We start from the raw sequence: 56,556 nt of genomic DNA on the forward strand, positions 1-56,556 counted from the left end.
CGGCCGCGCGGATGTCTTCGCTGCGTGCGCCGTCGTTGGCTTTGTCGGCCACCGCCTGCGCCGCGGCCAGCGCGCCGTGCGCCTGCTGTTCCTTGGCCGCGACTTCGGGGCTGTCGAGCAGGAACAGCACCTGTCCAGCCTGCACGCGATCGCCCTCGCGCACCTTCAGTTCGGCCACGCGCGCCGTGATCTTGGCCGACACGTTGAGGGTGTCGGCGTCGGCCATGCCCTGGATCTGGTCGGCGGGGCTGCGCCAGGCCAGCCACAGGCCCAGCACCACCGCCACCAGCAGCACCACCAGCAGAATCGGCCCCAGCCGGCGCTTGCCCGGGGGCGTCGTTGCTTCGTCGTGCAACACATCACTCATGATCGATCACCTCGTCTGCACGCCGCCGATAGTCTTCGAAGCGGTCCATCTGTCCACTCACCTCGAGCAACTGCGCCAAGGCGATATCGTATTGGTAGGCCGCCTGCGCACGTTCGACGCGGGCGCCGCCGAGGCCGAGCCGCGCATCGATCACGTCCAGCGAGGTGGCCTGGCCTTCGCGGAACGCCAGCTCCTGCAGGCGCAGGTTCTCGTCGGCCTGGGCGATGCTGCTGTCCAGCAGCACGAACTGCTGTCGCGCGGTTTCCAGCTCGTTCCAGGCCTTGCGCACACCCAGTGCCACCTGGTTCTCGGCCTCGCGCAGGCCTGCCTCGGCCTGCTCCTGCTGCGCGCGTGCGGCGCTGATCTGTGCCGGTCGCGAGTTCGGCGACAGGAAGGTGTACTTCAGGCCGATGCCGAACGCCCAGTCCGGATCGGTCAGCATTTCGTCGCGGCGCCGGAAGTCGTACTGGCCGAACAGGAATATCGTTGGCTTGAGCTTGGCCTGCTGCACGCGCACGCCCTGTTCGGCCTGCGCGACGATCGCCCGCAGGCGCGCGATCTGCGGCTGCCGTGCCTGCGCGGTGCGCTCGAAGCTGGTGACCGGTTCCAGCGCGGTGCGCTGCACGAACAGCGGAGACAATGGCTGCACATCGCCGCCGCTGCGCAGCAGGGTCGCCAGCGCAGCCTTCAGCGTGGCCAGATCATTGAGGGTCTTCTGGTATTCGCGCTCGGCCTTGTCGCGGGCGACGGTGGCCTGCAGGCGCTGCGCTCGGGTGGCGAAGCCTTCGCGTTCCAGCTTTTCGGCATCCGACAGGTGGCGATTGAGGCCATCGCGCACATCGCGCCGCACGACTACAGCCTGCTCGGCCAGGCGCTGGCCAAAGTAGGCCTGGGCCAGCTGCACGGTCAGTGACTGTCGCTGCGCTTCGCGCTCGGCGCTGGCCTGTTCGCTGGCCGCGCCGGCAGCACGCTGCGCGGCGGGAATCAGGCCGCCGGTGTACAGCGGCAGCACGGCGGTGACCACCGGCCGCGTGCGCCAGTCGCGTTCGGTGAACGACAGCGGCGAGTCGATGCCATAGGCCTCGGCCACCGGTGCCAGTGAGCCCAGCGGCAGGGTCAGGGTCTTCTGGAACTGCAGCCGGCGCACTTCGCCGGTGATCTCCGGCAGGCGCAGCAGGCGGGTGGCTTCCTGCAGTTCTTCCTTGTTGCGCACGCCGGCATCAGCAGCGGCCAGTGCGTCGGAGACCTGTTCCAGCCGCTGCCGCGCCTGTTCCCATTCCAGCGCTGGAGGCGCGCTGGTCTGTGCCGCTGCGGCCAGCGGCAGGCTTGCCAGCAAGGCCAGGCCGGCAGCGCCGAGCGCGCGGTGCATCCTTGTCCGTGGGCAGCTCAGGCGCATGCCGTTCCTGTAGTGAAGAAGTGGGCAAACGGTAGTGGTCCGCGCGTGAAGCCGGGGTCTGCGGTGGTCTGGATCATGCTCTTTTCAACGTAAGGTGTTGCCAGCGGCGGTGCGCAGCGCCTGGGTGATGTGCTGCAGCGTGCTCGAACGCACGGCGGCATGCTGCCAGAACAAGGGTACGTCGAGCCAGCGACGAGCTTCCAGCACCACCACCTGCCCGGCCTGTACCGCTGGCGTAACCAGGGCCTCCGGAGCAAGGCACCAGCCGAGTCCACGCGCGGCAGCATCGACGAAGCCGGTGGAGGAGGGCAGGTAGTGGACGGGCGGTTGCAGGCGTGCACGGGTCAGCCTGCGCAGGAAGCGCCATTGCAGTTCATCCTTGCGGTTGAACACGATCATCGGCGCCGACGCCAACGCGTCGGCCTGCATGCCCTTGCTGAAGTGGCGCCGCGCAAAGACCGGTGAGGCGATGGCGTGGTAACGCATCGCGCCCAGCGGATGCACGTTGCAGCCCTTCAGGGGGTTGCGTTCGGCGGTGACCGCGCCCAGCACGCTGCCGTTGCGCAGCAGTTCCAGGGTGTGGTCCTGGTCGTCCATGTGCAGGTCGAACAGGTAGCCGTGGCGCTGGTGCAGCTCTGCGATGGCGGCGACGAACCAGGTATCCAGCGAATCGTCGTTGACCGCCAGCGGGATCGGCGTGCGGGTGGCATCGCTGCCGCGTTCCGGCAGCAGTTCGGCCAGCGCTTCGGCCTGCAGGGCCTGCATCGGCCGCACCCGCCGCAGCAGCACTTCACCGGCAGCGGTAGGCCGGCACGGCGCCTGCCGCACCACCAGCACCTGGCCCAGCCGGTCCTCAAGCGCCTTGATCCGTTGCGACAACGCCGACGGGCTGATCGACAGGCGGCGTGCGGCGGCCTCGAAGCTGCCTTCTTCGAGCACCGCGGTGAAGGCGCTCAACTGCGGATGTACCAGGTCCACGCGATGCCTCTTCAGTTTTTCTGCACAGGATAAAGAAAAACCAGCTGGCCTTAACGGGTCCGTTGGTCGCACCCTGCGCCTCCTTTCACGGTGGAGAGCGTCGGATGTGGATTGCTGCGGCCTTGGCTGGCCTGTTTGCGGGTGCTGGCCTGATCATCGCCATCGGTGCGCAGAACGCCTTCGTGCTGCGGCAGGGGCTGCAGCGTCGCTACGTGGGCATGGTGGTGCTGGCCTGCATGGGCGCGGACATCGCGCTGATCCTGGCTGGCGTGGGCGGCATGGGAGCACTGGTGCTGCAATGGCCGCTGCTGTTGCAGGTGCTGCGCTTCGGCGGGGCCGCCTTCCTGCTGTGCTATGGCCTGCAGGCCGGGCTGCGCGCATGGCGAGGTGGCAGCGCGCTGGCCGCGGCCGATGCCAGTGGTGGCAGCCGGCGGCAGGTGCTGCTGGCCTGCCTGGCCTTCACCCTGCTCAACCCGCACGTCTACCTGGATACGATGGTGTTGCTGGGCAGCCTGTCCACGCGCTATCCGGGTGAGCTGCGCTGGGCGTTCGCGGCGGGCGCCTGCGTGGCCAGCGTGCTCTGGTTCTGCGGGCTGGGATTCGGCGCCCGGTTGCTGCAGCCGGTGTTCCGCAACGCGGCAGCGTGGCGGGTGCTGGATGCAGGCGTGTCGGCCTTCATGCTGTGCCTTGCGCTGCTGTTGCTGCTGCGTCCGCTCTAGGCCGCGTCCACTGCGCACAACGGGGTTTCATCGGGGCGCAGGGTCAGCACGCGCACACCGGTACGGGTCACGGCTACGGTGTGCTCGAACTGCGCTGACAGCTTGCCGTCGCGGGTGTACACCGGCCATTCGTCGGGCTGCTGGCGGATCGCAGGCTTGCCCTGGTTGAGCATCGGCTCGATGGTGAACACCATGCCTTCCTGCAGTTCCATGCCGGTGCCGGCATGGCCGTAGTGCAGGATCTGTGGCTCCTCGTGCATTTCCTGGCCGATACCGTGGCCGCAGTATTCCTTGACCACGCTGTAGCCGTGGCTGCGGGCATGGCGGGCGATGGCGTGGCCGATGTCGCCCAGGCGCGCGCCTGGCCGCACAGCGGCGATGCCCTTCCACATGGCCTGGTAGGTCACCTGCACCAGCTTGCGCGCGGCGTAGTCGACTTCACCCACCAGATACGTGGTGCTGGAATCGGCGATGTAGCCGTGCTTCTCCAGCGTGATGTCGAGGTTGACGATCTGGCCATTGCGCAGCACATCGTCGGCCGACGGCATGCCGTGGCAGATGACGTTGTCGATCGAGGCATTGAGCACGTACGGGAACCCGTACTGCCCTTTGCTGGCGGGCCGTGCCTGCAGGTCGTCGACGATCATGCGTTCGACGATGTCGTTGATCTCCAGCGTGCTGCGGCCCTGCAGCGGCAGCGCGTCAAGCATCGCGAAGACCTGCGCCAGCAGTCGTCCGGACTCGGCCAGGCGGTCGATCTCGTCGGGGCGCTTGATCATGGCCATCGGCTCAGGCCCGCCCGGGCGCAAGCAGCTGCGGCTGCACGCCGGCGGCGCGCAGTTCGCTGGCGACGACGTCCTGGAAGCTCAGGGTCGGGTTCATCTCGCACAGCATGCCGACCCGGATCCAGAACGTGGCCTGGGCATTGATCGAGCGGTTGGAGACGGTGCAGGCACGGCGCAGCTGGTCGTGCAGGGTGTCATCGATGTTGACGATGCCCATGGGAGTTCTCGACAGGGAATATACGAAGCGTATACGAAACGTATATCACCTCTCAAGCCCGTGGCATTCAGCCAGCATCCGTGGCGAAGCGCAGGCGGTTGCCGTCCGGATCGACGATCAGCATTTCGCGGCTTCCCCAGTCCGTATCGTGTGGCGGCTGCTCGATGGGTACCCCCGCAGCGCTGAAAGCACGATGCAGGGCATCGACGTCGTTGACGATGAAATACACCGCGCCGCCCACTTCGCAGTCGCCGGTGTGTTCGGTCAGGAAGATCGTCTGGCCCTCGCGGGTGAGCTGGGCGAACAGCGGGAAGCCGGGTTCGAAGCGGTGCTCCCAGTCGATGAGGAAGCCCAGGCCCTGTACGTAGAACGGCAGGCTGGTATCGGCATGGCGCATGCGCAGCTGCGGGATGACGGTCTGGGGCATGACGGCGGCTCCGGGGCGGGAGTCCAGTGTAGTGCCGAGCCATGCTCGGCTATCGCCATTTGTACAGTCGAGCCATGCTCGACTCAGGGGACCGCGAACAGCAGCCGAGCATGGCTCGGCTCTACAAAAAAGCGCTCAGCAGGCAGTCGGTACTGCGGCCATCGCCGCCAGCAGTTCGCGGTTCACCTGCTGGTGCTGCTGCTGCCATGCCGGCAGATCATCGGCGCTGATGTCTGGCTGGGCATCCAGCGACGACAACCAGCGCTTGAAACGGCTCTGGTAGCTGGGCAGCGACACCTCGCCGGTGATGTCGCTGCCCACCAGTCCACCGGTGCGCAGCGCCTCGATCACCATCAGCGCATGTTCAAGCTGGAAGCGGCCCTGGTCCCAGTTGCTGCGCGCTACCTCTTCAGCGAACACGTCCTTGTCGATCGACAGATAGGTGGGCCGCGGCGCCTGCGCCTGTTCGGCGGCGAACGCGGCAACCAGCGCCTCGGGATGTTCGAAGCGACGGAAGGCGCCTGCCATGCCCATGCGGCTGGCCCAGCCCACATCCACGTCCATGCACCAATAGGTCAGCCGTCGCCCCAGCAAGGGCCGCCAGTGGTTCTCCCACGCGTGGCCCACGCCGATATCGGTCGAGGTGATGCCCAGTACATGCACATGCGATACCTGCGGCAGCGCAGCGGCGGCATTCACCCAGGAACCGCAGTGCATGCCGAAGGGAAAGCGCATGTTGTCCGGATGGTTGTCCAGCACCACCAGCTGGAACGGGGCGCGCGTGTGCAGGCGCTGCAGCAGTGGCAGGCTGAGATGGTGGAAGTCGCCGCTGCCGAGCATCACCGTGCCGAGTTGTGCCGGCAACGGCAACAGAACGTCATTGGCGAAGCGCGACAGCGTGGTGTTGCGGCAGGCAAAACGCAGCGGGTCATGCCAGTGCTGCAGCGCGAGCGTGCGTGCCTGCGGCAACGGCAGTACGCCACCATCGAGGTCGAGGATCAGCGGGGGACGCAGCTGCATCGGTCAACCCCCTCCATCCGGCTCAGCCTGCAGGTGCGGGGCCAGCCTGCGCAGGGCGGCGCGCAGCAGCGGCGAACGCGCATGCACCGCATGCACAGTGGAAGTGAAGCGGGCACCCAGTTCGGCCTTGATGCGTGAATCGGTCCAGCCGGCGACGTAGTGGCTGAGGCCGTGTTGCATCGCGTACTCCAGGTTGTGCATCCAGCTGACCGAGTACAGGTTGTGGTCGCGCGACTGCGGATAGGACAGGCCGATGTACTTGTCCACCAGCTTGCCGGCGTGCACGTAGCACAGGTTCCAGCCGATCAGCTCGCCATTGTGGCGGTAGAGGAACAAGCGCCCCTGGCCCTGCGTGTCTGCCAGCAGGTGCTGGAAGAAGGGCAGGTCGAGCTGGTCGAAGTGCACGGCGCTTTGTGCATACACCTGCAGGTACAGCGCGTGCAGTTCGGCCTGCAGCCGTGGCTCGGCAAGGGCGGGGTCGCCGGTAGCGATGCAGTCGATCTGCAGGTGGGCACGCGAGCGCAGCTTGCGCCGGATGTTCTTGCGCCGCGCCGTGGACAGACGTGCCAGGTAGGTATCGATGCAGTCGAAATCGATCGCCACCCATGCCAGTGGCATGCCTTCCAGCTGGATGAAGCCGCGTTCCAGCAGCGCCTGCAGGAAAGCGTGGCTGTGCGCGTTGGCGGCATCGTCCAGCAAGGGGGAATCGATCGCCAGATCCTTGACCACCAGCAGCCGACTGTCACCGACGCCGTGACGCAGCACGTCGTCGGCCAGTGCCGCCGCCGACACATGTGCCGGCAACGGTGTGTACTCGGTGCTGGTGGCGCCGATGAACCGCGTCTGCCAGGTCAGCCACGGCTGCCACAGGCGCGACAGCGGCAGCCCCAGCAGGCGCGAGCGCAGTGCATCGTCCAGGGTCGTGGTCAGATCCAGCGGCGCACGGAAGCTGGGCAGGCCGCTGGGCAGGCGGCTGGCATCGAACCCCAGGGGCGGGTGGGCCAGGAAGCCCTCCAGCAGCGCGGCCGGCTCCAGCGCGGTGCTGGATACACGCGGAATCATGTCCATGCGGGGCACGGGAACCGGCAGCGCATTGCAGCTCAGCCCTTGGCCTTGGTCAGCAGCTGGTCCAGCAGGGTGATCGCCAGATCGATCTCTTCGTAGGTGATGTTCAACGAAGGCGCGAAGGTGATCACGTTCTTGTACCAGCCACCGACATCGAGCACGAGGCCCATGCGCTTGCCGTCGTGCAGCAGGTCACCGGCCAGGCCGATGTCGACCATGCGGTCCAGCAGCTCACGGTTCGGAGTGAAGCCATCGGCGGCGCAGATTTCCGCACGCAGGGCCAGGCCGAGGCCGTCGACATCACCGATTTCCGGATGGCGCTTCTGCAGGCCGCGCAGGCCGTCGAGGAAGTAGGCGCCCTTTTCCGGCACGGTACGCTCGTAGTCCATCTCCTTGCCCAGCTTCAGCACTTCCAGGCCCAGGCGCGTACCCAGCGGATTGGAGTTGAAGGTGGAGTGGGTGGAGCCCGGCGGGAACACGGTCGGGTTGATCAGCTCTTCGCGCGCCCACAGGCCCGACAACGGGTTGAGGCCGTTGGTCAGCGCCTTGCCGAACACCAGCACGTCCGGAGTGACATCGAAGTGCTCGATGGCCCACAGCTTGCCAGTGCGCCAGAAGCCCATCTGGATTTCATCGACGACCATCAGGATGCCGTACTTGTCCAGCACGCGCTTGAGGCCCTTGAAGAAGTTGCGCGGCGGAATGACATAGCCGCCGGTGCCCTGGATCGGCTCGACATAGAACGCGGCGTACTCGGCCTGGCCGACCTTGGGATCCCACACGCCGTTGTACTCGCTTTCGAACAGGCGCTCGAACTGGTGCACGCAGTGGTCGGAGTATTCGTCCGGGGTCATGCCCTTCGGGCGACGGAACGGATACGGGAACGGGATGAACATCGCGCGTTCGCCGAAGTGGCCGTAACGACGGCGGTAGCGGTAGCTGGATGTGATCGACGAGGCGCCGAGGGTTCGGCCGTGGTAACCGCCTTCAAACGCAAACATCAGGCTCTTGCCGTTGCGCGCGTTGCGGACGATCTTCAGCGAATCCTCCACCGCCTGCGCACCACCGACGTTGAAGTGCACGCGGCCATCGAGGCCGAACTTTTCGTGCATGTCTACCGCGATGGTCTTGGCCAGTTGCACACGCGTCGGGTGCAGATACTGGCTGGCGACCTGCGGCAGGGTGTCGATCTGGTCCTTCAGCGCATTGTTCAGCCGCTGGTTGGCGTAACCGAAGTTGCAGGCCGAGTACCACATCTGCAGATCGAGGTACGGGGTGCCGGCGGCGTCGAACATGTAGCTGCCTTCGCAGCGCTGGAAGATCTTCGGCGGATCGACGTAGTGCACGGTGTCGCCGAAGGAACTGTAGCGGGCTTCGTCTGCCAGCAACTGCGCATCGGTGATGGCGGCATCGGCGTTCTTGTCAAAAATATTCATCGGTTCGGTTCCGGAGAGGGCATTCGAAGGAAGCAACGGGCGGAGCGATCAGGCGGTGGCGAGCAGCCGCGGAAGCGAGGGCTGCAGCAGGCTGCCGTCGAGCAGGCGCGGCAGCAGCGCAGTAGCGTCGTGGAAGGTGTCGATGGCGGCGTGGGGAATGCCGGCGTCGGTGCAATGGGCAATGAGGCGACGCTTGGCGAATACGAAGTCGGCGTGTTCGGATACGCAGAAATCCGAGGCACCATCACCGATCATCAGCACGCGGGGTGCTTCGTCGGCACGTGCCTGCGCCGCGCAGGTGCACTTGCAGGTGCCGCTGCGGCAGCCTTCGGCCTGGTAGGGGGATTCCAGTTGCCAATGACCGTCACACCAGCGCAGGTGGTTGGCCACTACAGGCAGCGGTGGCAGGCCATGGTTGGCGAGGATGCGATGGATCGCGTAGTCCAGACCGTCGCTGACGATGCGCAGAGGCAGGCCCAACGCGTGTGCGCGATTGACGAAGGCGGCGAAGCCCGGATCGATGCGTACCTGGTCCAGGTGTGCATCGAGGGTGGCCGGATCCAGCTTCAGCAGGCGGACCTGGCCCTGCATGCATTCACGCGAGCCGATCTCACCCGAACGCCACTGATCTTCCAGCTGCTGCCAACCGGGCTGGCCGAATTTTTCCAACAGTGAATCGATGACGTCCTCGAGGCTGATGGTGCCATCGAAGTCACACAGGATGCTCCATTGCATGGGCAGCTCCGTCGATGAAGAGAGGCCTTGGCACGATGCCGGCGACGGGGCCAATGTAGGCAGGCCGTCTTTCTCGTTCCTTTCCGCCTGAAAGCTCGAATGGAGGCGCTCGGGAAGCGTTCAGCCAGTGACGCGGAGCAGGCCTCGCCTGGCTTCAGCGACTACTGGCGCGCCAGTACCTTCACGATCTCGCGGGTGTCTTCATGGCTCAGCCAGGGGCTGTTGCCCACGGTCAGGCAGCGGGCGGCGAAGTCGCGGGCATTGGGTACGGGCGCGTCTGCAACGATGCCTCGCAGATAGGCGTAGTCCGGCAGGGCATGGATGAACATGCGGCTGACACCCAGGCCGCGCTGCCACAGCGCGGACAGTGCTTTGTCACGTGCACGTTCGCTGGGCAGCATCAGCATCAGCATCGGCCAGGTGCCCTGGGTGCCTGGCATTCCGTCCACCACCTCAACGGCAGGCAGCGACTCCAGCTGCACGCGCAGCTGCAGCGCACGCAGGCGGGCTGCCTGCAGGAAGGCGGGCAGACGCTGCGCTGCGCGTGCACCGACGTTCTGCCGCCAGCGGCTGACGCGATGCTGCGGAATATCCAACGGAAACACATCACCCACCGCAGCTTCCAGGTCGCCGCTGCGCAGGGCACGCCGCAGCGGGTTTCCATACACCAGCGACAGCAGGGAAGGGCGGTAGCAGGCTGCCAGGCCCAACAGCTGCAGGCTGCGGGTCAGCTCCCAGCGCAGGCTGAAGGGCGTGTGTCCTGCGGCCTGCTCGATCATTGCCGTACGCAGTGCTTCGTCATGCGTCAGCAGCAGTCCGCCCTCATGCAGGCTCAGGCCTTTGCCGGCGGCCAGGCTGAAGAAACCGATGTCGCCGCGCAGGCCGACGCTGTTGCCGGCCACGCGTGCCCCCAGCGCCTGCGCAGCGTCCTCGATCACCCATGCACCGACGCGGTGCGCGATCGCACATGCGCGATCGACATCGGCGATGCGCCCGCCCAGATGTGTGGGAATGATCGCCAACGTGCGTGCATCGGCTGCGGCGTGCAGTGCTACCGGGTCGAAATCGAAGTGGTCGCGGCGGGTATCGCACAGCTGTATGCGCAGGCCGAGGCTGTGCACGGCAATCGGCACCAGTGGGCAGGTATAGGCCGGCAGGATCACCGTATCGCGGTACGGCGCGCGCCTGCGCAGGGTGCGCAGGGCGATCAGCAGGGCGTGGGTGCCCGAGCAGGTCAGCTGCAGTGGCGGCGTGCCCAACTGCTCGGCGAGAATCGCGCACAGGTCGCCGCCGCCGGGAAGGAAATCGCCGGCCTGCAGTGGCAGACCGGCGGTGGGCGGCAACTCGCGCGACAGCAGGCTCACGGGGATGGTTCAGTTGCAGCGTGCGGATCATCCGCTTCGGCACGACCCAGGCAGATGATGCCGGCCACGATCAGCACCGCACCGATCAGGTGATGCAGCGTCAACGGTTCGTGCAGCAGCCACGCTGACAGCAGCAGCACGCTGATCACTTCCAGGTGCGAGGCCGCGAACGCAGGGCCGATCGGCGCGTGCCGCAGCAGGCTCATCCAGGTGAAGAACGCGCCGACGTAACCGAGCATCGCGCCGTACACCCAGGGCTGCGACAGCACGCGCAGCAGCCACGCGGTGTTGGCCTCGACCGGCAGCGCGGCGTCGCCGGCATACTTGAAGCACAGCTGGGCCAAGGTGTCGAAGGCCATCAGCAGCGGAAAGCCGATCAGGTACAGCCGCCTCATGTTCCGGCTCCAACCACGGCAACGCCGGCGCTGACCAGCAGCATGCCGGTCACCCGCAACGGCGTCAGCCGCTCGCGGAACAGGAGGCGGCCGGCAACCATCAGCGCGACGATGTTGATCGAGCCGAGCAGCACGCCCTGCGACAACGGTACCAGCGACAGGAAGGCGATCCAGGCGACGAATTCAAGCACGTAGCAGGCGATGCCCAGCCACAGCCAGGGACGGCCGAACATGTGTTTCCAGCGCTGCAGGCCTTCGCCGTCCTGCGGGTCGCTGGCGGCGGCCTTGAAGGCCAGCTGGCCGCCGGTGTCGAGCACCACGTTGACCAGCCACAGCAGGGTGGCAAGCGATCCCATCTCAGGCGACCGCCTGCAGCACGCCCGCACGTTCGCCGATGTCGCTGAAGAAGCGCGCGCTGCGGCGGATCACCTCGCGCCGTTCGCGATCGATGGTGATCATGTGGTAGCTGTCTTCCAGCACCACCAGTTCGGTCGGTCCGCTGACGCGCGAGATCACCAGCTCGGCATTGCCCATGCTGGCCACGTCGTCCTCGCGGGCGTGCATCACCAGGCACGGTGCCGTGACCTGGTGCAGGTGACGGCGGGTCCAGGTGCTCAGTGCACGCATTTCGGCCAACGCATGCCACGGATTGCCCGGCAGGCCGGCAGCGGCACTGTCACCGGACAGCATGGCGGCGCTGACCTGCGCGCGCAGGCGCTCGTCGCGCAGGCCATACGGCGGCTCTTCCATGAACATGCGGTCGCGGCCGATGCCCAGGCGTTTGAACCACGGCAGCAGGAACGAGAAGCGCGCAACCGCCGGAATATTCCAGCCGTCGTAGCGGAAGGTGGCGCCGTACACGCCCACGCCGGAGACCCAGTCCGGCCGGCGCGCGGCCAGTGCCAGCGCCAGCACCGCACCCATCGACAGCCCGCCGACGAACAACTGGTCAACCTTGCCGCGCAGGTTCGCGGCCGCATCTTCCACGCCTTGGTACCACTCTTCCCAGCGGGTCTGCAGCAGGTCCTCGACGCTGCCGCAGTGGCCTGGCAGCTGCACACCGTGCACGCTGAAGCCGGCGTTGTTCAGCCCTTTGCCCAGCATGCGCATCTCGGCCGGCGTGCCGGTCAGGCCATGGATCAGCAGGACACCCTGCGGGCCACCGGGAAGAAAGAACTCATGGGATGCGGACACCAGTCGGCTCCAGCGCGGCAGTCGGGATGGCCAGCATCGCAAGCGCGATTTTCGGCAACCTTTCAGCGGACCGGCTGGATCAAGGGCCCTTCAGCAACGGTATGGTGATGGATACCTTCAGGCCGCCACCGGGACGGTTGAGGTAACCCAGGCGCCCGCCCAGATGCTCGACGGCCTCATGGGCGATGGCCAGGCCGAGGCCGGTGCCGCTGGCGGCAGTGCCGGGCGCGCGGAAGAAACGTTCCCCCAACCGCGACATCACGTCCTCGGGTACGCCCGGGCCGTTGTCTTCGACGTACAGCTCGACATCATTGTCGTCGAGGGTCTGCACGCCCACCGTGACGGTCGCATCCACGCCGGCGTAGCGCAGGGCGTTGTCGATCAGATTGTCCAGCGCCTCGTGCAGCAGGGCGCCGTTGCCCAGTATCCGCACCGGCTGCTGCGGACCCAGATAGCCCAGGTCGATGCCATCGCGGATCGCTTCGGGCACGCGCATGCCCACCCATTGCGGCACCAGCTCGGACAGGTCCAGCGCCTCCACCGTCTCCGGCACGGTCTGGGCACGGCTCAACGCCAGCAGCTGGGTGCTGACGCGGGCGGTTCGCTGGTTGAGCCGGCGGATGTTCTGCAGCGCTTCGCGCACGGTCTCAGGATCGCCGTGGGCCAGTGCCTGGTCCACGTGCAGTGCCATGCCCGCCAGTGGCGAGCGCAACTGGTGCGCGGCATCGGCAATGAAGCGGTTCTGCAGCGTGATCATTTCCGCCTGCCGCGCGAACAGGCCATCGATGGTGCTGATCAGGGGCTGGATTTCCTCGGGCACGTCGGCGTCGGAAATCGGTGCCAGCTCGCCGCGGCGCTGGGCCAGGCGGGAGGTCAGCGGCGTCAGAATACGCAGGCCGTGGGTGACGCCGAACCAGACCAGTGCCGCCATTCCCAGGGCCAGCATGGCCATCAGTGGAATGACGATCATCAGGATCTCGCGTGCACGCTGGCGGCGGTCGGCCATGCTTTCGGCCACGGTCACCGCCAGCTGGTCCTGTGGATCGTTCATCGCCTGGGTGCAGACCGTCGACATGCGCACCTGCTGGCCATTCAATTCACCTTCGTACAGTGCCGGGTGCATGCCGCTGCAGTCCTGCGACGGTGCATAGGCGCTGAAATCGGCGTTGCCGGCGATGGTGCCCAGGCGGCTGCTGTCGACGTTGAAGTAGCGATGACCATCGGGGTCGTACTCGATGAGAAAGCGTGCCTGCGGGGACAGGTCGCTGCTGACCGGCATGGTGCTGAGCATCTGTGCGAACGATACGGTGTCGTCGGTCAGGTTGCGGTCGTGGATGCGGTTGGAGTAGTCCAGCGCCACGTAGTACGCCAGCAGCGTGTTGAAGGTCAGCAGGCCCAGCATCGGCAGCGCCAGGAAGGCGAGCAGACGCCGTCGCAGGCTGGGCGGTCCGCTGATCACGCGCCGGCGTCTTCCAGCATGTAGCCCAGCCCGCGCACCGTGCGGATGCCCATGCCGCCCGGCTGCAGCTTGCGGCGCAGGCGATGCAGGGCGATGTCCAGGCCATTGTCGGTCAGGTCCTGGCCCCAGTCGCACAGGGCCTCCACCAGCTGCGCACGGGAGACGATGCGCTCGGCACGCACCGCCAGGGCGGACAGCAGGCCGAATTCGCGCGCGGTCAGCTCCAGCGTCTGCTCGTCTATCCACACCCGGTGCCCGGTCAGGTCCAGGCGCAGCCGGCCGATGCGCAGGTCGGGGTTGCCGTTGCTGGTGACCCGGCGCAGCTGCGCGCGCACGCGCGCTTCGAATTCGTCCAGCGCAAAGGGTTTGACCAGGTAGTCGTCGGCCCCCAGGTCGAGCACGCGCACGCGCTCGGCCAGGCCATCGCGTGCGGTGACCACCAGCACGGCCAGGCCATCGCCGCGCTGGCGCAGCCGTTGCAGCACGTCACGGCCATCCAGCTGGGGCAGGCCAAGATCCAGCACCAGCAGTGCGTACTGGGTGGAATTCAGTGCGGCATCGGCATGCGCGCCGTTGTCCACGTGGTCGACCACGTGGCCCTGCCGGCGCATCGAGGCGCACAGGCCGGAGGCGATGTCGGGGTCGTCTTCTGCGATGAGAACGCGCATGCGCGGGGCTCCTGGGGGCGGATGGGCCGCCCGCTGGACAGGGCGGGCCTCTCGGCTGCCGAGGGTAGCGGCAAACCGGGTGCAGGTGGCGGGCGTGGGGGACCTGGGCCGGCCCGGCGCTGGCCCTTCGTTCAGTCCTGCAGGCCGGGCTCGCCCTTGGCCAGTGGCACCCGCGAACCGTCCAACAGGCCGCGGCTGAGCTTGCCGCCCTCGATGAACAGCAGCTCGCCGTTCTCGCCATTCTTGATGCTGCTGTCGATGGCGATCACGCGGCCGTCGTGGAAGCTGCTGACATGTGGCATGGAGGTGTGGCCGACCACGATGCGCTTGAGCTGGAGGCGGTCGAGCACCGCCTGCACGCCCGGGGTGTCCAGGCGTCCGTCGAAGTAGCCGCGGTACCAGATCGGGCTGGTCTTGCCGTCGTACAGCGGTGCAGTGGCGGGGTCTGCCTTCACCTCGGCCTTGGGGATGCCCAGCGAGGCCTGGTAGGCGGCGTTGGTGCGGGCCGGGTCCAATGCCATCTGCACGGCATCGGGCGAGATGCCGCCGTGCAGGAACAGGGTATCGCCGATCTGCAGCAGCACCGGGCGCGTGCGCAGCCACTGGCCGATCACCGAGTCGGCACCATACAGCTGCGGATAGCTGCGGCCGAGCAGCTGCGCGCTGCGCAGGTACTTCGGGTTGACGTAGCGCAGGTCGTCGTAGAGCACCATGGTCTCGTGGTTGCCGAGCACGAAATGCACCGCGCCACCGGCCGCCGCCGCCTGCTGCTGCAGGCCGTACAGCAGCCAGAACGCTTCGGTCACCTGTGGGCCGCGATCGAACACGTCGCCCGCGATCACCAGCGTGTCCGTGCCCAGTGCCCAGCGGTCCTGCGCGTCGATCACCCGGTTGGCGCGCAGCAGGCGGACCAGCAGCTTGTACTGGCCGTGGATGTCGGACACGGCGACGATGCGCGGCACGGCGGGCAGCACGGATACCGACGGCGCATTCGGCGGCAGCACATGCACCGCATGCGGGTAGCCGCAGTGCGCGGCAACATCCGCGCCTGCGGTGCCGGCGCGCACGGTATGGGTTTCCACCTGGTCCTGGCAGATCCACTGCGCTTTCAGTTGCGCGCCTTCACGGAACACATAAGGACCATCGGTGTCCACGTGTTCTGCAGGTGCTGCCACGTCGCGGGCCGAGGCCAGTGGTGCGGCCAGCAGCAGGGCCAGCGGCAGCAGGATCGAAACGGTTCTGGCGTAGTTCGGCATCGGCGGCATTCAGCGGCAGGAGACCAGCGATGCTAACTGCCCGGGGACGTCGCCGGTGTGCGTGAACGGGCGGATCAGGCCCGGCTGTCTCCTTCCTTGAGCTTGCGTACGCGGGTATCGGCGGCGTGCAGGGGCTGGCCATCGCGTCCGTGCGGTTGCATGTAGGGCAGCGGCCGGCGGCTGCTGGATTCGATCAGCTGCGAGTGTGCCTCGCCAGCAGCGAAGCGATGCCGTTCTCCCCATTGCCGCAGGGCGACCAGCAGCGGGAACAGGTCCTGGCCGGCCGCGGTCAGTACATAGTCCTGGTACGCGCTGCCATCGGCGGCAGGCTGCTGCACCAGCAGCCCCGCCTCGACCAGTCGCCGCAGGCGGTCGCTGAGGATGTTGCGCGCCGCGCCCAGGCTGCGCTGGAAATCGCCGAAGCGGCTGATGCCATCGAAGGCATCGCGGATGATCAGCAACGCCCAGCGGTCGCCAAGCAGATCGGCGCTGCGGGCCACGGGGCAGGGGCTGTTGGCGTGCATGGGGAATGTCCTCGATTGTGGTTGCAGTTTAAAACCAGTGGCGCTATCGTGCACGTAGTTTCAAATTGCAACCACAATGATGATGCCTTCGCTGTCCCGCCCGTTGTTGGGCCTGCTCGCCATTGCTGCCGGTGCCAGCGTGGCCAACGTCTACTTCGCGCAGCCGCTGCTGGAGCGCCTGGCCCACGATTTCGCCCTGGATGCCGCGGTGGCCGGTGCACTGCTGGCTGCCACCCAGGCTGGCAGCGTGCTGGCCCTGCTCGGATTGCTGCCGCTGGCCGACCGTGGCGACCGTCGCCGACTGCTGCGGGTGCAATTGCTGGCGCTGGTGGTGGCGCTGCTGTGGCTGGCCGCCGCCCGCAGCACCGTGTGGTTGTTGTCGGGCATGCTGCTGGCGGGGTTGTTGGGTACGGCGCTGACCCAAGGGTTGATCGCCTACGCCGCCAACCTCGCTGCACCGGAGCAACGCGGGCGGGTGGTGGGCATGGTCCAGGGCGGCGTGTTCATCGGCCTGCTGTCGGCACGCGTGGTGTCCGGCGCGGTCGCCGCCGTGGCGGGATGGCGCGCGGTATACCTGCTGTCGGCACTGTTGATGGCAGCGCTGGCGCTGCTGCTGTGGCGGCGGCTGCCGCACGTGCCGGTGCCTGCAAGGCCGCCGGCGTGGCGCGAGCTGCTGCGTTCCATGGTCCAGATGCTGCTGCAGGATCGGGCACTGCGCGAACGTGGGCCTTTGGCACTGCTGTTGTTTGCCGGTCTCAATGTGTTCTGGGCGGCGGTGCCACTGCCGTTGTCGGCGCCGCCCCTGAGCTGGTCGACCGCTGGCATCGGCGCGCTGGGCCTGGCTGGCATCATCGGCGCGCTGCTGGCGGCGCGGGTCGGGCACTGGATGGATCGTGGCTTTGCCCATCGGGTGAGCCTGGGCGCGCTGCTGTTGATGCTGGTCGCCTGGGCGCCGCTGCTGGGCCTGCCGCAGTCGCTGGCGCTGTTGCTGCTGGGCGTGGTGGTGCTGGACCTGGGCGGGCAGGCATTGCATGTGTCCAACCAGGCACTGCTGCTGCGCGCACCGGCCGAACAGCATGGGCGCCTGGTGGCGCTGTACATGCTGTTCTATGCGGTGGGCAGCGGTGTGGGCGCTGCCGCAGGCACCTGGATGCAGGCGCGCTACGGGTGGCCGGCGGTGTGCGCGCTGGGAACGGGAATCGCCCTGCTGGGCTTGGCGTGGTGGGCGGCGTGGCGTATTCCGCGCAAGGCCGCCCGGTAGCGCCGACGCTGTTCGACGCCCTACCGCGCGCGCTGCAGGCTCAACGTTGCAGCGCGCGTCGCCCGGGTGCCTCGGGCAGTGCTTCGTCGGCCACCACCACACGGTTGCGGCCTTGTCGCTTGGCGGCATACATCGCCGCATCGGCGCGCGCCATCAGCCGCTCGTAATCGGGATGCCCATCGTGTCCGGCCACGCCGATGCTGGCGGTCAGGCCCAACGTCTGTCCATTCGGGAGAGAGATCGGCAATTGTGCGATCTGCCGACGCAGGCTTTCCGCGATCACCTCCGCCTGCGACTCGCTCGCCGCCACCAGCACCACCACGAACTCCTCGCCGCCATAGCGGAACAGGTAGTCGCTGCCTCGGGTCTGCTGGCCGAGCAGGGCGGCAACGTGCTGCAGGGCGCGGTCGCCAGCGTCGTGGCCGTGGCCATCGTTGATCGCCTTGAAATGATCCAGGTCCAGCAACAGCAGCGAGAATGGCGTGTGGTTGCGCGTGGACAATTCGATCTCACGGCGCAGCACGGTCGGCAGGAAGCGCCGGTTGAGCAGGTTGGTCAACGCATCGCTGCCCGCATCCAGTTCGCCGATGCGTTCGAACAGCAGGGTCATCAGGTTGCGGATGGTGGCGAGGTCTTCGCGGATCGCCGGCAGGGCCGCCAGTCGCCGTGCCGGATCTTCATCCGTGGCGCGCTGCAGGTTGCTGTCGATGCGTGCCATCAGCTGGGCGACCTGCTGTGTCTCGCTGCTTTCGCCGAAGCTGGGAATACCCTTGTGGGTGAACCACAGGCCGAATTCCGAGGTCGCCAGACTGGCGTTGTCGGCGCCTGTCGCATGGCCAGCGAGCGTGTACAGCAGGCTGTTTTCCCAATCCAGCAGCAGGGCGCGCTGGCGCTCGCGCTCGGTGCTGACGTTCTGCACCAGCGAGAACAGCCGGTACGCTGCATCGGTGCGCGACGAGCGCTCACGTGCATGCGTATAGGCCAGGGTCATGCCCTCCATGGCGATGTCCATGATCGCGCTGAGGCAATCGATGGCGGCGAAAGCGGTGTCGCTGTCATCGGCGTCGGCGCGCAGGCGCACGAACAGTTCGTGCTTGAGTACGCGTGCACCGCGTGCCACCAGGTCAACCGGAATACCGACCCGTGCATGCACATCGCCGATCACCCGCTGTGCGGCGACCGTAGCGGCAATTCCATCCGCATCGGTGGTCAGCAGCTGGGCCAGCCAACGCTGCATCGCCGGTTGCAGGCGTTGCTTGACCTGTTCATGGGACAGGAAGCGGCGCGCACGCGTGTCCTGCAGCAGCACCTCGTAGAAGCGCTGCGCCAGCATTGGCGGTGCGTCGGCGGCCACGGCATGCAGCAGTGCGGCGGCGGCGGGGCCGGCCTGCAGCAGGCACTGCTGCCAGGCCTGAGCCAGCGGTTGGCTGGCTTCGTCCAGTTGGGGTGTATCCACGTCGATCTCTAGCGGCGCACAACAGACCACGGTATCGGCCGCAGCTGTCGACGGTTGATGGCAGGTAAGCCGTCCAGTTTAAGCGCCATGCAGGCCGAAAAACCCGGGCAGAGCACATGCCGGCCGATGCCGCAATGCGTTGACGCATTTGAGAATCACTCGCATTTATGAAAAAATGACGTCAGGAACCGACCTGCGGGCATCCCGCAGCGATCGTTCCGCCTCCCCCGTCGCCGCCTCGTGCCCTATGCCAGAGGCTTCCGCTGCCCTGCCAGAAGGTCCAGAACATGCCTGCAAACACTCTTTCACCGCGCCCGCTGGCGCTCGCCGTCGCCGCGCTGCTGGCCGGCGCTGCGGTTACCGCGCATGCGGAAACCGATGCCACCGATATCGATACCGTGCATGTCACCGCCTCGCAGATCGCGCGGCAGGCGCTGGGCACCTCCACCATCACCGCTGAAGACATCGCCAAGCGACCGCCGGTCAACGACATCGCCGAACTGCTGCGTACGATGCCCGGCGTCAATCTGACCGGTAACAGCGCATCGGGACAGTACGGCAACAACCGGCAGATCGATCTGCGCGGCATGGGGCCGGAAAATACCCTGATCCTGATCGACGGCAAGCGCGTGGGTGCACGCGACGCGGTGCGCATGGGCCGCAGTGGCGAGCGCAACACGCGTGGCGATACCAACTGGGTGCCGGCGGAAATGATCGAGCGCATCGAAGTGCTGCGCGGCCCGGCGGCGGCGCGCTATGGCTCGGGTGCATCCGGTGGCGTGGTCAACATCATCACCAAGCGCCCCACTGGCGACCTGACCGGTGCGGTTGATCTGTACGGCCTGGTGCCCGAACACAGTGCCGAAGGTGGCAGCGAGCGCGTCGGCCTGCAGCTGAGCGGGCCGATGACCGACACGCTGTCGTTCCGGCTGTACGGCAACCTCAACAAGACCGATGCCGATTCGCTGGATCTCAACCGCAACTTCGCCACCGGCGCCAATGCGGTACCGCCGGCGGGCCGCGAAGGCGTCAAGAACCGCGATGTCAACGCACTGCTGCGTTGGGACGTGACCGCCAACCAGGTGGTCGAATTCGAGGCCGGCACCAGCCGCCAAGGCAACATCTATGCCGGCGACCGTGCGGTCAGCAACACAGGCACCTCCACCGGCGTTGATCTCGGTGCGCTGGCCGAGCAGCAGGCCGAGACCAACCGCATGTACCGCAGCACCGGCGCGATCACCCATCGCGGACGCTGGGGCGATGTCAGCTCGCGGCTGACCGCAGCGGTGGAAGGGGTCAACAGTTCGCGCATCAACGAGGGCCTGGCCGGTGGCCCGGAAGGCAGCTTCAATGGTGCTGACTGGTCGACCTCGCGCCTGCGCAACTACCAGTTGGACGGCGAGGTCAGCTTCCCGACCACCCTCGGCGGCGCCGAGAACGTGTGGACGCTGGGCTTCGAATACCTCGACAGCCGGCTGACCGATCCGTATTCCATGAGCCAGTCGAGCAGCAGCGGTGGCGGCATTCCGGGCCTTTCGGCCGACCGCGCACGCGGCAAGTCCGATGCACAGACCACCGCCGTCTACGTGGAAGACAACATCTACCTGGGTGAGCGCTGGATCGTGACCCCGGGCCTGCGCTTCGACCATCACAGCCAGTTCGGCAACAACACCAGCCCGAGCCTCAACGCGCAGTTCCGGCTCAACAGTGATTGGGTGGTGAAGGGCGGCATCGCACGCGCGTTCAAGGCGCCGAACCTGTACCAGTCCAACCCGGACTATCTGTATTACACCCGTGGCAATGGCTGCCCGAACGCATTGCCGAGCCTGGGTGCCGGTTGCTACATGCAGGGCAATGCGGATCTGAAGGCAGAGACCAGTTTGAACAAGGAACTGGGCGTGGAGTGGGCACCGCAGAGCGGCTGGCAGGCCTCGTTGACCTACTTCCACAACGACTACAAGGACAAGATCCAGGCCGGTTACACCCAGATCGGCCTGACGGCCGACAGCAAGGGCCGCATCTTCCGCTGGGAGAACGCACCCAAGGCCATCGTGCAGGGGCTCGAGGGCAACCTGGTGATTCCGCTGCTGGGCGAGCAGGGCGACCGCCTGAAGTGGAGCAACAACTTCACCTACATGGTGGAGAACGAAAACAAGAGCACCGGCCAGCCGCTGTCGGTGATTCCCAAGTACACCGTCAACACCATGCTGGACTGGCAAGCCACCGAGCAGTTGTCGCTGCTGCTGACCGGCACCTTCTACGGCAAGCAGGAGCCGGCCACGGCCAACATCAACAACGATCCGCGCTGCACGGCCAACTGCGATGCGTCCACGGTGCTGCAGACCCGCGGCGCGTACAACGTCTGGGGCGTGAGCGCGCGCTACAAGGTGACCGATACGGTCAGCGTGGGCTTCGGCGTCAACAACCTGGCCGACAAGCGCCTGTTCCGCGAAGCCAACAGCAGTGATGCCGGTGCGGCGACGTACAACGAACCAGGCCGCGCGTACTGGGCCAGCCTGCGTTTCGGGTTCTGATCCGCTGCGCTCGCCAGGCATGGCCTGGCGCTACCGGAGGCGGGCATGTCACACCGGTAGTGCCGGGCCATGCCCGGCGGCATCGGCCGTGCAGGCCTGAAATGTTATAAACACCGTGATAGTTTCCCAACGCCCGCCGGCGTAGCCTGCCTCCATCGCAAAGGAGCTGTTGCCATGGGTCACGACCACGATCACCTGCCATCCGAGATCCGCCACGAGAAACCCTTGTGGTGGGCGCTCGGCCTGACCTCTACCTTCCTTGTCGTGGAGGTGGTCGGTGCGTTCTGGACCAACAGCCTGGCGCTGCTGTCCGATGCCGCGCACATGGCCACCGACACCCTGGCGCTGATGATCGCGCTGGTTGCCGTGCGGCTGAGCCGGCGTCCGCCGGATGCGCGCCGCACCTACGGCTATGCACGCCTTGAGGCACTGGGTGCGATGATCAACGGCGCCATGCTGTTCGTGGTCGCCGGCTACATCCTGTGGGAAGCCATCGGTCGCTTCCGCCAACCTCAGGAGATCGCCTCCACCGGCATGCTGGTGATCGCCGCGGCCGGGTTGGTGATCAACATGATTTCCATGCGCCTGCTGCAGGCCGGCAGCGGCGAGAGCCTCAACGTGAAGGGGGCCTACCTGGAAGTGTGGGCCGACATGCTCGGCTCGGTGGCGGTGATTGCCGGCGCGCTGCTGATCCAATGGACCGGTTGGAAGCCGATCGACCCGATCCTGGCTGTGCTGATCGGTCTGTGGGTGCTGCCACGCACGTATGTGCTGATGCGCGAAGCGGTAAACGTGTTGCTGGAAGGCGTGCCCAAGGGCATGGACGTGGCCAAGGTACGCGACCGCCTGTCCGACCATGACGCGGTGCTGGACGTGCATGACCTGCACGTATGGGCGCTGGCGTCCAGCACGCCGGCACTGACCGCACACATCGTGATGCGCGAAGGCGACGATGCCGATCGCCTTCGTCGCGAACTCGGTGATCGCCTGCACGATGATTTCGGCATCGAACACGTGACCCTGCAGATCGAGGCCGACCATTGCGGCGAAGCCTGTGGCCAGCCGTCAGCGGCCAAGGACGACGATCACGCCGGGCACGATCATGCAGCGACCGATGCGCAGGGCCATCGCGGTCACGTGCATCGCTGAGCGGGTGTGCCGGGCTGTGCCCGGCGTCACTGCTGCTCGTCGCGCCGCGAGGCCAGCCGATCCGCCAACCGGGTCGGCTCGGGCAGGCGATAGCCGCGCAGCGTGCGCTGCACCCAGGCCAGCGCGGTATCGGCGCTGACCCGATGTCCGCCGGCGACGAACAGCGGCTTGCAGCGCAGCTTGCTGCGCAGCACCCAGCCGAGCTGTTCGCTGCCATCCAGCAACGGCGTATGCGCGCCTGCCTCGGCGCCCGGCTCGATGAAGCGGCCAACCAGCTTCGACTTGGCCACGCCGACGCTCGGCAGGTCGGTCACCACGCCCAGGTGTGCGGCAATGCCCAGGCGGCGCGGATGGCTGATGCCGTGGCCATCGACGAACACCAGATCCGGTGTTCGCGGCAGCAGCGCCAATGCCGCCAGCAGCGCCGGCAGCTCGCGGAAGCTGAGCAGGCCTGGGATATAGGGCATGACGGTGGGGATGCGGGCGATTTCCTGCGCCACCGGCTGCAGGGTCTCCGCGTCGAGCAGTACCGCCGCCGCGCGGGTGATCGCGCCGTCTTCCTCGAAGCCGACATCCAGTCCGGCCAGCCAGCGCACGGTGGCGGGCAGCCGGTCCTGGCGCTGCACGCGGGTGGCCAGCTGCTTCTGCTGCTCGCGTGCGGCACTGACGCTGCCTTCCCAGCGCCCGGGGTCGATCACGGTATTCATCGGCTACAGGATGACATCCGCACCGCCACGGCGCGGTGAGCGGGCGCCGGGGCTACAATGGCCGCCTGCCTTTCCTCGCGTTGGAGACCCTGCAGTGACCCGTAAACTCGTACTGTTGCGCCATGGCCAGAGCCAGTGGAACCTGGACAACCGCTTCACCGGCTGGGTCGATGTCGACCTGACCGAGCAGGGGCGCCGGGAAGCGGCTGCCGCCGGCCGCCTGATGCGCGAGGAAGGCCTGCAGTTCGACGTCGCCCACACCTCCGTGCTCAAGCGCGCCATCCACACCCTGCAGGGTGCGCTGGCCGAGCTTGATCAGGATTGGCTGCCGGTGAACAAGTCCTGGCGCCTCAACGAGCGCCACTACGGCGGCCTGCAGGGCCTGGACAAGGCCGAGACCGCCGCCAAGCACGGCGAAGACCAGGTCAAGGTGTGGCGCCGTTCGTACGACATCCCGCCGCCGGCGATGGACCTGGAAGATCCGGGCCACCCGATCCATGACCGTCGCTACGCCGGCCTGGACCGCAACGCGCTGCCGGGCACCGAATCGCTGGCCACCACCCTGGACCGCGTGCTGCCGTACTGGCACGACGCCATCGCGCCGCAGCTGAAGGACGGCAAGACGGTGCTGGTCACCGCCCACGGCAATTCGCTGCGCGCGCTGTACAAGTACCTCAACAACGTGTCGCGCGAGGAAATCCTCGAGCTGAACATCCCGACCGGCATCCCGCTTCTGTTCGAGTTGAATGACGACCTCACCGTGAAGTCGTTCCGCTACCTGGGTGACCCGGAGGCGGCGCGCAAGGCCGCTGAAGCCGTGGCCAACCAGGGCAAGGCGAAGTAAGAACGAAGGGCCGGCGCACGCCGGCCTTCGCTTTTGTAGAGCCGAGCCCACGCTCGGCTGATGCATTGCCGACGTTTTCAGAAAGCAGCCGAGCATGGGCTCGGCTCTACAGGCGCACTCCTGTGACCTTTGGCCGGTCCCCACCATCGCTGCAGCGGCTACGCTGGACGATTCGCCGTTGGAGACACGCCATGAACGTCCGCAATCTGGTCCCGCTGGGCCTGACCATCGCCATCGCCGCCTCGCTCGCCGCCTGTGGCAAGAACGAGACCGCGCCCGCTGCCGACGCTGCCAAGCCGGCGTTCGACCAGTCGCAGATCAAGACCGCGCTGATCTCGCTCAACAGCGCCGATCTGGATCCTTCCATCGCTGCGTGCACCGACCTCAACGGCTTCGTCAACAGCAAGTGGCTGAAGGCCAACCCGGTGCCGGGCGACCAGACCACCTGGGGCAGCTTCGAGATCCTGCGTGAGCGCTCGCTGGAAGTGCAGCACGCGCTGGTGCAGCAGGCCGCCGCCAGCCAGGCCAAGGCCGGCTCGGTGGAAGCCAAGATCGGCGACATCTGGAAGACCGGCAACGACGAAGCGAAGATCGAGGCCGCCGGCCTGGCGCCGCTGCAGCCGACGCTGGACAAGATCACCGCGCTGAACGACACCGCCGCCATCACCCAGTACCTGCGCGACAGCCAGGCGCAGGGCCAGGGCGTGCTGTTCTCGCTGTTCGCCAATGCCGACTACAAGGATTCGGCGAACGTCATCGCCTACGTCGGCCAGGGCGGCCTCGGCCTGCCGGAGAAGGGCTATTACTTCGACGAGTCGCAGGCCAAGATCCGCGACGCCTACGTGGCCTATATCGCACAGGTGCTGACGCTGTCCGGCGTGGACGCCGCGCAGGCTGCCGAACAGGCCAAGGCGGTGATGGCGTTCGAGACCCGCCTGGCCAAGGCCTCGATGTCGCGCATCGAGATGCGTGACCCGGCCAAGCGCTACAACCCGCTCAGCGCCGCCGACGCGGACAAGCTGACCCCGAACTTCAGCTGGACCGCGCTGTTCGACACCCTGAAGGTGCCGGCCGCACAGAAGTTCTCGCTGGCCCAGCCGGGCTTCTTCAGCGAGATGGACAAGATGCTGGCCGACGTGCCGGCCGCCACCTGGCAGTCCTACCTGCGCTTCCACACCATCGATGATGCCTCGCCGTACCTGAGCAGCCAGTTCGAGAAGGCCAACTTCGAGTTCTATGGCAAGACCCTGCGCGGCCAGCAGGAAATGCAGCCGCGCTGGAAGCGCGTGCTGGAGTCGGTCAATGGTGGCATGGGCGAAGCGCTCGGCCAGCTGTATGTCGATGCAGTGTTCCCGGCCGAATCCAAGGTGGCCATGCAGCACCTGGTGCAGAACCTGTCGGTGGCGCTGAAGGCGCGCCTGGAGCAGCTGCCGTGGATGGGCGAAGAAACCAAGAAGAAGGCGCTGGAGAAGTGGGCCAGCTTCACTCCGAAGATCGGTTACCCGGACAAGTGGCGCGAGTGGACGGGCCTGCAGACCAACGGTGACAGCTACCTGGGCAACATGCAGGCCGCGCGCGCGTTCAACTACCGCTACATGCTGGACAAGGTCGGCAAGCCGGTGGACAAGACCGAGTGGGGCATGACCCCGCAGACGGTCAATGCCTACTACAACGCCACCAAGAACGAGATCGTGTTCCCGGCGGCGATCCTGCAGGCGCCGTTCTTCGACGCCAAGGCCGATCCGGCGCTGAACTACGGTGGCATCGGTGCGGTCATCGGCCACGAGATGATGCACGGCTACGATGACTCGGGCAGCCAGTTCGCCGCCAACGGCAACTTCGACAACTGGTGGACCGACAGCGACCGCAAGGCCTTCACCGAGCGCACCGATCAGCTGGTCGCACAGTTCGACGGCTACGAGTCGGTGCCGGGCGTGTTCGTGAAGGGCAAGCTGACGCTGGGCGAGAACATCGGTGATCTGGGTGGCCTGACCGTTGCCTACGATGCACTGCAGATGGCGCTGAAGGAGAATCCGAAGGCGAACGTCGAAGTCGACGGCCACAGCCAGGACCAGCGCTTCTTCATGAACTGGGCCACCGTGTGGCGTCGCAATTTCACCGACGGTGAGCTGCGCGTGCGCCTGAACACCGATCCGCACGCACCGGCGAACTTCCGTGCCAACGGTGCGCCGTCGAACATGCCGTCCTATGCCGCTGCGTTCCAGTGCAAGGCCGGTGATGCGATGGTGCGCGCAGACGACAAGCGCGTGGTGATCTGGTAACCGATTGCCCGCAACGTGCAAAGCAGAAGGCCCGGCGCAAGCCGGGCCTTTTCATTGGCAACCACTACAACCGGCTGAGGCTCAGCCCGGGCATTTCAGGTACTGCGACAACGTCGCCTGCCACGCGCTGGCCGGGTCGAAGCCTGGCACCAGACCGCCACCCGTGCCGGTGAAGTTGGACATGCCATGGGCCAGCATGTAGGTGGGGGTATACGAGGGCGGCCCCACGCGCTTGCTGAAGGTGCAGATGCCAGCGACATAGGCGGGTGCCTTGTCGGGGGTCAGCTGCGCCTTCAATGCGCTGTCGAAGCGGCCGAGATTGTCCTCGCCCATGGCCGAACCCGCCATCGACTTCAGCGCGTTGTAGGCACTGTGTCCGGTCTCGTCAGCGACCCGCTGGCGATCGAAATGGGCGAATACGCCGGCGATGTTGTAGAGATCGATGGCGTCCTGCATGCGCCCATCCTGCACGCAGCGGGGCAGGGCGTTCATCAGGGCGGCGGGCGAGGTGCCGGCGGTGATCTGGCTGCGCGACAGGCAGGCGGCAGCGGGCGCGTTGCTCTCTTGCTGGGCCTGCGCGAACGGCGCCAGGGCCAACAGCAACAGTCCCAGCGGTGCGGCGATGCGGGTGTTTCCTTTCATGGGTGGTACTCCTCGTAAGCAGGCGACCGTCTTTGGCCGACCATCAGCTTGCGAGGATTGCCGTGGCTGCGCAAGCAAGGCGCAGCCCAGCATGTGAATGCTCAGGCCAGCGCCGGCTCGTGCTTGAGCATGCCGTGGAAACGCTGCAGCACGTATGGATCGATCAGGCCACCGGCCTGCTCATCGAGTATCCGCAGCACCGTCTCATGCTCCATCGCCGCGCGATAGGGGCGTGCACTGGTCATCGCATCATAGGCATCGACGATGGTGACGATGCGTGCGCCCAGCGGGATGTTCTCGCCCTGCAGGCCATCGGGATAGCCGCTGCCGTCGAACGCTTCATGGTGGGCGCGGATCAGGCGCGCGACCGGCGCCGCATCGCTGCGACCAGTGGCCAGGAAGATATGTTCGCCACGTACCGGATGCTCGCGCATGATCGCGCGCTCCTCATCGCTGTGCCGGCGTGGGCTCAGCAGTACGTCGTCGGGAATGCCGATCTTGCCGATATCGTGGAAGCGTGCGGCCAGGGCGACCTGCGCGCAGGCTTCCTCATCCAGGTCGCAATGCAGGGCAAGGTGCTGCGCAAGAAGGCCCACGCGGTCGCAGTGGTGGCGGGTATAGGCATCACGCATCTGCAGCGACATCGACAGGGCGTCGATCAGGCAGGCCTGCGCGTGCAGGAGGTCGGGAGGTCTGGGCAGGGGCATCGGAACTGGCGGCGCGGCGAAGCCGCGCAGGAAACGGAAAGGCCCGCAAGAGCGGGCCGGGGCGGCGCATAGGGTACCCGCATCGGTGTTGCGCGGGGCGCATCGACGGTATCGCGTGGGGCCGTGCGTTCAGTCGTGTACAGCGTGTCATCGCCCCGGCCGCATCGGCAACCGGGGCGGCGTGGCTCAGCCGGTGGTCTGCAGGTGGATGCGATGGGCTTTGGCGAAGGCATCCTGCGCGTCGCTCAGGGTCTGCATGTCTTCGTCCATTTTGGTCACGGCTTCATCCAGCGTCTGCAGCAGCGGGGTGACCTGTTCTTCGCTGTAGCCATCGGGCAGGGCAGCCAGCTGTTCCATCACCGCGAACATCTGTTCGGTGCTCTTCAGGGAGTCGAGCAGGTTCTGGTGCAGTGCATCGGCGTCCTTGCCATGGGTGAACTGCTGGACGAAGACCAGCCGGTCGGCGATCTCCTTGTGCGCGTTCTTCAGGCCGAAGCGATGCTGCTGCATGCTCTTGCCATCCTGCAGCGACGCATGGAAGGACTCGCCGTTCGGGCCGTTGGTCCATTGCTCGACCATGCTGACCGTGCCGTTCCAGCTGGCGACATTCTCAAGCAGGTAATCACGGTTGCTCATGCCGTTGTGGCAGGCGGCCAGCAGGCCCAGGCTGGTGGCGAGCAGAAGGGGGGCGAAACGATTCACGGCAACACTCCTTGTCGCGGGCGCAGTAAACGGAAAGGGCACCGGTCTGCCGCCCGCGGCGGACCGGCGCCTTGGAGATCGATCAGCGCAGGGCCAGGGTCAGCAGCAGCGCCCGTGCGGCATTGAAGCGGTCTTCGGGCAGCGGCAGCGGATGCTTGACGCGCAGCTTGTCCGGACCGTCCATGGCATAGAGGTTCGGTTGTTTCTGGATCAGCTGGATCACCGCCATCGGGTCGATGTTCGGCTTGGATTCGAACACGATGCGGCCACCATTCTCGCCCAGGTCCAGCTTGCGGATGCCCAGCGTGCTGGCCTGCAGCTTCAGCTCGGCGATGGCGAACAGGTTCTTGGCCGCATCCGGCAGCAGGCCGAAGCGGTCGATCATCTCCACCTGCAGCTCGCGGAGCGCATCGCTGTCGCGCGCGCTGGAAATGCGCTTGTACAACGTCAGGCGGGTGTGCACGTCCGGCAGGTAGTCGTCCGGAATCAGCGCCGGCACATGCAGTTCGACCTCGGCGCCACGCGCTTCTTCGCCGGCATCGATGTCGGGCAGATGGCCCTGCTTGATGCTGCGCACGGCACGTTCCAGCAGCTCGGTATACAGGCTGAAGCCCACCTCGGCCATCTGCCCGCTCTGGTCCTCGCCCAGCAGTTCACCGGCACCGCGGATTTCCAGATCGTGCGTGGCCAGGGTGAAGCCGGCGCCCAGTTCGTCCATTGAGGCGATCGCTTCCAGGCGCTTTTCCGCGTCGGGCGTGATCGAGCGACGGTCCGGTACAACCAGGTACGCATAGGCGCGGTGGTGCGAACGACCGACGCGGCCACGCAGCTGATGCAGCTGGGCCAGGCCGAAGCGGTCGGCACGGTTGATGATGATGGTGTTGGCGTTGGGGATGTCGATGCCCGATTCGATGATCGTGGTCGACAGCAGCACGTTGAAGCGCTGCTTCTGGAAGTCCAGCATCACCTTTTCCAGCTCGCGCTCGGGCATCTGCCCATGGGCGATGCCGATGCGCGCTTCGGGCACCAGCTCGGACAGCTCGCGTTGCATGCGGCCGATGCTTTCCACGTCGTTGTGCAGGAAATACAGCTGGCCACCGCGTGCCAGCTCGCGCTGGAAGGCTTCGCGCAGCAGCGCGTTGTCCCACTGGGTGATGAAGGTCTGCACCGCCAGCCGGTTCGGCGGCGGGGTGGCGATGATCGACAGGTCGCGCAGGCCGGCCATGGCCATGTTCAACGTACGCGGGATCGGCGTGGCGGTCAGGGTCAGCAGGTGCACGTTGGCGCGCAGTGCCTTCAGCGCCTCCTTCTGGCGCACGCCGAAGCGCTGCTCCTCGTCGACGACGACCATGCCCAGATCCTTGAACTTCACGTCCGGCTGCAGCAGGCGATGGGTGCCGACGATGACGTCGATGGTGCCGGCGGCGACCTTCTCCAGCTCGGCCTTGATCTCCTTGGTGCTCTTGAAGCGCGACAGCACTTCGACCTTCATCGGATAGTCGGCGAAGCGGTCGCGGAAATTGCGGTAATGCTGTTCGGCCAGCAGCGTGGTCGGCACCAGCACCGCCACCTGCTTGCCAGCGCTGGCGGCAGCGAACGCGGCACGCACCGCGACTTCGGTCTTGCCGAAGCCCACATCGCCACAGACCACGCGGTCCATCGGCTGGCTGCTGGCCAGGTCACGCAGGGTGGCGTCGATGGCGGCCAGCTGGTCCGGGGTTTCCTCGAACGGGAAACCGGCGGCGAACGGCTCGTACATCGCGCGGTCCACCTGCAGTGCCAGTCCGGCACGCGCCTGGCGGCGGGCCTGGATCTCCAGCAGCTCGGCGGCCACATCGCGCACTTTTTCGGCAGCCTTGCGCTTGGCCTTGCTCCACTGCTCGCCACCCAGCGAATGCAGGGGTGCGGTCTCGGCCGAGGCGCCGGAATAGCGGCTGATAAGGTGCAGCTGCGCGACCGGCACGTACAGCCGGTCGCCCTTGGCATATTCGATTTCCAGGAATTCGCCGGGCATGCCGCCGACGTCCATCGCGATCAGTCCGCGATAGCGGCCGACACCATGGTCCTCGTGCACGATCGGCGCGCCTTCGGTCAGCTCGCCGAGATCGCGGATGATCGCTTCCGGCTCACGTCCGGCGCGGCGCGTGCGGCGTGTGCTGCCGGCGCGCTCGGGGAACAGCTGGCGTTCGGTCAGCACCGCGATGTGCGGCGCATCCAATGCGAAGCCGTCTTCCAGCGGCGCCACGGCAATGGCGAAGCGTTCGTCGCTGGCCAGGAAGGACAGCAGGTCGGCCACCACCGGCGGCTTCAGCTCGGCCGCCTGCAGCACTTCCAGCAGGGCCTCACGGCGGCCGGGTGAATCGGCGGCAATCAGCACACGGCCAGGGTAATGGCCGAGGAAGGATTTCAGTGCGTCACCGGCCGGTGCCTCGCGTGCGGCCACCGGCAGCGGCGGCAACGGCTGGTCGCCCAGCGCATGCGCCTCGGCAATGCGCGCGTGATCGGCAGCCCATACCTCGATGCGCGGTGCGTCGTTCAGCCGCTCGCGCAGCAGGTCCGGCGACAGGTACAGCGCCGACGGTGGCAGCAGCGGCCGTTCAACATCATGGCGGCGTTGCTCGTAGCGCTCGCCGGTCTGCGTCCAGAAGGTCTCTGCCGCTTCAGCGGCACCGACGCAGACCACCGGCAGGCTGCCGGCAGGCAGGTAGTCGAACAGGGTGGCGGTGCGCTCGAAGAACAGCGGCAGGTAGTACTCGATGCCAGCCGGCGCCAGGCCCGATTTCAGATCCTGGTACAGCGAACTGCGACGGGTATCGACGTCGAAGCGCTCGCGCAGGGTGGCCAGCACCCGCGCGATGCTGGCGTCGTCCATCGGCACTTCGCGACCGGGCAGCATGTGCACCGCCTCGACCTTGTCCAGCGAGCGCTGGCTTTCCGGATCGAATGCACGGATCGAATCGATGTCTTCGTCCAGCAGCTCCACCCGCAGCGGCTCGTCGGCGCCCATCGGGTAGACGTCAAGCAGGCCACCGCGCACGGCGAAGTCACCCGGGTCCATCACCTGCGGCACGTTGCGGTAACCGGCGCTTTCGAGGCGACGCTTCTCCGCTTCCAGGTCCAGGCGCTGGCCGACTTCAAGGTTGAAGCTGCCGCCGATGACGTAGCTGCGGGGTGCCAGCTGCTGCAGAAGGGTCTGCACCGGTACCACCACCAGGCCACGCTTCAGCGTGGGCAGGCGGTGCAGGGCCGACAGGCGCTGCGAAATGATGTCCGGGTGCGGGCTGAAGCGGTCGTAGGGCAGCGTTTCCCAGTCCGGGAACGCCACCACCGGCAGGCTCGGGTCGCCTCCCAGCAGGGTATGCAGATCCGCTTCGATCTGGTTGGCACCGTGGTTGTCACGGGCCACCACCAGTACCGGGGCATCATGCGTGCGCGCTGCCTGGGCCAGATACCAGGCCAGGGCAGTGGGCGAGGCGGGGGCGCGCCACCAGGCGCGGAGCTGGCCGGCACGTGGCAACGGCGGGGCGGGGAATGGAGTACGCGACATGAACCGCGGATTTTAGCAGAAGCCCCCGCCGGGCCCATGATCGTTACGTGACCGGGGTAGCGCCGGGCCATGCCCGGCGAGCGCAGCGGTCGGATCAACATCGCCGGGCATGGCCCGGCGCTACCGTCAGTTGTCCAGTTCCAACACCATCCGCACCAGGCCTTCGGCCCCGTTCGGGTGTGGTACCGGCTTGAAGCCCAGCGAGGCGGCCAGCTGCTTCATCGGCTCGTTCTCGGCGGCAACATCGCCGTACAGGCGGTCCAGATACTTGCCGCGGCCCCATTTCACCAGCTTGCGCATCAGCTGGCGGCCCAGGCCCTGGCCGATCAGGAACCGGCTGATCAGGATCGCGTACTCGGCTTCACGGGTACCGGGGATGATCGAGGCACGGGCCACCGCGCCGACCACGGCCTCACCGGCCGGCAGCGACTCGGCGGCGACCAGGGTGATCTCGGTCTTCGGATTGGGGTGGGTCAGGCGCTGGGTGGTTTCCGGCGACAGCTCGGTCACCGACTGCAGGAAGCGGTCGCGGATTTCTTCCGGCCCGAACAGGCTGAAGGCGGCCTGCAGCGGCGCGCCATCTTCCGGGCGGATGGGGCGGATCAGCAGCTCGTGGCCGCTGGGAGCCTTGAAGATCTCATGCCAGGGCGGCATGCGGTTGCGAGTGGCCATACCGGGTGATTCCTTGGTGGTCCATCGATTGTGTCATCACCGGGGCTGCATTCCGTGAACGAAAGGCTCACGGTCGTACAGCCTCGTGAAGGCCCTTATTCGGCCGTCTTCAGCCAGTCCAGGCGGGTGCTGGCACCGGGTTCGCCCAGATGCTGGCGCAGCGCCGGCAGGGCCGGGCCGACCACGCGGTCGAACTGCCAGGGTGCATTGAGCACCAGCATGCCACTGCCGTTGAGGCGCAGCGGCGAGTCGTCCGGGCGCACCAGGAACTCGATGGTCACGGCCGACTTCACCGGCAGTGCGGCGGCCTTGCGCAGGAAATGCAGGATGGTGCGGCGCTGCTTGATCGGGAACCAGACCGCACAGGTGGCCTGCGGCCAGCGCGCCAGGGTCTCGGCCAGCGCAGCGAGGACCGCCTGGTACTCGGCGTCCTGGGCCTCATAGGGCGGGTCGATCAGGACCAGGCCGCGGCCGATCTTGGCGCCGTTGGCCTTGGGCGGCAGCAGCGAACGCAGCAGCGCGTAGCCGTCACCGGGGTGTACGCCGACGCGGCTGTCATGGGCGAACAGGGTCTTCAGCGAGGCGGCTTCGTCCTCCTGCAGCTCGCACACCGCCATGCGGTCCTGCGGGCGCATGGCCTGCGCGCTCAGCAGCGGCGAGCCTGGGTAGGAGATCATCGCGCCGACCGGATTGTCGGCCTGTACCGCCTTCAGGTAGCGCTCGACCACCTCCGGCAGTTTGGGCTGGGCCATCAGCCGCATGACCCCGGATTCGGCCTCAAGGGTCTTGCGGCTTTCTTCGCTGGCCAGCAGGTAGCGGCCGGCACCGCCGTGGGTGTCGAGCACGAAGAACGGGCTGTCCTTGCGCTTGAAGCTGTCGATCAGGGCCAGCTGCACGATGTGCTTGAGGACATCGGCGTGGTTGCCGGCGTGGAAGGCGTGGCGATAGTTCATGGGCGGCAGTGTACGGGGCAAGGGCCGCAGCGGCTATGCTGCGCGCCATGACAGCGCCTGTTACCCATGTCCTGGTGGTCGAAGACGAAGCGGCCATCGCCGAAACCGTGCTCTATGCGCTGCGCAGCGAAGGCTATGCCGCCAGCCATTGCCTGCTGGGCGGGCTGGCCCTGCAGCAGCTGCAGGCCGGCGATATCGATCTGGTAGTGCTGGATGTCGGCCTGCCGGACCTCAGTGGTTTCGAGGTCTGCCGCCGGCTGCGGACCCTGCCAGGGCCCGTGGCGCAGGTGCCGGTGATCTTCCTGACCGCGCGCAACGACGAACTCGACCGCGTGCTGGGCCTGGAACTGGGGGCCGACGACTACATGGCCAAGCCGTTCTCGCCGCGCGAGCTGGTGGCGCGGGTACGTGCCCGCCTGCGGCGTGCCACGCCCGCGCCGGCGGCCCCGGGCGCCGAGACCGGCTGGCAGAAACACGGCGCCTTCGCCATTGATCGCGATGGCCGCCGCATCCGCTACCAGGGCCATGCGCTGGACCTGACCCGCTATGAATATGCGTTGCTGGAAGCGCTGCTGCAGCGCCCCGGCGCGATCCTCAGCCGCGCCCAGCTGATGGACCGTGGCTGGGACAGCGCCGCCGACAGCGCTGACCGCACCGTCGACACCCACGTCAAGACGCTGCGCGCCAAGCTGCGTGCGGCCGGTGCCAGCGGTGAGCCGATCCGCACCCATCGCGGCCTCGGCTACGCCCTGGAGGTCTGACGCGTGCGTCTGGTCCTGAAACTGTTCCTGGGCTTCTTCCTGATCGTGGGCATCGCTGCGTTCTTCGTGATGCGCGTGTTCGTCAACGAAGTGAAGCCGGGCGTGCGCCAGGCGATGGAATCGACCCTGGTGGATGCGGCCAATGTGTTGGCCGAGATGGCCGCCGCCGACGTCAAGGCCGGCACCATCCGCAACGGCAGCTTCACCCGCAGCCTGGCCAAGGCCCGGCAGCGCGACCTGAAGGCCATGGTCTGGCGCTTCCCCAAGCGTGCGCTGGACTACCGGGTGACGATCACCGACGCCAAGGGCATCGTGATCTACGACTCGTTGGGCCGCGACGTGGGGCGCGACAATTCGCGCTGGAACGATGTCTATCGCACGCTGCGCGGCGAGTACGGCGCGCGCTCCAGCCCGGAAACACCGGGCGATGACAGCAACACGGTGATGCACGTGGCCGCGCCGGTGTACGACCCGGTCGATGGCAATACCCTGATCGGCGTGCTCAGCCTGGCCCAGCCCAACCGCAGCATCGATCCGTTCATTGCCGCCAGCCAGCGCGCCATCATCGAACGCGGCGCGTGGCTGATCGGCCTGTCGGCGCTGGTGGGTGTGCTGGTGACGATGTGGCTGACCAACGGCCTGGGCCAGCTCAGCCGCTATGCGCGGGCAGTCAGCGCCGGTGAGCCGGTGCCTCCGCCGAAGCGCCGCAACGATGAAATCGGCGAGCTTGGCCAGGCACTGGAGACGATGCGACGCAAGCTGGAAGGCAAAGCGTACGTCGAACAGTACGTGCAATCGCTGACCCACGAGATGAAGAGTCCGTTGGCGGCGATCCGCGGTGCGGCCGAACTGCTGCAGGAGCCGATGGCCGACGCCGACCGCGCGCATTTCGCACGCAGCATCGTCGACCAGCAGGAGCGGCTGACCGAAACCATCGACAAGCTGTTGGCGCTGGCCGAGGTCGAGCAGCACGGCTGGTTGCAGACCCGTGATCCGATTGCCTTGCCCGCGCTGCTGCAGGAAGCCGCAACGGCAGCGCAGGTACGCGCGCAGGCCGCCGGTGTCGAGCTGCATATCGAGCAGGTGCCCGACCTGCGCGTGCAGGGCGATGGCTATCTGCTGCGGCAAGCCCTGCACAACCTGATCGACAACGCCATTGCGTTCTCGCCGCCCGGGGCACAGGTGCAGCTGGATGCACAGCTGGACGGGCAGGGCGTACGCCTGCAGGTTGCCGACCGTGGCGCGGGCATTCCCGATTACGCGCGCGAGCGCGTGTTTGAACGCTTCTATTCGCTGGCCCGACCCGGCACCGGCCGCCGCAGTTCCGGCCTCGGCCTGCCCTTCGTGCAGGAAGTCGCGCGCCTGCATGACGGCCGCGCCAGCCTGCAGCCGCGCGAAGCAGGCGGCACCGTGGCCAGCCTGTGGCTGCCGCTGGCGATACCAGGGCAGCGTCCGCGGCGCTGACTTCACACTCGCTTCAAATTCGCCACAAACCCTGCTCACCGCAGCGATCCATCCTGCAGTCCTCTCCAACGAGGACGGACGATGAAATCCCTGAAGATGCTGCTGCGGTTCGCCATTGTCGGCGGCCTGATCCTGCTGCTGCTGATCCCGCTGTTCCTGATCCGCAGCGTCATCACCGAGCGCAGCGCCTATCGCGAAGAGGCCTATTCGCGGGTGGCCGAAAGCCGTGCCGGTACCCAGCGCGTGGTCGGGCCGGTGCGCGTGGTGCCGTGGTCCAAGCGCGAGCTTGTGGAAGTGGTCGATGCGCAGGGCAACAAGAAGACCGAGCTGCAGACCACCCAGGGCTACTGGTTGCAGCCGCCGGCCACCCTGCAGATCAGCGGCGAGCTGCTGCCAAGCCAGCGTTCGGTCGGCCTGTTCAAGGTGCCGGTGTACAGCTGGAATGGCCAGCTCAAGGCGACCTTCAGCGAGGATGACTACCCGGAGCACCATGGCACGACCTATGGCGAGGCGTACATCGCGCTGGGTGTGTCCGACGCGCGCGGCCTGGTCGGTACGCCGAATCTTCGGGTTGATGGGCAGCAGGTCAAGCTGCTGCCGGGCGTGGCCGGCGCTTCCGCACTGGGCCGTGGGCTGCATGCACCGATCGCCGGCGTCGCCCGCAGCGGAGGCACCCTGGCGGCCAGCAGCGTGGAACTGGAGCTGCAGCTCGATGGCAGCCGCTCGCTGTCGGTGGTGCCGGTGGGCGATGACAACCAGATCGCGCTGCGTTCCAGCTGGCCGCACCCGTCGTTTGCCGGTGCGTTCCTGCCGAACGAGCGGCGTGTGGATGCGCAGGGCTTCGATGCACGCTGGGCCGTGTCCTCGCTGGCATCGGACGCACAGCAGCGACTGCGCGAGGGCGATGACCTGGACGCGCAGGCGGTGCAGGTTTCGCTGGTCGACCCGGTCGATACCTATACCCAGGCCGATCGCGCTTCCAAGTACGGCGTGCTGTTCGTGGTGCTGACGTTCGTTGGTTTCATCCTGTTCGAGCTGATCAAGTCGCTGCGCATCCATCCGCTGCAGTACCTGATGGTCGGCCTGGCGCTGGCGATCTTCTTCCTGCTGCTGATCAGCCTGTCCGAGCACATCGCCTTCTGGCAGGCCTACCTGGTCTCCGCGCTGGCCTGTATCGGCCTGCAGGCGGTGTACCTGGCCAATGTGCTGGGGCACTGGAAGCGGGGCCTGGGCTTCGCCGCGATGCTGACGGTGCTGTACGGCGCGCTGTATGGGCTGCTGGTGTCGGAAAACAATGCGCTGCTGATGGGCTCGCTGCTGCTGTTCGTGATCCTCGCGCTGGCGATGTGGGTGACCCGTCGGGTCGACTGGTACGCCCTGGCCGAGCAGAAGTAAGGAGCACGCCATGGGTTGGCGCCAAGGATTGCAGCAACGGGCACGACAGGGCATTCCCGCCCTGCTGGAAGTGGATGCGCTGCTGCAGGCGCATGGCGTTTTGGCGGCGTTGCCGGGGGCACGGATCGCGCCCGGCCTGGTCCGCTTCCAGCTGGCCGCCATCACCTGCGAGGGACTGCAGCGGCGTGGGCTGGACTGGCTGCGGGAGGCGCGGCACGGACGCGGCGCGCTCGCGGGCAAGGTGCCCCGTTACCGGCCATGGAAGGCCGGGGCGGCGGCATTGTCGGAGATCGGCATCGACGGGCTGCCTGCGGAGTGGCCGGAACACGCCACCGTGTTCGGCTGCAGCAGCATCGACCAGCGGCATTGGCTGCTGCTGTTGCCGGAGCGCGCGCAGCTGTGGCTGGGGTGGAAGGGGTGACAGCCGCTCCATGCCCCATCCACGCATGGCGTGGATCTACCAGATGCCCATGACCGATGGGACGGGGGCCCGGCGCCCTGGCTGGCTAGACTCGACCGGTTGATGATCGAGCCGAAGGGCAGGGGTGCGATGTGCTGAAGTGGGGCGTGCTGGCAGTAGCGCTGGCGATGGGTGGCAATGCGGTGGCGCAGCAGCGCGAGCCGGTGGACCTGGACATGGTCGGCAAGATCCGCCAGCAGGCGTTCCACAAATCGCAGGTGATGGACACCTTCAGCTACCTCACCGAACGCATCGGGCCGCGCCTGACCAATTCGCCGGCGATGGGCCGCGCCAACGCCTGGACCCGCGGCAAGTTCAGCGAATGGAAGCTGGACAATGTCCACGACGAAGCCTTCGACGAATTCGGCCGTGGCTGGGAATTCACCTCGGCCAGTGTGGAGATGCTGGGCGATCGCGTGCAGCCGCTGCATGCCCTGCCCAAGGCGTGGACGCCGGGCACCAGGGGCCCGGTCGAGGGCGAACTGCTGCAGGTGGACATCAAGAAGCCTGAGGACATCGAGAGATATCGCGGCAAGCTGCGGGGTAAGATCCTGCTGCTTGGCGAAGCACGCGAATACAAGCGTGGAACCGATGCCGATTCGCACCGGCACGACGCCACCTCGCTGGAAGGCCTGCAGGAGTTCACCCTGCCCAAGGACAAGGACGTGGCGGCCGACCGCGCCAAGCGGGTCAAGGAATACCAGGAGAAGCAGGCGCTGGCGGCGAAGGTCAACGCGTTCTTCGTCGAAGAAGGCGCGCTGGCCTCGATCAGCATCAGCAGCTGGGACAACGGCATCATCCGCGTGGCCGGTGGTGGCTCGCGCAAAGCCGGCGAGTCGGTCGGCATTCCCGAACTGGCGATGATCGCCGAGCACTTCAATCCGCTGGTGCGCGCGCTGGAAGCCAAGCAGAGCGTGCGCCTGCGCGTGGATGTGGCCGCTCGCTTCACCGATGAAGCGGACCAGCCCGGCTACAACACGCTGGCCGAGATCCGTGGCAGCAGCAGGCCCGACGAAGTGGTGATGATCGGCGCGCACCTGGATTCCTGGCACAGCGGCACCGGCGCAGCCGACAACGCGGCCGGCGTGGCGGTGATGATGGAGGCCATGCGCATCCTCAAGGCCAGCGGCGCCAAGCCCAAGCGCACCATCCGGGTTGCGCTGTGGAGTGGCGAGGAGCAGGGGCTGATCGGTTCGCAGGCATACGTGGCCAAGCACTTCGGTCGATTCCCCGAGCCGACCGACCCGGCGCAGAAGGCGCTGCCAGCCTCGCTGCGCGAACCGACCGGTGCCCTGCAGAAGACCCGTGACTACGGCAAGTTCCAGGTCTACTTCAACATGGACAACGGCTCGGGCCGTTTCCGTGGCATCTACGCACAGGAAAACCTGGCGGCCATGCCGATCTTCGAAGCCTGGCTGGCCCCGTTCCATGACGTGGGCGCGACCACCGTGGCCACCCGCAACACCGGCAGCACCGACCACATCAGCTTCGACCGCATCGGCCTGCCGGGCTTCCAGTTCATCCAGGACAAGCTGGACTATTTCAGCAACGTCCACCACAGCCACCTGGACACTTGGGACCACGCGGAACCGGAAGACCTGAAGCAGGCCGCTGCCATCGTTGCCTCCTTCGCCTACCACGCCGCCATGCGCGAGCAGCCCTTCCCGCGCAAGCCCGAGCCCTGAAAAGGGGACGGAGGGGATTAAGTCGCATTTCCCCTCCGTTGCCCGCGCATCCCCGCAGGAGCGGGGGAATAGCGACTTAATCCCCTCCGTCCCCTTTTTCCGCAGGGGGCGGAGGGCTGGTAAAATCGGGGGATACCCGTTCCTCGAGCCCTCCATGACCTGCCGCACCCGCTTCGCCCCCAGTCCCACCGGCTACCTGCATATCGGTGGCGCCCGCACCGCGCTGTACTGCTGGCTGGAGGCCCGCCATCGTGGCGGCGAGTTCGTGCTGCGCATCGAGGACACCGACCGTGAACGCAGCACCCAGGGCGCGATCGACGCCATCCTGGAGGCGATGGAGTGGCTGGGCCTGGACTACGACGAAGGTCCGTTCTACCAGACCGAGCGCGTCGCCCGGTACAAGGAAGTGGCCGAGCAGCTGATCGCCGACGGCAAGGCGTACTACGCCTATGAAACCCGCGAAGAGCTGGATGCCATGCGCGAGGCCGCGATGGCCAAGCAGGAAAAGCCGCGCTACAACGGCGCCGCGCGCGAGCAGGGGCTGCCGTACCGGGACGACCCGAACCGCGTCATCCGCTTCAAGAATCCGCTTGAAGGTACGGTGGTGTTCGATGATCTGATCAAGGGCCGCATCGAGATCGCCAACAGCGAACTGGATGACATGGTCATCTTCCGTCCGGACGGCTACCCCACCTACAACTTCGCGGTGGTGGTGGACGACTGGGACATGAAGATCTCCGAAGTCATCCGTGGCGACGACCACATCAACAACACCCCGCGCCAGATCAACCTGTACGAAGGCATCGGCGCGCCGGTGCCGAAGTTCGGCCACATGCCGATGATCCTGGACGAGCAGGGTGCCAAGCTGTCCAAGCGCACCGGCGCGGCCGACGTGATGCAGTACAAGGACGCCGGTTACCTGCCCGACGCGCTGCTGAGCTACCTGGCCCGGCTGGGCTGGTCGCATGGCGACCAGGAACTGTTCAGCCGCCAGGAGCTGATCGACCTGTTCGACGTGAAGGACTGCAATTCCAAAGCCTCGCGCCTGGACATGGCCAAGCTGGGCTGGGTCAACCAGCACTTCCTGAAGACCGAGGAACCGGCCGCGATCGCGCCGCACCTGGTCTACCAGCTGCAGAAGCTGGGCCTGGACGTGGGCGCTGGCCCGGCGCCGGTGGACGTGGTGATCGCCCTGCGCGAGCGCGTGCAGACCCTGAAGGAAATGGCCGAGAAGGCCGTGGTCTGGTACCAGCCGCTGAACGAGTACGATGAAGCGGCCGTGGCCAAGCACTTCAAGGCCGGTGCGGAACTGCCGCTGGGCAAGGCCCGCGAGCTGCTGGCAGCCCTGCCGGAGTGGACCGCCGAGGCTGTTGGCGTGGCCCTGCACGATGCAGCTGCGGCGCTGGAAATGGGCATGGGCAAGGTCGCCCAGCCGCTGCGCGTGGCCATCACCGGCACCCAGGTCAGCCCTGACATTTCCCATACCGTGTACCTGGCTGGCCGCGAGCAGGCCTTGAAACGCATCGATGTGGCCATCACCAAGGTAGCAACGGCCTGAGCCCACCGGCCCACGCCCGAACTGGAGAACGCGCATGTCCGCCAAAACCGCCTGTACGGCCCCGCACCATCATGTCCACGACGCTTCGGATTTCGTGGCGGTGGTCGAGCGTGTCTCGCGTGAGCGCGGGCTGCGCCTGACCCCGATCCGCGCCAACGTGCTCAAGCTCATCGCCGAGGCCGGCAAGCCGGTCAAGGCCTACGAGTTGCTGGAGTGGGTTCGCAACGGCAAGGGTGTGGGCGCTGATGCCCCGCCTACCGTGTACCGCGCGCTGGATTTCCTGATGGCCAATGGCTTCGTGCACAAGCTGGAATCGGTCAATGCCTTCGTGGCCTGCCACCATCCCAGCAGTGCGGCCCATTCGGTGCCGTTCCTGATCTGCAACAGCTGCCACAGCGCAGTGGAACTGGAAGACCGCGAGATCGTGACCCAGCTGGAGAAGCGGGCCAAGGAACTGGGCTTCCAGCCGCAGGCACAGACGCTGGAAGTGCACGGCCTGTGCGCACGCTGCGCCGGCTGACGGAACGGTAGTGCCGGCCGCTGGCCGGCATCCTCGCGATTGGGGTCAGATCCCTTTGCCAGTGGCAAAGGGATCTGACCCCATTTCACGGCTGCTTGCGCAGATGCTTCAGCACTGCCTTGCGCGCGGCGATCAGCTCCGCATCCTCCAGCACCAGCGACTGCACCCAGTCCAACGCTTCGGCCACGTGTGCGCCGCGCACGGCATACAGTGCCAGGCACTGCCGTTGCGGTGTCGGCGCTTGGCCCCACGCGCGCTGCACCCGCTGCAGCAACGTCTGTCGGATATCCGTAGACACCGCCACCCCCCTGTCGAACGACAGCAGCATGTTCAGCGCGCCCAATGCACGCCACGGCGCTGACGTGGGATCGTCCTGGCTGAAATCGGCCTGTCCGCAGAACGCCAGCAGGGCCGCAACCGAAGCCTCGCTGCGCACCTCTTCCAGCACCCCGATCACATAGGTCGCCATGCGCGGCTGACCCAGCAGCGGCGGCATCGCCGCCACGCCGCCATGGCCGAAAGCCGCACAGGCCCTTGCCCACGGCGCCATCGGCGCGAAATGCGTGCCATCGCCGTTGTACTGGAACTCCTCGCGCCAGCCATGCAGCGCGCATAGACGTTCAATCTCGGCCGCACCTTCGACGCCATGCTCCAGCACGAAGCCGATCAGGTCCTCCACCTCGATCGCACCGCCATGCTCCAGCGGCGCAGGACCTTTGGCCGCCTTACGGGCCAGCGCGTTGAACTTCATCGTTGTCGTGTGTTCCTGCAGCAAAGCAGTCGAGCATGGCTCAACACTACAAAAAAGCGGAGCCGCGCGCTTTTGCTTTTGATTTTCATCCTTTGATTCACGTGGCTGACGCGCACGGAACCTGTCCGTGGTCGGGTGGGTGGGGTAGGCGGGACCGCAGGCGCCATGGATGGCGCCTACGAGCCCCCAGGGATGGGTTCACGGCGTGTCCCGCCTGCCTCACGCACCCGGCCAATCCCAGCAATCCAACCGCAACGATCAGCCACGAGGGGCTCCGCCGTTCGCTGTCTTCGACGAAGCCGCGCAGTCAAGCAGGCCCGCGCCTAGTCCATCGGCTTCGTCGCAGTATCCACCCGCACGATCACCGACATGCCCGGCCGCAACCGCGCCGCCAGCTGCTGCTCCCCGTTGATCGAGATCCGCACCGGCAACCGCTGCACCACCTTGGTGAAATTGCCGCTGGCATTGTCCGGGCGCAGCACGCTGAACTCCGATCCGGTGGCCGGCGCGATTTCTTCCACGCGTCCGCGCAGCACCTGACCCTGGAACGCATCGACCGAGAACGACGCCGGCTGCCCGATCGCCATCTTCCAGGTCTGGCCTTCCTTGTAGTTGGCCACCACCCACAATGCATCCGGCACCAGGAACAGCAGCTGCGAACCAGCCGCCACGTACTGGCCCACGCGCACGCTGGCTTCGCTGATCTGGCCATCGCGCGGCGCATGGATCACCGTGTTGGCCAGGTCGATGCGCGCCAGTTCCAGCTGCGCCTGCGCACTTTCCACCTGCGCCTCCAGGCTCTTGCGCGAGACCTGGGTGGAGACCAGGGTCTCCTCGGCGATGCGGATCTGCGCCTGCGACTGCTGCACGCTGGCCTGTGCCGAGGCCTGGGTGGTGCGGAACTTGTCGCGGTCGTTGATCGACACCAGCTGCTGCGCCGCCAGCTCCTCGTAGCGCTTGGCCTCATTGCGGGAGCGCTGCAGCTCAGCCTGTCCCGCCGACAGCGTGGCCTGCGCCGAAGCGATCTGCGCGCGGTTCTGCGCCTGTGACTGGTCCGAATTGGCCAGCGCCGCGCGCGCGCTGTCCAGCGTCGCCTGGGCCTGCGCCACCCGCTGCGCATAGATACGGTCGTCGATGCGCAGCAGCGGCTCGCCCTGCTTCACGTGCTGGAAATCCTTCACCAGCACATCGGTCACGTAACCGTTGACCTGCGGCGCCATTACCGTGATCTGCCCGCGCACATAGGCGTTGTCGGTCACCATCACGCTGCTGGTGAACGGCCACAGATGCCAGGCGCGCAGGATCAGCGCGATGCCCAGCAACGCCACCACGACCATCACCACCACGCTGCGCGAACTCGGTTTCAGGTACTTCGGTGCGGCGGCCGGCGCGGCTGGCGTCGCCGCAGGCGCCGCATCGGTGGGCGGTGGCGGGGTGACGTTCTCGGCGGCGTCGGTGTCGTCTGGACGGGGCGGGACGGGAGGCATGGCGATGGACTCAGCGCGGTGCCGCGGTCGCAGCCGCAGCGGGGGAGGAAGGATGGCGCTTGCGCCATTGTTTGCGCACGGCGGTACGCAGCGACAGCAGCAGCAACCAGCACAGGAAACCGATCGCCAGCCAGCCGCTCAGGGTGAACACATCATTGAAGCCACGCACGTTGGCTTCGCGTCGGGTGGTCTGCGCCAGCTGCGCGCTGCCCTGTGCGCTGCGCAGCACCGGGTCGGTGATCTGCGCTGCGTACAGCTGCTGCTGGATGCGCAGGCGCTGCGCCACCACCGGGTCGGCGGGATCGAGCTGGCTGGTCAAGGCGCTGGAATACAGCTGTTCGCGATGCAGCTGGAACGTTCCCAGCACGGCCGAGCCGGCCAGTCCGCCCAGCGTCTGGGTGATCGACAAGGTCACCAGGAAGGTGATCATGTGGTCCACACCCTGTTTCAGCGCGGCGGAAATGCCGAGCATGATCAGCGGGCCCATGAACATGCCGGCGCCCACCGAGGCCAGGAACTGGCTGACGTAGAAGTCGTGTGGTCGATCCATGCTGGTGCGGTGCTGGTCGAAGAACGCGGCTGCACCCAGCAGCAGGATCGCCATCAGCAGCTGCGCGATCAGCCGCTTCGGGCCGAAGGTGATCGCCGCGCCGGCGATGCCGGTCACCACGCCGGCCAGGATCACCACGAACAACGGCCGCATCTGGTCCGGCCCCATGCCCAGGGTGCGCATCAGGTTGACCACGCCGTAGGACTGTTCGGTGGTCAGGAAGCGGATCAGGAAGGCGCCGACGATGAAGTGCATCACCGGCAGGGTCGACAGCCAGCGGATCTGCAGCAGCGGATTGCGCCGGTAGTGTTCGATGATCAGCGCGGTGGTGGTCAGCGCGATGGAGGCGATCAGCGCCCAGCCCAGCCATGGCGTGTTCAACCACCAGCGCGTGTAGCCCTGCGCGAGCACGATCACCAGCAGGGCGACGGCAGGCGCGAGCAGGGCGAAGGTGAGGAAGTCCAGAGGTTCGAAGGCCTTGACCTGGATGCCGGGCGGCAGCTTCAGCACCACCACGGCGGCAAACGCGCACAGCGCCAGCCCTGCTTCGAACGAATACAGCTGGTGCCATTGACCGGTATCGACCAGGCCCGGCGAGACGATCCAGGCAATCGGCACCGCCAGCTGCGACAGGCCAACGCCGACCACCAGCAGGTTGCCGGTGAAACGCCGCGGCAGTGCCTGCAGCATGTACAGCGTACCCAGCGTCGAACATGCCGCGCCGGCGAAACCGCTGGCGGCGCGGGTCAGCATGGTGGTCTCGAAGCTGCCGACGAACAGGTGCAGCACCGCCAGCGCCGCATACAGCCCCAGGCCGATCTCGGCGAACAGGCGGATGCCGTACTGCTGGCGGAACTTGAAGGCCAGCAGGTTGGCGGTCACGTTCACCATGGCGTAGGCGGCGACCAGCCAGCTGCCCTGGGTGGGAGTGAGTGCCAGTTGTCCCTGCAGGAACGGCAGGTTGGCCGTTACCAGCGCGTTGCCAAGGCCGCCGGTGATGGCCACCAGCAGCGACACCAGCGCATAGGCTGCACGCCGATAGGGTGGGTGCCACGGCATCGACGCCGAACCGGGCATGGTCGGCTTCTCGTGCTCCTCCCAATCCGGCACCGGCTTGAGGTACGGCTGCACCATCAGCGTTCCCCGCTGGCTGCTCCCTGGAGTCCCCCGCGCAGCAGCTGCAGGGCACGCCCGGCCAGCTGGGCACGCTCATCGCGGGTCTTGCCGCGCAGGGCCGCACCCAGCATGCCCGAGATCAGTGAAATATCCGTCTTCTCCAGGTCGGGCCGGCACAGGCCAGCGGCTTTGGCACGGGCGATGGGCGCTTCCAGCAGGTCGCGCACGGTCTCGCGTGCGGTGCGCATGGCCGGGACATCCGAATCCACCGCGCGCCAGTAGTCGGCCAGCGCAGGCGAATCGACGATGCGCTGGGCCATGCCTTCGAACACCTCGAACAGGGCGTCGTCGCGGTCGCCAAGCTGCTCGACCTGGCGGCGGATGCGGTCGACCGTGCGCTGCAGCAGCGCTTGGATCAGCGCGGTCCGGTCGGGGAAATTGCGGTACAGGGTCGCGCGGCCGACTTCGGCACGCTCGACCACCAGGTCCAGCGGCGCGGTAACGCCATGTTGGCCGAACACATGGTCGGCGGCATCGAGGATGAGGGCTCGGCGGGCAGCAGCATCGGCACGTTGGGTGGTCATGGCTTCATTTTCGGACAAACATGTCCGGATGGCGAGAGACGAATGGCGACGGGATTGTCCGCTTGTTGTCGTACGCACATCTTTGTGACGCCTGTGTGAGGGGCGGCTGGGAGCGTAAAAAAAACGGGGGGCCACCTGGCCCCCCGGGAGAGAACGACAGCACGTAGCCATCAAAGTCGGTAGCTCCACGCCATGCGTGGATGCACTTACCCTTAGATCCACGCCATGCGTGGATCCATTTCCAGTAGATCCACGCCATGCGTGGATGCCCCATCAGAAGAACGCGCGGATCCCGAAAGCGACACCACGGCCCGGCAGCGGCGAGTAATCCTTCAACAGCGAGGTGTGCGGACGCACTTCGCGGTTGGTCAGGTTGCTGCCGTCCAGGAACAACTCGTAGCTGTTGCTGTCGCTGCGGTCCCAGCGGTAGGCCAGGTGCGCATCGACCAGGGTGTAGCCGTTGCTCGGCTCCTCGTTCTGCGCCACGTCCTTCTGCCGGCTGTAACGCACCGCGCCCAACGAGGCACGCCAGCCATCCTTCGCCCAGCGCAGGTCGGCGCCGACACGGGCCGGTGCGATGCGCGGCAGGTAACCGGTGTTGGCCAGTTCCACGCTGTAGTTGTGGTTGTGGTCACCGTGCGGCACGGCGATGTCGAGGGTGCGGCTGCCGTTGCCGTCCAGCTTGGCCTGCACGTAGTCGCCGAACACGCGCAGGTCCCAATCGCCGGCAACGCCTTCGAACAGGTGCACCAGCGCTTCGGCCTCGGCGCCCTTGAACACCGCGTCCTGCTGGGTCCAGGCACGCACCGGCAGGCTCTCGGTCACGCCGGTGTCGGCCAGGTAGATGAAGTCCTTGAACTTCGTCTGGTAGATCGCGGCGGAGAAATCGAGGCGCTCGCTGTGGGTGTGGATGCCCAGTTCGATGCGCTGGCCGCGCTCGGTCTTCAGGTTGGCATCACCGATTTCCAGCGAGCGGGTGGCGATGTGTGCGCCAGCGGCGTACAGCTCTTCATTGGTCGGCGCGCGCTCGGAGCTGTCCACGCCGATGCGCAGGTCGACTGCATCGTTGAGCTTCCAGATGCCGGCGGCCGACAGGTTGGTCGCATCGAACTTGCGGCGCTGGTAGTCGCCGGTCGGGTCCAGCTTGACCTGGTCGTGGCGGCCGCCCAGTTCCAGCTTGAACGGGCCGAACTGCTTTTCCTGCAGCACGAACACGCCGATGTTCTTCGTTCCGGTATCCGGCACGAAGGCTTCTTCGCCCTTGGCGCCGAAATCGCTGTTGCCGACCTGCAGGCCGAAGGCGCCGTCCCAGCCGCCGATCTGCTGCTGCACTGCTTCCAGGCGGCCTTCGATGCCGCGGTTGGTGAAGCGGGTGGACGGCGTGCCGGCTTCCAGCTCCACGTGTTCGTAGTCGGTGTAGGCCACGCGCGCGTTGATGTTCTTCAGGAACGACACCGGGTTGTAGATGCCGGCCTTGGTCTCGAAGCGGTTCTGCACCATGTCGATGCGCACGTCATGCTCTTCACCTTCCTCCTCCTCGCCATGGTCGTGGTCGTGACCATGGTCGTGGCCATCGCCGTCGGCATGCACATGGGCGCCGTTGGGAATGCCGTAGTTGGTGCGATAGGTGCTGGCAGAGACGCCGAAGTAGCCGCCTTCACCCAGCCAGGTGGCGCCGACACCGCCGGCGCGGGTGCGGATGGAGCTGTTGTCCAGGCGGCCGCGACGCGGCTCTTCGCCTTCCTCGCCTGCGTGGTCGTGGTCATCGTGGTGGTCTTCCAGGCCGTCGATCACCGCGTAGCCGGGAATGCGGAAGTCGTCGCCATTGCGCACCAGGCCATCCACGTGCAGCACGACATTGCCGCTCACGCCGTCAAGGCGGAACATGCCGCTGCGCTCGTCGTTGACCGAGTTGCCGCGCAGTTCGGCGCGGCCGCTGAGCGGACGGTCCGGCAGTTCGCGCGCGATGCGGCCATCGACCACGTTCACCGCGCCGCCGATCGCGCCGCTGCCGAACAGCAGGGTCGCGGGGCCTTTCAGCACTTCGATCTGGTCGGCCAGGAACGGCTCGATGCTGGTGGCGTGGTCGGCGCTGACGGTGGAGGCGTCCATGTTGCCCATGCCGTTGGACAGCACGGCCACGCGCGGGCCTTCCTGGCCGCGGATGATCGGGCGGCCGACACCGGGGCCGAAGAAGGTGCTCTGCACGCCGGGCAGCTTGGCCACGGTGTCGCCGAGGGTGCCGGCCTTCTGCTCGTCCAGGCGCTCACCGGCCAGCACTTCAACCGGGCGTGCTAGCGATTCGGCATCACCCTGCAGCGGCGACGCGGTGACCTGTACCGAGGACAGTTCGGTCAGGTGGCGGTCACGATGCGAATCATCGTCGGAGGCCGCAAAGGCGACGGACGGCAGCAGCGCAGCGAGCGCCAGGGCCAGGGAATGCGGCTTGAAACGAGGGTGGTGGGAGGGCATGGGCGGTCCTTTGTTACAATGTATCAATCGGGTGGCGCACGAATCCCGTCGGCGGGACAGGGGGAGGGAAACCGTGCGGGTCGGGGATCGATGTTATATTATTCCATAACGATTCGCCGCCCTGCTGGAAGTCATGCCTTTGCCCTCACGCCTGCGCCACCTGCTCGATCGCTTCGGCGCCACCGGTTCGATGCTGTGCGCGGTGCATTGCGCGGTGATTCCGCTGCTGCTGGCAGCGGCGCCCTCGCTGGGCCTGTCTTTCTGGCTCAGTGATGGCGTGGAAAAAGCGCTGGTGGTGTTCGTGACCCTGCTGGGCTTGTTCAGCCTGGTCTGGGGCTATCGGCGCCACGGCGCGCTGCGTGCGCTGGCGTTCCTGATTCCCGGCCTGGTCGCTTTGTGGGCCGGTGTGCTGTACGACCCGCTGCACCACAACGCGGTGCCGCACGCAGTGGTGATGACGCTGGGCGGGCTGCTGGTCGGCATCGCGCATCTGGTCAATCTGCGCCTGAATCACGGGCACGTGCACGACGCAAGCTGCGCGCACTAGGCCCGGCGTGCTAGGATTTCCGATCGTGCGCGGGGGCGTCCAGCAAGACGGTCCCGCCAAACCCGTGTCAGAACGGGGTAACCAGATTTCATACTTGAGGAGTTGATGACATGGGTAAGGGTGACCGCAAGACCGCCAAGGGCAAGCGCTACAACGCCAGCTACGGCAACGCCCGTTCGCACACCGCGAGCAAGGTCGCTGTAGGCACCGCCGCCCCGGTTGCCAAGAAGACCGTGGCCAAGGCTCCGGCGAAGAAGGCTGTGGCCAAGAAGGCAGTGGCCAAGGCCGGCTGATCCGCCGACCGACCGGTCCAAAGAAAACGCGGCGCTCGGCGCCGCGTTTTTTTTTGCTCATTTTTGTAGAGCCGAGCCCAGGCTCGGCTGGCGCAATGCAGCCGAGCATGGGCTCGGCTCTACAACGTATTCAACGCAGGGTCTGCTTCAGCGTTTCCGGATTGCCATCGTTCGCCGCTTCCGGCACCTGCAGCAGGTGCGCCAGCAGCGGATAGAGATCGACGTTGTCGAAACCGTCGATCACCAGGCCTTGCCGGAATGAAGGGCCACGGGCCACGAACACCGCGCGCATCGACGGCAACGCGTTGTCGTAGCCATGCGAGCCGCGATCGGCATGCTCGCGCTTGGCGATCTTCTCGCGTGTCAGCGCGTCCCAGCCCTCATCCATCTGGCAGACGATTGCCGGCACGCGCGGATGGGTGCCGTAGTGCCAGCGCGCCGGCAGGTTTTCCTTCTTCCAGCATTCGTAGTGTGCGTGACGGCCGAGCAGGGCGCGCTCGGCCTCTGCCTCATGTCCCGCCACCGGCGCGAAGCCGACCGACTGGCCCGGGCTGACGTTGCGCGCGATGCTGGGATCAACCATCGATTCGAGGGCGGTCACCTGGCCCTCCGGCACCGACGCCATGCCATGGTCGGAGACCACGATCACGTTGGTGGTATCGGTCAGGCCGTGCTGCTGCAGGCCATCGAGCACCTGGCCGACGATCCGGTCGGCCTGCACGATCGCATCGGTGTATTGCCTGGATTCCGGCCCAAAGTTGTGGCCGGCCTTGTCCACGTGCTCCATGTACAGCGTGGTCAGGCGTGGGGCATCGGCATCGGTCTGCGACAGCCAGTCGAGCACGGTCTGCGCACGCTGTTGCAGGGGCTCCTTGGCGTTGTAGATGCGCCACTGGCTGGGGCGCGTGCCTTGGATCTCGGCTTCGCTGCCTGGCCATGAAGTGGTGGCGGTGCGCACACCGACTTTCTCGGCACCCACCCAGATCGGTTCGCCGCCCCACCATCCGCTGTTGGTCACCGCGGTGCGGTCGTGCAGCGCGAAGCGCCCCAACGCAGCGTCGTCCATGCTGTTGTTGATGATGCCGTGGTGGTCCGGGCGCAGGCCGGTGACCAGCGTGTAGTGATTGGGGAAGGTGAGTGACGGATAGGAAGGCGTCATCCAGCGCGCACGCACGCCACCGTCGATGACCCGCTGCAGGTTCGGGGTGAGGCCGCGATCCAGCGCATCGGCGCGCAGGCCATCGATGGAGATCAGCAGCAGCTTCGGCGGCGTGGCCGGGGTCGCATTCGAGCCGCTTGCCGCAGCGATTGTCGAAGGCGAAGGCGTGGTGGTGCAGGCGGCCAGGGGCAGCAGCAGCGCCAGCGTGCAGGTCAGGCGTACGGATGTCATCCGCCCATGATAATCCGCAGCGATGACGTGCCAAAGACACGTGGCGCCCTTGGGCGGCGCGTGTCCACGCATTCTTCCTGTTCCCCGCGCCTGTAGGCAGACAGATTGCGGATGCTTCCATCCACGCATGGCGTGGATCTACCGTCACCGGGAACCTGTCAGGGGAGGGATGGATCGGGTATGCAGGACCGTTGGCGCCATGGATGGCGCCATCGAGCCCCCACGGACGGGTTTACGGCGTGTCCTGCATACCCGATCCATCCCACCAACCCTCAGGCAATCCAGAGCCGGCTGTTGCTTCGGCGGTTGCTGTTGCTCCGGCCTCGGCGGGTGCAGGGCGCAGCCCTGCCTCCAACCCTCATGCAAACAACGGCGCCTGCCGCTGCTCCAGCCGCAGCAATGCCGCCTTGGTTTCCAGGCCGCCACCAAAGCCCGTCAACGTACCGTTGCTGCCGATCACGCGATGGCAGGGCAGCACGATCGGCAGCGGATTGCGGCCATTGGCTGCGCCAACCGCACGGGTCGCGGTGGGCTGGCCCAGCTGCTGCGCCAACTGCAGGTAGCTCCAGGTCTGGCCGAAGGGAATCAACGCCAGCGCATGCCACACGCGCAGCTGGAACGGCGTGCCATGCGGTGCCAGCACCAGGTCGAAATCACTGCGCTCACCATGCAGGTACTGCAGCAACTGTTCGCGCGCCTCCGGCAATGCACCCGGCGCGTAATGCCAGTGCTCGCGACCGCGCGCAGGATGGCGGTTTTCCGGGAACAGAACGTGGGCCAGGCCATTGTCATCTCCGGCGATGGTGAGTTCACCGATCGGTGTATCGAAGCGATCGAACAACAGGTTCATGAGGGTTCTCCAACGAAAGTGCCGGACAGGTGCCACAGATGCAGCACGGCATAGGCGCGCCATGGGCGCCACGATTGCGAACGCGCTTCGGTGGCGCGTTCGCTGAGGCGCTGGCCCTGTGCGTGGCCCAGCACCTGCTGCAGCACCAGATCACCGGCGGGGAAGGCATCAGGCTGGCCGAGCCCGCGCAGGGCAATGTACTGCGCCGTCCACGGGCCGATCCCGGGCAGTGCCACGCACCGGGCGACGAAATCTTCCAGTGCCTGGCCTGGCCCGAAGTCGAGCTGGCCGCTGGCGCAGGCCGCGGCGAGGGCGCGCACGGTAGCGGCGCGGCTGCGTGGCAGACCGATCGATTCCAGTGGGGCTTCGGCAAGCACGTCCGGCGCCGGAAATTGACGGTCGAATTCAGACGGCATGCCGGGCAGGTGCGCACCGTAGGCATCGACCAGCCGCCGCGCGAACGTGGTTGCCGCCGCCACGCTTACCTGCTGGCCGAGCACCGCGCGTACGCCCACCTCGAAGCCATCCCAGCCGCCCGGTACGCGCAGGCCGGGGCGCTCGTCGATGCCTCGTGCCAGCAGGGGTTCATTGCCCAGTGCTGCGTGCACCTGCTGCAGGTCGGCATCCAGGTCGAACACGCGACGCACGCGGCGGACGATGTCCGGAATCAGGCGCGGGTCGACCGCGCCCAGCTGCAGGCGCAGCTCGGGCCGCTTCGGATCGGCGGTGACCCGCAGCAGGGTGGGGCGCTCGGCTGTGCCCAGTACGCGCTGATAACTGTCTTCACCGATCAGCTCGATGCCGGGCAGGCTGCGCTTGCGCAGGAACGACAGCATCCGCGGGAAATCCAGCGGCGGTCGATAGCCCAGGCGCAATACCAGCCCGCCATCGTCGGCGGCCAGTGGATGGTGCTGGCGGCGCAGCACGGTAGGCGCCATGCCGCAGCCCTGCAGGAAGGCCGTATTGAAGCGGCGCAGGCTGTTGTAACCGGCGGCCAGCGCCACGTCGGTCACCGGCAGCGTGGTTTCGGTCAGCAGCTGCTTGGCCAGCAGCAGGCGATGGGTCGCGTGGATCTGCCCTGGCGTTGCGCCCAGCCGTTCGACGAACAGGCGTTGCAGTTGGCGTGCGCTGAGGCCGATCTTTCCTGCCAGGTCGGCCACCGGCTGGTCCTGCAGGAAGCCTGCATGGATCAGGGCCAGGGCACGCTGCACGGCCTGCCCGGCCAGTGCCTGTTGTGCCAGCGGGGCCAGTTCGGGGCGGCAACGCAGGCAGGGACGATAGCCGGCCGAAGCGGCGGCAGCAGCCGTGGGGTAATAGGTGATGTTGCGCGGCTTCGGTGGCGGCGCCGGGCACACCGGCCGGCAGTAGATGCCGGTGCTGCGCACGGCGGTGAAGAACACGCCGTCGAAGCGCGCATCACGGGCCAGGCGGGCGCGGTCGCAGGCGGCTGTGTCGAGGGCGAGTGCGGTATCCATGGCGCCAGTCTAGGCGTGTCCGGGGGACAGTACTCGCCATATTCGGACATGGATGCTGGGGGAGGTCGGCCGGGCTGCGCCCGGCACCCGCGGGGGGGCAACGGCGACGTCAACAGCAACAGCAACGTCAAAAACCTGCATTCCGTGGGATGGCGGGGTGGGTCCGGTTGCGGGGGACGCCGTAAACCCGTCCATGGGGGCTTGGCCGCGGCATCCATGCCGCGGACACCCCCGCAACCGGAGCCACCCCGCCTTCGACAGTTGGCCGCGATCTGTTGGAACGGCGTTCTGTGCTGCTGGTAGGTGTCGACCTTGGTCGACGCGTAGATCCACGCCATGCGTGGATGGGAAGGTGGAAGACACTGGAACGGGAAATGACAGGGGCTGAGGGTCAGAGCAGGTTCAGTGGCGCGCGCTGAATGCGCGGCATGGGCAGGTAGACTGTGGTTCTTACCTGTCCGAAATCCGGTTGCCCGATGTCCGCCAAACTCCGCTGGTTGCCCCTGTTGTGCCTGGCCCTGGCGGGCTGCAGTCAGTTGGAGAACCCCGGCAACGTCACTGCCGCCGACAAGGCCACGCGTGCCCCGGCCAGCGATGGCGAGAACATGGTGTCGATCAATGCCGCCGATGCGCCGCCGCCGCCGGCACAGGCACGCAGCAGTGCCGATCGGCCCTGGCCGCAGACCCAGCTGGACAATGGCAAGGCGTGGATCAGCTGCAGCACCGACTACGCCGGCGAAGGCGGCGATGGCCTCGAACTGGAAGGGCTGCAGCGCGAACAGCTGAAGCAGGCCCTGGCGCCGTGTGCCGAGCGTGGCCTGCTGCGCGTGCGCTACAACGGCAAGATCAATCCTGGGTTTGCCGAGATGATGTGGCGGCTGGCCGTGGTTGCCGACGAACTGCAGATCCACAAGCGCATCCTCGATCTGGATTCCAGTGGCGGCCAGGTGGAATCGGCGATCGTTGCCGGTGACAGCATCGGTGAATCCGGCTGGACCATCTGGGTGCGCGAGGGCTCGATCTGCCACAGTGCCTGCGTATTCGTACTGGCTGCCGGTGACAACCGCCTGCTGACCGGCAAGGTCGGCATCCACCGCATGATGCGCATCAGTTCCAAGGCCACTTCGCGCGCGGAACTCAACCGCGAGCTGCACGAGGTCTATGACAACGTGAAGGACTACCTGCAGCGCAATGGCGTGGCGGTGGGCGTGGCCGACCTGATGATGACCGTGCCCAACCGCAGCCTGCGCCTGCTGACGGCCGAAGAGCTTCGCCAGTACGGCCTGGACGGAACCAACGCGGTGCAGGATGACCTTGAGCGGATCAAGCAGATGCGCGCCTGCGGCGATGACTTCGTGCAACGCAAGGATGCGTTCCTGGTGGCCTTCGACCAGCAGTGCAAGCGCGACGGCGCCGACATGGAATCGATCAACAGCTGTGGCCAGTCGCTGAAACAGCGCTTCGGCTTCCCCGATCCGGTGTGCCCGGAGGAAAGCCCGCTGTCGGAGATCGACGTGGCCACGCTGCCGCCGGCGCCACCGGAGCAGCCGCCTGTGGCCGAGCAGCTGCCGGCGACGTCCGCTGCACCGGCGGCGCAGGCCGACGCTGGCGCGGTGGAAGGCAGCGTCCAGGCGCGCTGACGGGCCACTCACCGCGCTGGCGTAGACTGCGGTTCTTTCCATCGAACCGGCGGTGTCCATGAAGCGCGTGCTCCTGCTGCTGTCCCTGTTGCCCGCGGTTGCACTGGCGCAAGCGCCTGCACCGACCACACCCGCACCGGCCCCGGCGCGCCCCGCGGCGAGCGCCCCGACCGCCGCGAAACCGGCGACGGCTGCCACGCCGGTGCTGAGTGCTGCCCAGCAGGCGCAGGTGCAGAAGCAGGACGCGGAAATGGGCAGCGCTGCATTGAAGGCGGCGCAACTGGTCGACGCCAATCGGGCGGGTGAGTTGTGGGACGGCGCCTCGGCTGTCGCCCGCCGCGCCGTGCCCAAGGCCGCCTTCGTCAGCCAGCTTGCGGCGGACCGCACGCGTCTGGGCGCGATGGCCGGCCGTGGCCAGCCGACCATCACCCGGGTCAAGTACGCTGCGGGCGCTGCCGTGCCTGAAGGCCTGTACATCAACGTCAGCTTCCCGACCCGCTTCGCCAACAGCGCGCAGCCGGTGCGCGAGCTGGTGTCGTTCCGCTTCGATGAAGACCAGACCTGGCGCCTGGCCGGTTACAGCCTGCGTGCGTCGGCGCCCTGAGGATCGGTAGCAGGTAATTCATTGGTGGAGCCATTTGCAGAGATGCGTGGAAAAACAACGATGCAATATCATCTGACCGAGGGGCAGCTTAATAGTCCGGCTGCAGCTTCGGCTGTCGATGGTCTGTCAGCGCGAGTGGGAGTCGCGCTTCCTGAAAGTTGCATCGAATTCTTCAAGGCCCACGATGGTGGTGAAGGATTCATTGGCGATAACTACATTATTTTCTGGAGAGTGGAAGAAGTAGTCGATTTCAATCGTGAATATGAGGTCGAGATATACGCTCCGGGAATATTTTTGTTCGCCTCCAATGGCGGAGGCGAGGGATATGGGTTTGACACATTGGATGTGGCGATGCCGGTGGTTCGGGTTCCTTTCATAGGTATGGATCGTCAGCATGCGATCTCGGTAGCGAGGGACATTCCCGATCTGTTTGCTCATTTGGCAGAACAGGATGATTGACTTGAATCAGCATTCGCGTCCTAGGGGCATGGAGTTGTTCGAGATCAAGCCCGTTATCGTTGGCGGTGATCCAGTCTGTCCTGAGAATAAAATGTGGTTGACGAGACAGCAGCACTTTGAGGCTGTGCGCTACTGGAACCGAATTATCAGCAGTCTGCGTAATGAATCGAAGTAATCAAGGATTCCCCGATCAACCTTTCGCCCCGTGGATGAGCAAATGGCAACTGAACTGACAATGCTGGCGTGGGCGATGCTGCTGGGTTTCGTCTACATCTTCGCCGCCTCCACCGTGGTCACCCGCGAGCGCGGGATGAAATGGAACGCCTCTGCACGCGACGACTCGTCCAAGCCGCTGAGCCCGCTGGCAGGCAGGCTGCAGCGGGCGCAAGCCAACTTCTTCGAGACCTTCCCGTTCTTCGCTGCCGCTGCGATCGCGGTGGTGGTGGCCGGGCGTGGCAGCGATACCACTGCCTTGGTCGCGCAGGTCTACTTCTGGGCGCGTGTGGTGTACCTGCCGCTGTACGCGGCCGGCATTCCCTATGTGCGCAGCCTGGTCTGGCTGGTATCGATCGTGGCAATCCTGGCACTGGTCTGCGCGCTGCTGTGAAGTGCAGCTGATCCAGATCAAGGCCGGTCAGGCACGCGGCGCTATGCTGGCCGCGACTGGATCAACGGCAGGAGGCGCGCATGCGCAGGATGGACGTGGTGGTGGTCGGCGCCGGACCGGCCGGGTTGTGCTTTGCGCGCGCCCTGGCTGGTACTGGCTTGCAGGTGGGACTGGTCGAAGCGCAGCCGCGCCAGGCCTTGGCCGATGCCGCCTTCGATGGCCGTGAAATCGCCCTGACCCATGCGTCGCGGCAGAGCCTGGAACAGCTTGGCCTGTGGCAACGCCTGCCCGAGACCGAGATTGCCGAGCTGCGCGACGCGCGGGTGATGAACGGCGGGTCGCCATTCGCGCTGACCTTCGCCAGCAGCCAGATCGATGGCCAGCCGCTGGGCTGGCTGGTGCCCAACCATCTGATCCGCCGCGCGGC

The 56,556-nt window shown here is 66.7% G+C and carries 54 protein-coding genes (2 of these 54 only partly in view); 20 read left to right on the top strand and 34 right to left on the bottom strand.

Annotated elements, in window-relative coordinates; genetic code table 11:
- The 3 genes from H3005_RS02375 to H3005_RS02385 form a co-directional block, all read right to left on the bottom strand.
- On the bottom strand, window positions 1-367 hold the beginning of the coding sequence (locus tag H3005_RS02375; protein ID WP_100551950.1) for an efflux RND transporter periplasmic adaptor subunit. It extends 647 nt beyond the left edge of the window; only the first 367 of its 1,014 coding nucleotides appear in the window; the start codon lies at window positions 365-367; its stop codon lies beyond the left edge, outside the window.
- Window positions 360-1,736 carry a TolC family protein gene (locus H3005_RS02380; protein ID WP_191077506.1) on the bottom strand — a complete coding sequence of 459 codons (1,377 nt, stop codon included), beginning with the start codon at window positions 1,734-1,736 and terminating at the stop codon, window positions 360-362. Before H3005_RS02380 ends, H3005_RS02375 begins: the two co-directional genes overlap by 8 nt.
- Before the next feature lie 111 nt (window positions 1,737-1,847).
- The gene (locus H3005_RS02385) at window positions 1,848-2,741 is read right to left on the bottom strand and encodes a LysR family transcriptional regulator ArgP (RefSeq protein WP_100551952.1); all 894 of its coding nucleotides are present in this window, start codon (window positions 2,739-2,741) and stop codon (window positions 1,848-1,850) included.
- Window positions 2,742-2,845: 104 nt separating this feature from the next.
- Here H3005_RS02385 and H3005_RS02390 point away from each other — a divergent pair, with 104 nt between their 5' ends.
- Complete coding sequence (locus tag H3005_RS02390; RefSeq protein ID WP_100551953.1) at window positions 2,846-3,460, top strand: LysE/ArgO family amino acid transporter; 615 nt, start codon at window positions 2,846-2,848, stop codon at window positions 3,458-3,460.
- On the opposite strand, the gene map is transcribed toward H3005_RS02390, so the two are convergent.
- The 15 genes from map to H3005_RS02465 form a co-directional block, all read right to left on the bottom strand.
- A complete protein-coding gene (map, locus tag H3005_RS02395) occupies window positions 3,457-4,239 on the bottom strand; it encodes a type I methionyl aminopeptidase (protein WP_100554073.1) in 783 nt (260 codons plus the stop codon). The genes H3005_RS02390 and map overlap by 4 nt on opposite strands.
- A 10-nt stretch (window positions 4,240-4,249) precedes the next feature.
- The gene (locus H3005_RS02400; RefSeq protein WP_025873788.1) at window positions 4,250-4,462 is read right to left on the bottom strand and encodes a ParD-like family protein; all 213 of its coding nucleotides are present in this window, start codon (window positions 4,460-4,462) and stop codon (window positions 4,250-4,252) included.
- Between the two features lie 67 nt (window positions 4,463-4,529).
- Window positions 4,530-4,889, bottom strand: coding sequence for a VOC family protein (locus tag H3005_RS02405; protein WP_100551954.1), 360 nt, complete (start codon window positions 4,887-4,889; stop codon window positions 4,530-4,532).
- A gap of 135 nt (window positions 4,890-5,024) precedes the next feature.
- Window positions 5,025-5,909 carry an arginase family protein gene (locus H3005_RS02410; RefSeq protein WP_100551955.1) on the bottom strand — a complete coding sequence of 295 codons (885 nt, stop codon included), beginning with the start codon at window positions 5,907-5,909 and terminating at the stop codon, window positions 5,025-5,027.
- Window positions 5,910-5,912: 3 nt separating this feature from the next.
- Window positions 5,913-6,977: a GNAT family N-acetyltransferase gene (locus tag H3005_RS02415; RefSeq protein ID WP_100551956.1), complete on the bottom strand. Its 1,065-nt coding sequence runs from the start codon at window positions 6,975-6,977 to the stop codon at window positions 5,913-5,915.
- Window positions 6,978-7,009: 32 nt separating this feature from the next.
- Window positions 7,010-8,410: an aminotransferase class III-fold pyridoxal phosphate-dependent enzyme gene (locus tag H3005_RS02420; RefSeq protein ID WP_089239694.1), complete on the bottom strand. Its 1,401-nt coding sequence runs from the start codon at window positions 8,408-8,410 to the stop codon at window positions 7,010-7,012.
- Between the two features lie 48 nt (window positions 8,411-8,458).
- Complete coding sequence (locus H3005_RS02425; RefSeq protein WP_100551957.1) at window positions 8,459-9,145, bottom strand: MtnX-like HAD-IB family phosphatase; 687 nt, start codon at window positions 9,143-9,145, stop codon at window positions 8,459-8,461.
- Window positions 9,146-9,306: 161 nt separating this feature from the next.
- Window positions 9,307-10,509 (bottom strand): DegT/DnrJ/EryC1/StrS family aminotransferase, encoded by a 1,203-nt coding sequence (locus H3005_RS02430; RefSeq protein ID WP_100551958.1) that lies wholly within the window; start codon window positions 10,507-10,509, stop codon window positions 9,307-9,309.
- On the bottom strand, window positions 10,506-10,904 hold the full coding sequence (locus tag H3005_RS02435; RefSeq protein WP_100551959.1) for a DMT family transporter: 399 nt from the start codon (window positions 10,902-10,904) through the stop codon (window positions 10,506-10,508). Before H3005_RS02435 ends, H3005_RS02430 begins: the two co-directional genes overlap by 4 nt.
- A complete protein-coding gene (locus H3005_RS02440; RefSeq protein WP_089239702.1) occupies window positions 10,901-11,260 on the bottom strand; it encodes an EamA family transporter in 360 nt (119 codons plus the stop codon). The genes H3005_RS02435 and H3005_RS02440 overlap by 4 nt, the downstream gene beginning before the upstream one ends.
- Window position 11,261: 1 nt before the next feature.
- Window positions 11,262-12,098 carry an alpha/beta fold hydrolase gene (locus H3005_RS02445; protein ID WP_100551960.1) on the bottom strand — a complete coding sequence of 279 codons (837 nt, stop codon included), beginning with the start codon at window positions 12,096-12,098 and terminating at the stop codon, window positions 11,262-11,264.
- A gap of 79 nt (window positions 12,099-12,177) precedes the next feature.
- The gene (locus tag H3005_RS02450; protein WP_100551961.1) at window positions 12,178-13,557 is read right to left on the bottom strand and encodes a sensor histidine kinase; all 1,380 of its coding nucleotides are present in this window, start codon (window positions 13,555-13,557) and stop codon (window positions 12,178-12,180) included.
- On the bottom strand, window positions 13,554-14,225 hold the full coding sequence (locus H3005_RS02455) for a response regulator (protein WP_100464099.1): 672 nt from the start codon (window positions 14,223-14,225) through the stop codon (window positions 13,554-13,556). The genes H3005_RS02450 and H3005_RS02455 overlap by 4 nt, the downstream gene beginning before the upstream one ends.
- 131 nt (window positions 14,226-14,356) lie before the next feature.
- The gene (locus H3005_RS02460) at window positions 14,357-15,490 is read right to left on the bottom strand and encodes a metallophosphoesterase (protein ID WP_100551962.1); all 1,134 of its coding nucleotides are present in this window, start codon (window positions 15,488-15,490) and stop codon (window positions 14,357-14,359) included.
- A gap of 65 nt (window positions 15,491-15,555) precedes the next feature.
- A complete protein-coding gene (locus H3005_RS02465; RefSeq protein ID WP_100551963.1) occupies window positions 15,556-16,005 on the bottom strand; it encodes a helix-turn-helix domain-containing protein in 450 nt (149 codons plus the stop codon).
- A 76-nt stretch (window positions 16,006-16,081) separates the two neighbouring features.
- Between H3005_RS02465 and H3005_RS02470 the strand changes: the two genes are divergently transcribed.
- Window positions 16,082-17,266 carry an MFS transporter gene (locus H3005_RS02470; RefSeq protein ID WP_100551964.1) on the top strand — a complete coding sequence of 395 codons (1,185 nt, stop codon included), beginning with the start codon at window positions 16,082-16,084 and terminating at the stop codon, window positions 17,264-17,266.
- A 40-nt stretch (window positions 17,267-17,306) separates the two neighbouring features.
- Here H3005_RS02470 and H3005_RS02475 read toward each other — a convergent pair whose 3' ends face one another.
- Complete coding sequence (locus tag H3005_RS02475) at window positions 17,307-18,722, bottom strand: GGDEF domain-containing protein (RefSeq protein ID WP_100551965.1); 1,416 nt, start codon at window positions 18,720-18,722, stop codon at window positions 17,307-17,309.
- A 287-nt stretch (window positions 18,723-19,009) separates the two neighbouring features.
- Here H3005_RS02475 and H3005_RS02480 point away from each other — a divergent pair, with 287 nt between their 5' ends.
- On the top strand, window positions 19,010-21,256 hold the full coding sequence (locus H3005_RS02480) for a TonB-dependent siderophore receptor (RefSeq protein WP_191077507.1): 2,247 nt from the start codon (window positions 19,010-19,012) through the stop codon (window positions 21,254-21,256).
- A 174-nt stretch (window positions 21,257-21,430) separates the two neighbouring features.
- Complete coding sequence (locus H3005_RS02485) at window positions 21,431-22,405, top strand: cation diffusion facilitator family transporter (RefSeq protein WP_165376644.1); 975 nt, start codon at window positions 21,431-21,433, stop codon at window positions 22,403-22,405.
- A gap of 26 nt (window positions 22,406-22,431) precedes the next feature.
- Here H3005_RS02485 and nfi read toward each other — a convergent pair whose 3' ends face one another.
- On the bottom strand, window positions 22,432-23,112 hold the full coding sequence (nfi, locus tag H3005_RS02490; RefSeq protein WP_191077508.1) for a deoxyribonuclease V: 681 nt from the start codon (window positions 23,110-23,112) through the stop codon (window positions 22,432-22,434).
- A gap of 94 nt (window positions 23,113-23,206) precedes the next feature.
- On the opposite strand from nfi, the gene gpmA reads away from it, so the two are divergent.
- Together gpmA and H3005_RS02500 are read left to right on the top strand one after the other, a co-directional pair.
- Window positions 23,207-23,956 carry a 2,3-diphosphoglycerate-dependent phosphoglycerate mutase gene (gpmA, locus tag H3005_RS02495; RefSeq protein WP_100551968.1) on the top strand — a complete coding sequence of 250 codons (750 nt, stop codon included), beginning with the start codon at window positions 23,207-23,209 and terminating at the stop codon, window positions 23,954-23,956.
- 191 nt (window positions 23,957-24,147) lie between these two features.
- Window positions 24,148-26,238, top strand: coding sequence for a M13 family metallopeptidase (locus tag H3005_RS02500; protein ID WP_191077509.1), 2,091 nt, complete (start codon window positions 24,148-24,150; stop codon window positions 26,236-26,238).
- A gap of 81 nt (window positions 26,239-26,319) precedes the next feature.
- Here H3005_RS02500 and H3005_RS02505 read toward each other — a convergent pair whose 3' ends face one another.
- The 6 genes from H3005_RS02505 to rlmJ all read right to left on the bottom strand — a co-directional run bounded on the left by H3005_RS02505 (window position 26,320) and on the right by rlmJ (window position 33,461).
- Window positions 26,320-26,880 (bottom strand): hypothetical protein, encoded by a 561-nt coding sequence (locus H3005_RS02505; protein WP_100551970.1) that lies wholly within the window; start codon window positions 26,878-26,880, stop codon window positions 26,320-26,322.
- A 101-nt stretch (window positions 26,881-26,981) separates the two neighbouring features.
- Window positions 26,982-27,587, bottom strand: coding sequence for an HD domain-containing phosphohydrolase (locus tag H3005_RS02510; protein WP_100551971.1), 606 nt, complete (start codon window positions 27,585-27,587; stop codon window positions 26,982-26,984).
- Between the two features lie 186 nt (window positions 27,588-27,773).
- Complete coding sequence (locus tag H3005_RS02515) at window positions 27,774-28,289, bottom strand: hypothetical protein (RefSeq protein WP_100551972.1); 516 nt, start codon at window positions 28,287-28,289, stop codon at window positions 27,774-27,776.
- A gap of 82 nt (window positions 28,290-28,371) precedes the next feature.
- Window positions 28,372-31,836, bottom strand: a complete 3,465-nt coding sequence (gene mfd / locus H3005_RS02520; RefSeq protein ID WP_100551973.1) for a transcription-repair coupling factor — start codon at window positions 31,834-31,836, stop codon at window positions 28,372-28,374.
- 126 nt (window positions 31,837-31,962) lie between these two features.
- Window positions 31,963-32,508, bottom strand: a complete 546-nt coding sequence (locus tag H3005_RS02525; RefSeq protein ID WP_025879325.1) for a GNAT family N-acetyltransferase — start codon at window positions 32,506-32,508, stop codon at window positions 31,963-31,965.
- Window positions 32,509-32,603: 95 nt separating this feature from the next.
- Window positions 32,604-33,461, bottom strand: coding sequence for a 23S rRNA (adenine(2030)-N(6))-methyltransferase RlmJ (rlmJ, locus tag H3005_RS02530; RefSeq protein WP_100551974.1), 858 nt, complete (start codon window positions 33,459-33,461; stop codon window positions 32,604-32,606).
- Between the two features lie 35 nt (window positions 33,462-33,496).
- Between rlmJ and creB the strand changes: the two genes are divergently transcribed.
- The 7 genes from creB (at window position 33,497) to H3005_RS02565 (ending at window position 41,304) form a co-directional block, all read left to right on the top strand.
- On the top strand, window positions 33,497-34,222 hold the full coding sequence (gene creB / locus H3005_RS02535; RefSeq protein ID WP_191077510.1) for a two-component system response regulator CreB: 726 nt from the start codon (window positions 33,497-33,499) through the stop codon (window positions 34,220-34,222).
- A 3-nt stretch (window positions 34,223-34,225) separates the two neighbouring features.
- Window positions 34,226-35,686: a two-component system sensor histidine kinase CreC gene (gene creC / locus H3005_RS02540; RefSeq protein ID WP_191077511.1), complete on the top strand. Its 1,461-nt coding sequence runs from the start codon at window positions 34,226-34,228 to the stop codon at window positions 35,684-35,686.
- 81 nt (window positions 35,687-35,767) lie between these two features.
- Window positions 35,768-37,081, top strand: a complete 1,314-nt coding sequence (gene creD / locus H3005_RS02545) for a cell envelope integrity protein CreD (RefSeq protein ID WP_191077512.1) — start codon at window positions 35,768-35,770, stop codon at window positions 37,079-37,081.
- Between the two features lie 10 nt (window positions 37,082-37,091).
- Window positions 37,092-37,502 carry a hypothetical protein gene (locus tag H3005_RS02550; RefSeq protein WP_191077513.1) on the top strand — a complete coding sequence of 137 codons (411 nt, stop codon included), beginning with the start codon at window positions 37,092-37,094 and terminating at the stop codon, window positions 37,500-37,502.
- A 131-nt stretch (window positions 37,503-37,633) separates the two neighbouring features.
- Window positions 37,634-39,226 carry a M28 family metallopeptidase gene (locus H3005_RS02555; protein ID WP_191077514.1) on the top strand — a complete coding sequence of 531 codons (1,593 nt, stop codon included), beginning with the start codon at window positions 37,634-37,636 and terminating at the stop codon, window positions 39,224-39,226.
- 154 nt (window positions 39,227-39,380) lie between these two features.
- On the top strand, window positions 39,381-40,784 hold the full coding sequence (gltX, locus tag H3005_RS02560; protein WP_191077515.1) for a glutamate--tRNA ligase: 1,404 nt from the start codon (window positions 39,381-39,383) through the stop codon (window positions 40,782-40,784).
- A gap of 34 nt (window positions 40,785-40,818) precedes the next feature.
- Complete coding sequence (locus tag H3005_RS02565; RefSeq protein WP_025879333.1) at window positions 40,819-41,304, top strand: Fur family transcriptional regulator; 486 nt, start codon at window positions 40,819-40,821, stop codon at window positions 41,302-41,304.
- 85 nt (window positions 41,305-41,389) lie between these two features.
- Here H3005_RS02565 and H3005_RS02570 read toward each other — a convergent pair whose 3' ends face one another.
- From H3005_RS02570 to H3005_RS02590, 5 genes are all read right to left on the bottom strand, one after another.
- Window positions 41,390-42,055, bottom strand: coding sequence for a hypothetical protein (locus tag H3005_RS02570; RefSeq protein ID WP_191077516.1), 666 nt, complete (start codon window positions 42,053-42,055; stop codon window positions 41,390-41,392).
- Window positions 42,056-42,378: 323 nt separating this feature from the next.
- Window positions 42,379-43,542 carry an HlyD family secretion protein gene (locus H3005_RS02575; protein WP_191077517.1) on the bottom strand — a complete coding sequence of 388 codons (1,164 nt, stop codon included), beginning with the start codon at window positions 43,540-43,542 and terminating at the stop codon, window positions 42,379-42,381.
- A gap of 10 nt (window positions 43,543-43,552) precedes the next feature.
- Window positions 43,553-45,226, bottom strand: coding sequence for an MFS transporter (locus tag H3005_RS02580; protein WP_100551982.1), 1,674 nt, complete (start codon window positions 45,224-45,226; stop codon window positions 43,553-43,555).
- Complete coding sequence (locus H3005_RS02585) at window positions 45,226-45,792, bottom strand: TetR/AcrR family transcriptional regulator (protein ID WP_025879336.1); 567 nt, start codon at window positions 45,790-45,792, stop codon at window positions 45,226-45,228. Before H3005_RS02585 ends, H3005_RS02580 begins: the two co-directional genes overlap by 1 nt.
- Window positions 45,793-46,065: 273 nt before the next feature.
- Window positions 46,066-48,264, bottom strand: a complete 2,199-nt coding sequence (locus tag H3005_RS02590; protein ID WP_191077518.1) for a TonB-dependent receptor — start codon at window positions 48,262-48,264, stop codon at window positions 46,066-46,068.
- A gap of 133 nt (window positions 48,265-48,397) precedes the next feature.
- On the opposite strand from H3005_RS02590, the gene H3005_RS02595 reads away from it, so the two are divergent.
- Together H3005_RS02595 and H3005_RS02600 are read left to right on the top strand one after the other, a co-directional pair.
- Window positions 48,398-48,811 (top strand): MerC domain-containing protein, encoded by a 414-nt coding sequence (locus H3005_RS02595; protein WP_025879338.1) that lies wholly within the window; start codon window positions 48,398-48,400, stop codon window positions 48,809-48,811.
- 110 nt (window positions 48,812-48,921) lie between these two features.
- On the top strand, window positions 48,922-49,104 hold the full coding sequence (locus tag H3005_RS02600; protein ID WP_100551984.1) for a 30S ribosomal protein THX: 183 nt from the start codon (window positions 48,922-48,924) through the stop codon (window positions 49,102-49,104).
- A gap of 130 nt (window positions 49,105-49,234) precedes the next feature.
- On the opposite strand, the gene H3005_RS02605 is transcribed toward H3005_RS02600, so the two are convergent.
- The 3 genes from H3005_RS02605 to H3005_RS02615 all read right to left on the bottom strand — a co-directional run bounded on the left by H3005_RS02605 (window position 49,235) and on the right by H3005_RS02615 (window position 52,819).
- Window positions 49,235-50,494 (bottom strand): ectonucleotide pyrophosphatase/phosphodiesterase, encoded by a 1,260-nt coding sequence (locus H3005_RS02605; RefSeq protein WP_191077519.1) that lies wholly within the window; start codon window positions 50,492-50,494, stop codon window positions 49,235-49,237.
- Between the two features lie 358 nt (window positions 50,495-50,852).
- The gene (locus H3005_RS02610; RefSeq protein WP_100551986.1) at window positions 50,853-51,344 is read right to left on the bottom strand and encodes a methylated-DNA--[protein]-cysteine S-methyltransferase; all 492 of its coding nucleotides are present in this window, start codon (window positions 51,342-51,344) and stop codon (window positions 50,853-50,855) included.
- Window positions 51,341-52,819, bottom strand: a complete 1,479-nt coding sequence (locus H3005_RS02615) for a DNA-3-methyladenine glycosylase 2 (protein ID WP_191077520.1) — start codon at window positions 52,817-52,819, stop codon at window positions 51,341-51,343. Before H3005_RS02615 ends, H3005_RS02610 begins: the two co-directional genes overlap by 4 nt.
- A gap of 476 nt (window positions 52,820-53,295) precedes the next feature.
- On the opposite strand from H3005_RS02615, the gene H3005_RS02620 reads away from it, so the two are divergent.
- The 5 genes from H3005_RS02620 to ubiM form a co-directional block, all read left to right on the top strand.
- Complete coding sequence (locus tag H3005_RS02620; RefSeq protein ID WP_191077521.1) at window positions 53,296-54,459, top strand: hypothetical protein; 1,164 nt, start codon at window positions 53,296-53,298, stop codon at window positions 54,457-54,459.
- Between the two features lie 58 nt (window positions 54,460-54,517).
- Complete coding sequence (locus tag H3005_RS02625) at window positions 54,518-55,063, top strand: DUF4019 domain-containing protein (RefSeq protein WP_191077522.1); 546 nt, start codon at window positions 54,518-54,520, stop codon at window positions 55,061-55,063.
- 60 nt (window positions 55,064-55,123) lie between these two features.
- Window positions 55,124-55,522, top strand: a complete 399-nt coding sequence (locus H3005_RS02630; RefSeq protein WP_191077523.1) for an SMI1/KNR4 family protein — start codon at window positions 55,124-55,126, stop codon at window positions 55,520-55,522.
- 217 nt (window positions 55,523-55,739) lie between these two features.
- A complete protein-coding gene (locus H3005_RS02635; RefSeq protein ID WP_100551990.1) occupies window positions 55,740-56,129 on the top strand; it encodes an MAPEG family protein in 390 nt (129 codons plus the stop codon).
- Between the two features lie 80 nt (window positions 56,130-56,209).
- On the top strand, window positions 56,210-56,556 hold the 5' end (the start) of the coding sequence (gene ubiM / locus H3005_RS02640) for a 5-demethoxyubiquinol-8 5-hydroxylase UbiM (RefSeq protein ID WP_191077524.1). It continues 832 nt past the right edge of the window; 347 of the gene's 1,179 nt are visible here — the first part of the coding sequence; the start codon lies at window positions 56,210-56,212; the stop codon falls past the right edge of the window.

It is taken from the genome of Stenotrophomonas sp. Br8, assembly GCF_014763005.1.
GTDB classification, from domain to species: domain Bacteria; phylum Pseudomonadota; class Gammaproteobacteria; order Xanthomonadales; family Xanthomonadaceae; genus Stenotrophomonas; species Stenotrophomonas lactitubi.

Coding starts and splice junctions, on each gene's coding strand:
- H3005_RS02380 (WP_191077506.1), bottom strand. CDS start 1,736: ATGCACCGCGCGCTCGGCGCTGCCGGCCTGGCCTTGCTGGCAAGCCTG.
- H3005_RS02390 (WP_100551953.1), top strand. CDS start 2,846: ATGTGGATTGCTGCGGCCTTGGCTGGCCTGTTTGCGGGTGCTGGCCTG.
- map (WP_100554073.1), bottom strand. CDS start 4,239: ATGATCAAGCGCCCCGACGAGATCGACCGCCTGGCCGAGTCCGGACGA.
- H3005_RS02400 (WP_025873788.1), bottom strand. CDS start 4,462: ATGGGCATCGTCAACATCGATGACACCCTGCACGACCAGCTGCGCCGT.
- H3005_RS02405 (WP_100551954.1), bottom strand. CDS start 4,889: ATGCCCCAGACCGTCATCCCGCAGCTGCGCATGCGCCATGCCGATACC.
- H3005_RS02410 (WP_100551955.1), bottom strand. CDS start 5,909: ATGCAGCTGCGTCCCCCGCTGATCCTCGACCTCGATGGTGGCGTACTG.
- H3005_RS02415 (WP_100551956.1), bottom strand. CDS start 6,977: ATGGACATGATTCCGCGTGTATCCAGCACCGCGCTGGAGCCGGCCGCG.
- H3005_RS02420 (WP_089239694.1), bottom strand. CDS start 8,410: ATGAATATTTTTGACAAGAACGCCGATGCCGCCATCACCGATGCGCAG.
- H3005_RS02425 (WP_100551957.1), bottom strand. CDS start 9,145: ATGCAATGGAGCATCCTGTGTGACTTCGATGGCACCATCAGCCTCGAG.
- H3005_RS02435 (WP_100551959.1), bottom strand. CDS start 10,904: ATGAGGCGGCTGTACCTGATCGGCTTTCCGCTGCTGATGGCCTTCGAC.
- H3005_RS02440 (WP_089239702.1), bottom strand. CDS start 11,260: ATGGGATCGCTTGCCACCCTGCTGTGGCTGGTCAACGTGGTGCTCGAC.
- H3005_RS02455 (WP_100464099.1), bottom strand. CDS start 14,225: ATGCGCGTTCTCATCGCAGAAGACGACCCCGACATCGCCTCCGGCCTG.
- H3005_RS02460 (WP_100551962.1), bottom strand. CDS start 15,490: ATGCCGCCGATGCCGAACTACGCCAGAACCGTTTCGATCCTGCTGCCG.
- H3005_RS02465 (WP_100551963.1), bottom strand. CDS start 16,005: ATGCACGCCAACAGCCCCTGCCCCGTGGCCCGCAGCGCCGATCTGCTT.
- H3005_RS02470 (WP_100551964.1), top strand. CDS start 16,082: ATGATGATGCCTTCGCTGTCCCGCCCGTTGTTGGGCCTGCTCGCCATT.
- H3005_RS02480 (WP_191077507.1), top strand. CDS start 19,010: ATGCCTGCAAACACTCTTTCACCGCGCCCGCTGGCGCTCGCCGTCGCC.
- H3005_RS02485 (WP_165376644.1), top strand. CDS start 21,431: ATGGGTCACGACCACGATCACCTGCCATCCGAGATCCGCCACGAGAAA.
- nfi (WP_191077508.1), bottom strand. CDS start 23,112: ATGAATACCGTGATCGACCCCGGGCGCTGGGAAGGCAGCGTCAGTGCC.
- H3005_RS02500 (WP_191077509.1), top strand. CDS start 24,148: ATGAACGTCCGCAATCTGGTCCCGCTGGGCCTGACCATCGCCATCGCC.
- H3005_RS02505 (WP_100551970.1), bottom strand. CDS start 26,880: ATGAAAGGAAACACCCGCATCGCCGCACCGCTGGGACTGTTGCTGTTG.
- H3005_RS02510 (WP_100551971.1), bottom strand. CDS start 27,587: ATGCCCCTGCCCAGACCTCCCGACCTCCTGCACGCGCAGGCCTGCCTG.
- mfd (WP_100551973.1), bottom strand. CDS start 31,836: ATGTCGCGTACTCCATTCCCCGCCCCGCCGTTGCCACGTGCCGGCCAG.
- H3005_RS02525 (WP_025879325.1), bottom strand. CDS start 32,508: ATGGCCACTCGCAACCGCATGCCGCCCTGGCATGAGATCTTCAAGGCT.
- rlmJ (WP_100551974.1), bottom strand. CDS start 33,461: ATGAACTATCGCCACGCCTTCCACGCCGGCAACCACGCCGATGTCCTC.
- creB (WP_191077510.1), top strand. CDS start 33,497: ATGCTGCGCGCCATGACAGCGCCTGTTACCCATGTCCTGGTGGTCGAA.
- creD (WP_191077512.1), top strand. CDS start 35,768: ATGAAATCCCTGAAGATGCTGCTGCGGTTCGCCATTGTCGGCGGCCTG.
- H3005_RS02550 (WP_191077513.1), top strand. CDS start 37,092: ATGGGTTGGCGCCAAGGATTGCAGCAACGGGCACGACAGGGCATTCCC.
- gltX (WP_191077515.1), top strand. CDS start 39,381: ATGACCTGCCGCACCCGCTTCGCCCCCAGTCCCACCGGCTACCTGCAT.
- H3005_RS02565 (WP_025879333.1), top strand. CDS start 40,819: ATGTCCGCCAAAACCGCCTGTACGGCCCCGCACCATCATGTCCACGAC.
- H3005_RS02570 (WP_191077516.1), bottom strand. CDS start 42,055: ATGAAGTTCAACGCGCTGGCCCGTAAGGCGGCCAAAGGTCCTGCGCCG.
- H3005_RS02575 (WP_191077517.1), bottom strand. CDS start 43,542: ATGCCTCCCGTCCCGCCCCGTCCAGACGACACCGACGCCGCCGAGAAC.
- H3005_RS02580 (WP_100551982.1), bottom strand. CDS start 45,226: ATGGTGCAGCCGTACCTCAAGCCGGTGCCGGATTGGGAGGAGCACGAG.
- H3005_RS02585 (WP_025879336.1), bottom strand. CDS start 45,792: ATGACCACCCAACGTGCCGATGCTGCTGCCCGCCGAGCCCTCATCCTC.
- H3005_RS02590 (WP_191077518.1), bottom strand. CDS start 48,264: ATGCCCTCCCACCACCCTCGTTTCAAGCCGCATTCCCTGGCCCTGGCG.
- H3005_RS02595 (WP_025879338.1), top strand. CDS start 48,398: ATGCCTTTGCCCTCACGCCTGCGCCACCTGCTCGATCGCTTCGGCGCC.
- H3005_RS02600 (WP_100551984.1), top strand. CDS start 48,922: ATGGGTAAGGGTGACCGCAAGACCGCCAAGGGCAAGCGCTACAACGCC.
- H3005_RS02605 (WP_191077519.1), bottom strand. CDS start 50,494: ATGACATCCGTACGCCTGACCTGCACGCTGGCGCTGCTGCTGCCCCTG.
- H3005_RS02610 (WP_100551986.1), bottom strand. CDS start 51,344: ATGAACCTGTTGTTCGATCGCTTCGATACACCGATCGGTGAACTCACC.
- H3005_RS02615 (WP_191077520.1), bottom strand. CDS start 52,819: ATGGATACCGCACTCGCCCTCGACACAGCCGCCTGCGACCGCGCCCGC.
- H3005_RS02620 (WP_191077521.1), top strand. CDS start 53,296: ATGTCCGCCAAACTCCGCTGGTTGCCCCTGTTGTGCCTGGCCCTGGCG.
- H3005_RS02625 (WP_191077522.1), top strand. CDS start 54,518: ATGAAGCGCGTGCTCCTGCTGCTGTCCCTGTTGCCCGCGGTTGCACTG.
- H3005_RS02630 (WP_191077523.1), top strand. CDS start 55,124: ATGCAATATCATCTGACCGAGGGGCAGCTTAATAGTCCGGCTGCAGCT.
- H3005_RS02635 (WP_100551990.1), top strand. CDS start 55,740: ATGGCAACTGAACTGACAATGCTGGCGTGGGCGATGCTGCTGGGTTTC.